The 55,466-nt window shown below is 66.5% G+C and carries 56 protein-coding genes (2 of these 56 cut by a window edge); 32 read left to right on the forward strand and 24 right to left on the reverse strand.

What is annotated here, in order from left to right:
• Positions 1–487, forward strand: the final stretch of a protein-coding gene (locus tag QLQ85_RS01055; RefSeq protein WP_282737327.1) for a type II toxin-antitoxin system HipA family toxin. 770 nt of this gene lie to the left of the window's left edge; only the last 487 of its 1,257 coding nucleotides appear in the window; its start codon lies beyond the left edge, outside the window; it ends in the stop codon at positions 485–487.
• 160 nt (positions 488–647) lie between these two features.
• Complete coding sequence (locus tag QLQ85_RS01060; protein WP_282737328.1) at positions 648–980, forward strand: antibiotic biosynthesis monooxygenase family protein; 333 nt, start codon at positions 648–650, stop codon at positions 978–980.
• Between the two features lie 30 nt (positions 981–1,010).
• Here QLQ85_RS01060 and QLQ85_RS01065 read toward each other — a convergent pair whose 3' ends face one another.
• Positions 1,011–2,168 (reverse strand): Fic family protein, encoded by a 1,158-nt coding sequence (locus QLQ85_RS01065; protein WP_282737329.1) that lies wholly within the window; start codon positions 2,166–2,168, stop codon positions 1,011–1,013.
• A 363-nt stretch (positions 2,169–2,531) separates the two neighbouring features.
• Here QLQ85_RS01065 and QLQ85_RS01070 point away from each other — a divergent pair, with 363 nt between their 5' ends.
• The 4 genes from QLQ85_RS01070 (at position 2,532) to QLQ85_RS01085 (ending at position 4,944) form a co-directional block, all read left to right on the forward strand.
• Entirely contained in the window at positions 2,532–3,098 is a 567-nt protein-coding gene (locus tag QLQ85_RS01070; protein WP_282737330.1) for a TetR/AcrR family transcriptional regulator, read from the forward strand.
• The gene (locus QLQ85_RS01075) at positions 3,095–4,279 is read left to right on the forward strand and encodes an MFS transporter (protein ID WP_282737331.1); all 1,185 of its coding nucleotides are present in this window, start codon (positions 3,095–3,097) and stop codon (positions 4,277–4,279) included. Before QLQ85_RS01070 ends, QLQ85_RS01075 begins: the two co-directional genes overlap by 4 nt.
• 51 nt (positions 4,280–4,330) lie before the next feature.
• Positions 4,331–4,501, forward strand: coding sequence for a hypothetical protein (locus QLQ85_RS01080; protein WP_282737332.1), 171 nt, complete (start codon positions 4,331–4,333; stop codon positions 4,499–4,501).
• Between the two features lie 155 nt (positions 4,502–4,656).
• Entirely contained in the window at positions 4,657–4,944 is a 288-nt protein-coding gene (locus QLQ85_RS01085) for a sll1863 family stress response protein (protein ID WP_282737333.1), read from the forward strand.
• Between the two features lie 270 nt (positions 4,945–5,214).
• Here QLQ85_RS01085 and QLQ85_RS01090 read toward each other — a convergent pair whose 3' ends face one another.
• The 6 genes from QLQ85_RS01090 to QLQ85_RS01115 all read right to left on the reverse strand — a co-directional run bounded on the left by QLQ85_RS01090 (position 5,215) and on the right by QLQ85_RS01115 (position 7,940).
• The gene (locus QLQ85_RS01090; protein ID WP_407650322.1) at positions 5,215–5,355 is read right to left on the reverse strand and encodes a HepT-like ribonuclease domain-containing protein; all 141 of its coding nucleotides are present in this window, start codon (positions 5,353–5,355) and stop codon (positions 5,215–5,217) included.
• Complete coding sequence (locus QLQ85_RS01095; protein WP_282737334.1) at positions 5,352–5,585, reverse strand: HepT-like ribonuclease domain-containing protein; 234 nt, start codon at positions 5,583–5,585, stop codon at positions 5,352–5,354. Before QLQ85_RS01095 ends, QLQ85_RS01090 begins: the two co-directional genes overlap by 4 nt.
• Positions 5,578–5,868, reverse strand: coding sequence for a nucleotidyltransferase family protein (locus QLQ85_RS01100; RefSeq protein ID WP_282737335.1), 291 nt, complete (start codon positions 5,866–5,868; stop codon positions 5,578–5,580). The genes QLQ85_RS01095 and QLQ85_RS01100 overlap by 8 nt, the downstream gene beginning before the upstream one ends.
• A gap of 128 nt (positions 5,869–5,996) precedes the next feature.
• Entirely contained in the window at positions 5,997–6,479 is a 483-nt protein-coding gene (locus tag QLQ85_RS01105; RefSeq protein WP_282737336.1) for a metallophosphoesterase family protein, read from the reverse strand.
• Positions 6,480–6,834: 355 nt separating this feature from the next.
• The gene (locus tag QLQ85_RS01110) at positions 6,835–7,185 is read right to left on the reverse strand and encodes a GFA family protein (protein WP_326521363.1); all 351 of its coding nucleotides are present in this window, start codon (positions 7,183–7,185) and stop codon (positions 6,835–6,837) included.
• On the reverse strand, positions 7,170–7,940 hold the full coding sequence (locus QLQ85_RS01115) for an IclR family transcriptional regulator (RefSeq protein WP_282737337.1): 771 nt from the start codon (positions 7,938–7,940) through the stop codon (positions 7,170–7,172). Before QLQ85_RS01115 ends, QLQ85_RS01110 begins: the two co-directional genes overlap by 16 nt.
• A gap of 157 nt (positions 7,941–8,097) precedes the next feature.
• On the opposite strand from QLQ85_RS01115, the gene QLQ85_RS01120 reads away from it, so the two are divergent.
• From QLQ85_RS01120 to QLQ85_RS01140, 5 genes are all read left to right on the forward strand, one after another.
• Complete coding sequence (locus QLQ85_RS01120) at positions 8,098–8,859, forward strand: enoyl-CoA hydratase/isomerase family protein (RefSeq protein ID WP_282737338.1); 762 nt, start codon at positions 8,098–8,100, stop codon at positions 8,857–8,859.
• Positions 8,860–8,925: 66 nt separating this feature from the next.
• Entirely contained in the window at positions 8,926–10,458 is a 1,533-nt protein-coding gene (locus tag QLQ85_RS01125) for a class I adenylate-forming enzyme family protein (protein ID WP_282737339.1), read from the forward strand.
• 20 nt (positions 10,459–10,478) lie between these two features.
• Complete coding sequence (locus QLQ85_RS01130; RefSeq protein ID WP_282737340.1) at positions 10,479–11,528, forward strand: TRAP transporter substrate-binding protein; 1,050 nt, start codon at positions 10,479–10,481, stop codon at positions 11,526–11,528.
• Positions 11,529–11,598: 70 nt separating this feature from the next.
• Positions 11,599–12,138 carry a TRAP transporter small permease subunit gene (locus QLQ85_RS01135; RefSeq protein ID WP_282737341.1) on the forward strand — a complete coding sequence of 180 codons (540 nt, stop codon included), beginning with the start codon at positions 11,599–11,601 and terminating at the stop codon, positions 12,136–12,138.
• On the forward strand, positions 12,138–13,445 hold the full coding sequence (locus QLQ85_RS01140; protein ID WP_282737342.1) for a TRAP transporter large permease: 1,308 nt from the start codon (positions 12,138–12,140) through the stop codon (positions 13,443–13,445). Before QLQ85_RS01135 ends, QLQ85_RS01140 begins: the two co-directional genes overlap by 1 nt.
• 128 nt (positions 13,446–13,573) lie before the next feature.
• Here the strand turns inward: QLQ85_RS01140 and QLQ85_RS01145 are convergent, their stop codons facing one another.
• From QLQ85_RS01145 to nfsA, 3 genes are all read right to left on the reverse strand, one after another.
• The gene (locus tag QLQ85_RS01145) at positions 13,574–14,149 is read right to left on the reverse strand and encodes a nucleoside deaminase (protein WP_282737343.1); all 576 of its coding nucleotides are present in this window, start codon (positions 14,147–14,149) and stop codon (positions 13,574–13,576) included.
• 180 nt (positions 14,150–14,329) lie between these two features.
• Positions 14,330–15,181 carry a DUF6920 family protein gene (locus tag QLQ85_RS01150; protein ID WP_326521364.1) on the reverse strand — a complete coding sequence of 284 codons (852 nt, stop codon included), beginning with the start codon at positions 15,179–15,181 and terminating at the stop codon, positions 14,330–14,332.
• A gap of 135 nt (positions 15,182–15,316) precedes the next feature.
• The gene (gene nfsA / locus QLQ85_RS01155; RefSeq protein ID WP_282737345.1) at positions 15,317–16,048 is read right to left on the reverse strand and encodes an oxygen-insensitive NADPH nitroreductase; all 732 of its coding nucleotides are present in this window, start codon (positions 16,046–16,048) and stop codon (positions 15,317–15,319) included.
• A gap of 185 nt (positions 16,049–16,233) precedes the next feature.
• Here nfsA and QLQ85_RS01160 point away from each other — a divergent pair, with 185 nt between their 5' ends.
• A complete protein-coding gene (locus tag QLQ85_RS01160; protein WP_282737346.1) occupies positions 16,234–16,851 on the forward strand; it encodes a LysE family translocator in 618 nt (205 codons plus the stop codon).
• A 42-nt stretch (positions 16,852–16,893) separates the two neighbouring features.
• On the opposite strand, the gene QLQ85_RS01165 is transcribed toward QLQ85_RS01160, so the two are convergent.
• The 5 genes from QLQ85_RS01165 to QLQ85_RS01185 form a co-directional block, all read right to left on the reverse strand.
• A complete protein-coding gene (locus tag QLQ85_RS01165) occupies positions 16,894–17,505 on the reverse strand; it encodes a LysE family translocator (RefSeq protein WP_282737347.1) in 612 nt (203 codons plus the stop codon).
• A 61-nt stretch (positions 17,506–17,566) separates the two neighbouring features.
• Positions 17,567–18,397, reverse strand: coding sequence for an AraC family transcriptional regulator (locus tag QLQ85_RS01170; RefSeq protein WP_282737348.1), 831 nt, complete (start codon positions 18,395–18,397; stop codon positions 17,567–17,569).
• 126 nt (positions 18,398–18,523) lie between these two features.
• Positions 18,524–19,099 (reverse strand): dienelactone hydrolase family protein, encoded by a 576-nt coding sequence (locus QLQ85_RS01175; RefSeq protein WP_282737349.1) that lies wholly within the window; start codon positions 19,097–19,099, stop codon positions 18,524–18,526.
• A 135-nt stretch (positions 19,100–19,234) separates the two neighbouring features.
• The gene (locus QLQ85_RS01180) at positions 19,235–19,621 is read right to left on the reverse strand and encodes an MAPEG family protein (RefSeq protein ID WP_282737350.1); all 387 of its coding nucleotides are present in this window, start codon (positions 19,619–19,621) and stop codon (positions 19,235–19,237) included.
• A 269-nt stretch (positions 19,622–19,890) separates the two neighbouring features.
• A complete protein-coding gene (locus QLQ85_RS01185) occupies positions 19,891–20,826 on the reverse strand; it encodes a DUF808 domain-containing protein (protein ID WP_282737351.1) in 936 nt (311 codons plus the stop codon).
• A gap of 96 nt (positions 20,827–20,922) precedes the next feature.
• Between QLQ85_RS01185 and QLQ85_RS01190 the strand changes: the two genes are divergently transcribed.
• The 6 genes from QLQ85_RS01190 (at position 20,923) to QLQ85_RS01215 (ending at position 26,103) form a co-directional block, all read left to right on the forward strand.
• Positions 20,923–21,144 carry a DUF3820 family protein gene (locus QLQ85_RS01190; protein WP_282737352.1) on the forward strand — a complete coding sequence of 74 codons (222 nt, stop codon included), beginning with the start codon at positions 20,923–20,925 and terminating at the stop codon, positions 21,142–21,144.
• A gap of 166 nt (positions 21,145–21,310) precedes the next feature.
• On the forward strand, positions 21,311–21,559 hold the full coding sequence (locus QLQ85_RS01195; protein ID WP_282720365.1) for a helix-turn-helix domain-containing protein: 249 nt from the start codon (positions 21,311–21,313) through the stop codon (positions 21,557–21,559).
• Positions 21,556–22,839, forward strand: coding sequence for a type II toxin-antitoxin system HipA family toxin (locus QLQ85_RS01200; protein ID WP_282737353.1), 1,284 nt, complete (start codon positions 21,556–21,558; stop codon positions 22,837–22,839). The genes QLQ85_RS01195 and QLQ85_RS01200 overlap by 4 nt, the downstream gene beginning before the upstream one ends.
• A gap of 178 nt (positions 22,840–23,017) precedes the next feature.
• Positions 23,018–24,157, forward strand: a complete 1,140-nt coding sequence (locus QLQ85_RS01205) for a DUF1611 domain-containing protein (protein WP_282737354.1) — start codon at positions 23,018–23,020, stop codon at positions 24,155–24,157.
• Positions 24,154–25,257, forward strand: coding sequence for an alanine/ornithine racemase family PLP-dependent enzyme (locus tag QLQ85_RS01210; RefSeq protein WP_282737355.1), 1,104 nt, complete (start codon positions 24,154–24,156; stop codon positions 25,255–25,257). Before QLQ85_RS01205 ends, QLQ85_RS01210 begins: the two co-directional genes overlap by 4 nt.
• A gap of 195 nt (positions 25,258–25,452) precedes the next feature.
• The gene (locus tag QLQ85_RS01215; RefSeq protein ID WP_282737356.1) at positions 25,453–26,103 is read left to right on the forward strand and encodes an HAD family hydrolase; all 651 of its coding nucleotides are present in this window, start codon (positions 25,453–25,455) and stop codon (positions 26,101–26,103) included.
• Positions 26,104–26,139: 36 nt separating this feature from the next.
• Here QLQ85_RS01215 and QLQ85_RS01220 read toward each other — a convergent pair whose 3' ends face one another.
• Positions 26,140–26,490 (reverse strand): hypothetical protein, encoded by a 351-nt coding sequence (locus QLQ85_RS01220; RefSeq protein ID WP_282737357.1) that lies wholly within the window; start codon positions 26,488–26,490, stop codon positions 26,140–26,142.
• A 114-nt stretch (positions 26,491–26,604) separates the two neighbouring features.
• Here QLQ85_RS01220 and QLQ85_RS01225 point away from each other — a divergent pair, with 114 nt between their 5' ends.
• Together QLQ85_RS01225 and QLQ85_RS01230 are read left to right on the forward strand one after the other, a co-directional pair.
• A complete protein-coding gene (locus QLQ85_RS01225; RefSeq protein ID WP_282737358.1) occupies positions 26,605–27,372 on the forward strand; it encodes a DUF1499 domain-containing protein in 768 nt (255 codons plus the stop codon).
• A gap of 95 nt (positions 27,373–27,467) precedes the next feature.
• The gene (locus tag QLQ85_RS01230; RefSeq protein WP_282737359.1) at positions 27,468–28,340 is read left to right on the forward strand and encodes a diacylglycerol/lipid kinase family protein; all 873 of its coding nucleotides are present in this window, start codon (positions 27,468–27,470) and stop codon (positions 28,338–28,340) included.
• Positions 28,341–28,372: 32 nt separating this feature from the next.
• Here the strand turns inward: QLQ85_RS01230 and mntR are convergent, their stop codons facing one another.
• Positions 28,373–28,825 carry a manganese-binding transcriptional regulator MntR gene (gene mntR, locus QLQ85_RS01235; protein ID WP_282720372.1) on the reverse strand — a complete coding sequence of 151 codons (453 nt, stop codon included), beginning with the start codon at positions 28,823–28,825 and terminating at the stop codon, positions 28,373–28,375.
• Positions 28,826–28,997: 172 nt separating this feature from the next.
• Between mntR and QLQ85_RS01240 the strand changes: the two genes are divergently transcribed.
• Positions 28,998–30,119, forward strand: a complete 1,122-nt coding sequence (locus tag QLQ85_RS01240; protein WP_282737360.1) for a multicopper oxidase domain-containing protein — start codon at positions 28,998–29,000, stop codon at positions 30,117–30,119.
• Between the two features lie 31 nt (positions 30,120–30,150).
• Positions 30,151–31,305: a ZIP family metal transporter gene (locus tag QLQ85_RS01245; RefSeq protein WP_282737361.1), complete on the forward strand. Its 1,155-nt coding sequence runs from the start codon at positions 30,151–30,153 to the stop codon at positions 31,303–31,305.
• Between the two features lie 37 nt (positions 31,306–31,342).
• Here the strand turns inward: QLQ85_RS01245 and QLQ85_RS01250 are convergent, their stop codons facing one another.
• Positions 31,343–32,764 carry an FAD-binding oxidoreductase gene (locus tag QLQ85_RS01250; protein WP_282737362.1) on the reverse strand — a complete coding sequence of 474 codons (1,422 nt, stop codon included), beginning with the start codon at positions 32,762–32,764 and terminating at the stop codon, positions 31,343–31,345.
• 143 nt (positions 32,765–32,907) lie between these two features.
• On the opposite strand from QLQ85_RS01250, the gene QLQ85_RS01255 reads away from it, so the two are divergent.
• Complete coding sequence (locus QLQ85_RS01255) at positions 32,908–34,959, forward strand: BTAD domain-containing putative transcriptional regulator (protein ID WP_282737363.1); 2,052 nt, start codon at positions 32,908–32,910, stop codon at positions 34,957–34,959.
• A 108-nt stretch (positions 34,960–35,067) separates the two neighbouring features.
• On the forward strand, positions 35,068–35,481 hold the full coding sequence (gene arfB / locus QLQ85_RS01260) for an alternative ribosome rescue aminoacyl-tRNA hydrolase ArfB (RefSeq protein WP_102626177.1): 414 nt from the start codon (positions 35,068–35,070) through the stop codon (positions 35,479–35,481).
• A gap of 3 nt (positions 35,482–35,484) precedes the next feature.
• On the opposite strand, the gene QLQ85_RS01265 is transcribed toward arfB, so the two are convergent.
• Together QLQ85_RS01265 and QLQ85_RS01270 are read right to left on the reverse strand one after the other, a co-directional pair.
• Positions 35,485–36,534, reverse strand: a complete 1,050-nt coding sequence (locus QLQ85_RS01265; protein ID WP_282737364.1) for a proline racemase family protein — start codon at positions 36,532–36,534, stop codon at positions 35,485–35,487.
• Positions 36,531–37,667 carry an alcohol dehydrogenase catalytic domain-containing protein gene (locus QLQ85_RS01270; protein ID WP_282737391.1) on the reverse strand — a complete coding sequence of 379 codons (1,137 nt, stop codon included), beginning with the start codon at positions 37,665–37,667 and terminating at the stop codon, positions 36,531–36,533. Before QLQ85_RS01270 ends, QLQ85_RS01265 begins: the two co-directional genes overlap by 4 nt.
• 427 nt (positions 37,668–38,094) lie before the next feature.
• Between QLQ85_RS01270 and QLQ85_RS01275 the strand changes: the two genes are divergently transcribed.
• Both QLQ85_RS01275 and QLQ85_RS01280 read left to right on the forward strand, forming a co-directional pair.
• On the forward strand, positions 38,095–41,637 hold the full coding sequence (locus QLQ85_RS01275; protein WP_282737365.1) for a S41 family peptidase: 3,543 nt from the start codon (positions 38,095–38,097) through the stop codon (positions 41,635–41,637).
• Positions 41,638–41,744: 107 nt separating this feature from the next.
• Positions 41,745–42,905 (forward strand): MFS transporter, encoded by a 1,161-nt coding sequence (locus QLQ85_RS01280; RefSeq protein ID WP_282737366.1) that lies wholly within the window; start codon positions 41,745–41,747, stop codon positions 42,903–42,905.
• 15 nt (positions 42,906–42,920) lie between these two features.
• Here QLQ85_RS01280 and QLQ85_RS01285 read toward each other — a convergent pair whose 3' ends face one another.
• The 3 genes from QLQ85_RS01285 to QLQ85_RS01295 all read right to left on the reverse strand — a co-directional run bounded on the left by QLQ85_RS01285 (position 42,921) and on the right by QLQ85_RS01295 (position 46,177).
• Positions 42,921–44,156, reverse strand: a complete 1,236-nt coding sequence (locus QLQ85_RS01285; protein ID WP_282737367.1) for a DUF3422 domain-containing protein — start codon at positions 44,154–44,156, stop codon at positions 42,921–42,923.
• Positions 44,157–44,251: 95 nt separating this feature from the next.
• A complete protein-coding gene (locus tag QLQ85_RS01290; protein WP_282737368.1) occupies positions 44,252–45,220 on the reverse strand; it encodes a magnesium transporter CorA family protein in 969 nt (322 codons plus the stop codon).
• A 63-nt stretch (positions 45,221–45,283) separates the two neighbouring features.
• Positions 45,284–46,177, reverse strand: coding sequence for an alpha/beta hydrolase (locus QLQ85_RS01295; RefSeq protein ID WP_282737369.1), 894 nt, complete (start codon positions 46,175–46,177; stop codon positions 45,284–45,286).
• Between the two features lie 136 nt (positions 46,178–46,313).
• Here QLQ85_RS01295 and QLQ85_RS01300 point away from each other — a divergent pair, with 136 nt between their 5' ends.
• The gene (locus tag QLQ85_RS01300) at positions 46,314–47,327 is read left to right on the forward strand and encodes an acyltransferase family protein (protein ID WP_282737370.1); all 1,014 of its coding nucleotides are present in this window, start codon (positions 46,314–46,316) and stop codon (positions 47,325–47,327) included.
• A 112-nt stretch (positions 47,328–47,439) separates the two neighbouring features.
• Positions 47,440–48,336, forward strand: a complete 897-nt coding sequence (locus QLQ85_RS01305) for a universal stress protein (RefSeq protein ID WP_282737371.1) — start codon at positions 47,440–47,442, stop codon at positions 48,334–48,336.
• An 11-nt stretch (positions 48,337–48,347) separates the two neighbouring features.
• Here the strand turns inward: QLQ85_RS01305 and QLQ85_RS01310 are convergent, their stop codons facing one another.
• Positions 48,348–49,061, reverse strand: a complete 714-nt coding sequence (locus QLQ85_RS01310) for a DUF3581 domain-containing protein (protein ID WP_282737372.1) — start codon at positions 49,059–49,061, stop codon at positions 48,348–48,350.
• 140 nt (positions 49,062–49,201) lie between these two features.
• Here QLQ85_RS01310 and QLQ85_RS01315 point away from each other — a divergent pair, with 140 nt between their 5' ends.
• The 4 genes from QLQ85_RS01315 to QLQ85_RS01330 form a co-directional block, all read left to right on the forward strand.
• Complete coding sequence (locus tag QLQ85_RS01315) at positions 49,202–52,699, forward strand: hypothetical protein (protein ID WP_282737373.1); 3,498 nt, start codon at positions 49,202–49,204, stop codon at positions 52,697–52,699.
• Between the two features lie 150 nt (positions 52,700–52,849).
• On the forward strand, positions 52,850–54,334 hold the full coding sequence (gene nhaD / locus QLQ85_RS01320; RefSeq protein ID WP_282737374.1) for a sodium:proton antiporter NhaD: 1,485 nt from the start codon (positions 52,850–52,852) through the stop codon (positions 54,332–54,334).
• Between the two features lie 379 nt (positions 54,335–54,713).
• Positions 54,714–55,148 carry a hypothetical protein gene (locus QLQ85_RS01325; protein WP_282737375.1) on the forward strand — a complete coding sequence of 145 codons (435 nt, stop codon included), beginning with the start codon at positions 54,714–54,716 and terminating at the stop codon, positions 55,146–55,148.
• A protein-coding gene (locus tag QLQ85_RS01330) for a hypothetical protein (protein WP_282737376.1) crosses the window boundary here: on the forward strand, positions 55,117–55,466 show its start. 868 nt of this gene lie beyond the right edge of the window; the window shows 350 of its 1,218 coding nt (coding positions 1–350); its start codon is at positions 55,117–55,119; its stop codon lies beyond the right edge, outside the window. Before QLQ85_RS01325 ends, QLQ85_RS01330 begins: the two co-directional genes overlap by 32 nt.

Below are 55,466 nucleotides of genomic sequence, written 5' to 3' on the forward strand. Positions count from 1 at the left end.
CCTTGATGAGATGACCGCCCGCTATGCCAGCTATGAGGATCTCGCCCATCTCATCCGGGCGGAGTTCGACCAGCCCGGAGCATCGCTGCGTGAGCTGTTCAAGCGCATCGTGTTCAATGTGCTGTGCGGCAATACCGACGACCACGCGCGCAACCATGCCACCTTCTGGGATGGCGAGAGCCATCGACTGACACCGGCTTATGACATCTGCCCGCAGTCCCGAACCGGTGGCGAAGCCACTCAGGCCATGTTGCTGTACGGCCAGGAGCGACGCAGCCAGCTCACCCACTGCCTGGCGGCCGCGGAGCGGCTCGGCCTGAGCCAAGCGCAAGCCAGAGAGATTATCGACCACCAGCTCGCCACGATCCGGGAGCAGTGGGATAGCGTGTGCGATGAAGCCGACTTGAGCCCGGTCGATCGTGCCTTCCTGTGGGGCAGGCAGTTTCTGAACCCGTTCACGTTGGAGTCGTACACGGAATCACAGTAGTCATGAGGACGCATCGCCCACCAGCGACGGTCGTGTCGACATCAAGCGGATAACGAGCAGCGAGCGTCTCGGCGCGCCATGCTCCACCTTGCCCACCACCGGTGAAGGTGTCATCGTCACCCGGAAACCATTCGCCGTCTGACCACAAGGAGCGAGCACCGTGTTCATCGCCATGAACCGTTTTCGGGTCAACCCCGAGAGAGTGGAGGAGTTCGAGCAGATCTGGCTGGAGCGGGAAACCCACCTGCAGGGCCTGCCCGGTTTCGTCGAGTTCCACATGCTGCGCGGCCCCGAGAAGGAGGATCACGTGCTCTACGCCTCCCACACCGTCTGGCGCTCGCGCGAGGACTTCGAGGCCTGGACGCACTCCGAGGCATTCCGCAAGGCGCACGCCAATGCCGGCCAGAGCCGCCGCGAGGGGCTCTACCTGGGCCCGCCAAACTTCGAAGGGTTCGAGGTCATCCAGACGGTCGGCAACGCGAGCGACGCCTGAGGCCATGGGTCGCGTGGGGGTCGGAAGCTGTCAGCCGCGCGGCGGCAGCGGGCCGGAATCCACCACTCGGTAGCGCGTGCTGCGCCCGCCACCCGGCAGTTTCTCCAGGCAGCCCTTGGCCAGCAGGTCGGAAAGATGGCGGGTCGCGGTGGCCTTGCTGACCTTGGCGACCTTCTGGTACTGGGCAGCGCTGATGCCGCCCTCGAAGCCGCGCTCTCCCCCATCCAGCAACCGATTGAGTACCTTGATCTGCTCCGGCAACAGGCCGGCTTCGGCGAATCGCTGCCAGAAGCGTGTCTTGGCCAGGGTACGCTCGATGTTGGTTAGAGCATCCGCCAGGGCTTGCAGCAGGATATCGAGAAACCAGGCCAGCCAGTCGCTGAGATCCGTCGTGCCACGCTGGCTGGTTTCAAGCACCCGGTAGTAGTCCTGGCGCTCGGCCAGGATCGCGGCGGACATGGTATAGAGGCGAATGCTCTGTTGGTCGGCCTGGGCCAAGGCCCGGTCGGCAATGGCGCGGGCCAGGCGGCCGTTACCGTCCTCGAAAGGGTGCAGGGTGACGAACCAGAAGTGGGCGATACCGGCACGCAGCAAGGGGTCCAGGGCCGGGTCGTGGCGGCTCGCATCGAACCACGCCAGGAAGGCGGCCATTTCGTTCTCCAGCACCGCGCGAGGAGGTGCCTCGAAAAGTACACTGAGCTTGTCGAGACGGCCGGAGACGAGCCGCATCGGCTCCTCGCCCCGCCACTGTCCTACCCGCAGCTTGACCAGCGATGCCTCGGCATCGGGGAACAGCCAACGATGCCACTGGAAGAGCCGCTCGCGGGTCAGGGCCGTATCCGGCGAGCCAATGGCATCCATCATCATGTCGGCCAGGCCTTCCGAACGCGACGAAACAGCCTTCGTCTCACCCTCCACGCCCAAGCGTCGCGCCAGGGAGGAGCGTACCGAGGCGGCATTCAGGCGCTCCCCCTCGATGGCCGAGGAGGTGATGATGTTCTGCAACAGCGTATCCAGCGTCATTGCCGGATCATCGCCGGCCGGGAGGAAGCCTACCCTCCCCCACAGCATACCGAGAGACCGCCACGCTTCCTGCAGGCGAGGCTGTATCACGGCGGCTCGCCAGTGAAAATCGGGCCAGTCGGGCTGCTGCCAGATCCAGGTCAGCGTCGTGGAGGAAGCGGTCATGGCGGTACCTGAATGTTCTGGCGAGCCGAATAATAGAATTATTCGGCTCACTATATGAGCCGAATTGTCAGTCGATTCGGCTCACGGGTCAAGCAGGGCCCATTTGCCGAGGTTGCCCCCGGGTAGCCAGGCTGATCTCGTCATGTTCGGCATTGCCGGCGTGGTGGTCTAGAAGGCCCTCCGAGTTATATGGACGGGACGTTCACCGGAATGGAGTGATCCGCCATTCCGACGCCCCCTGCCTATCATCACTGCCGAACACTTTTTTCTCTGATTTCTTCGGTGTGGTTTGACATCGCCGGTTCTCTTGGGCTTAGATGGGCTTCAATTTAGATAGATCGGTCTATACAGGAACGACCACCGATGCCAGCCTCCAAGCGCGACCAGCTGCTCGCCACGGCCGAGCGACTCTTCTATGAGCAGGGGTTCCACGCCACCGGCATCGACCGCATCGTGGCCGCCGCCGGGGTGGTGCGCATGACGCTCTACAACCACTTCGCCTCCAAGGAGGCCTTGGTGGCGGCCGTCCTGAAGGCCCGCCATGAACGCTTCATCGCCAGCCTCGATGCGGCGGCGGCCTGCGCCTCGCCGGGCCAGGTGACACGGGCCCTGGTCGAGGCGCATGGCCACTGGCTGGAGCGGTACAGCCAGCATGGCTGCATCATGGCCAAGGCGATGGGCGAGTTCGCCGAGCACAGCGCCGAGATCCATGCCCTGGCGACGGCCGCCAAGACCGACCTGCTGGCACGCCTCGAGGCCGGCGTGGCACGCGACGAGCTGGACCACCACGCCGGCCTGGCGCGACGCCTCTTCATGGTGCTGGAAGGCAGCAATACGGCGGTGGCCCTGCTGGGCGTGCAGACGGCCCTGGCCGACACTCGGGCGGTGACCGACGCCCTGCTCGCAACGGCCCGGAGCGAGAGCCCATGAGGCCCCTGTCCCCCCTCGGCATGGCGACCCTCGGCAGCGGGGTCATCGCCATCACCTACGGCCTGGCCCGCTTCGTGTTCGGGCTCTTCCTGCCCGCGATGCGCGACGAGCTGACGATCTCCCCGTCCATGGCGGGGGTGATCGGCGCCCTGCCGTTCCTGAGCTTCGTCTTCGCGATCCTCGCCGCCACCTGGGTGATACGCCGCCTCGGGATTCGCCGCACGGGGGTCGCGGCCGCCGGCCTGGCCGGGGTCGGGCTGATGACGATCGCCCTGGCGCCGTCATCGCTGCTGCTGGCCGCCGGCGTGCTGATCTGCGGGATCAGCACCGGGCTGTCATCGCCGGTCATGGCGGAGGCGGTTCACCGGGTCGTGCCGTCCTGGGTCCTGCGCGGGCGGGTCAACGCCACCATCAATGCGGGCACCAGCCTGGGGATCGCGCTCGCCATGCCGGCGGTGCTGATCTGGGCGGAGGCCTGGCGCAGCGCCTATCTCGGGTTCGCCGCCCTGGCGGCCCTGGGTACCCTGGCGGCCCTCTGCTACCTGCCTCGGGATGGCCAACGCCCCTCACCATCGCAGCCCCGCCCGGCCGCCCTGCCGGTGAGCCGGTCGCAGTGGCTCGGCATCGCCCGGCTGAGCGGCCTGGCCGTCGGCATGGGGGGCGTGAGCGCGGCCTACTGGGTGTTCGCCCCCGATGCGGTGATCAACGCCGGGGGGCTCGCGCCGAGCCAGACCGCCTGGATGTGGCTGGCGGTCGGCGTCGGGGGGCTGGCGGGCGCTGGCGCCGGTGATCTCATCTCGCGCTTCGGGCCGGCCGCGAGCCATGCAGCCGGCCTCACGGTGATGTCCGCCAGCCTCGCGCTGCTGGTCGTCGTTCCCGGCAACTTCGCCCTCGCCCTGGCCTCCGCGGCCCTGTTCGGCGCCGGGTACATGACCCTCAGCGGTTTCTACCTGGTCAGGAGCACCCAGATCATGACCGAGGCGCCCTCCTTCGCCCCGGTGCTGCCGCTGCTCGCCACCTCGGTCGGCCAGGTCGCCGGCTCTCCGCTGGCCGGCTGGCTGGTCGGGGCCGAAGGCCATGCCGCCACCTTCCTGCTCTTCGCCACCCTGGGACTCGCGGTCGCCGGGCTGGGGGCGTGGTTACTGAACGAGCGAAGCGCTGCCGACTGGCACGCCCTTTGATGGGGTCGTCGCGCTAAACTGTAGGTACCCATCCAACGTCAGGAGGATGCCATGGAACAGCGATATGAAGTACGCGCCATCTACACGCATCCGGACAAGTCCCACCCGGAGGAGTGGGAGGTCGTGGACTTGCATCGGAATGACATCGTGTCGGTGCACAAGACTCGCGAAGAAGCCGATACCGCCGCTGCCGACCTGCAGGAACGCGAAGTAGATCGCTGATCGACGATGATTTCTCGCCGACGCGCCCATGTCTGGATCTGGCGGCGTGCAGCAACCTTAGCGGGATATGCCACTCTGAGCAGGTAGCAGGCGCCTCGACACACCGAGAGCGCCCGCCTCTGGATCACACACCGTCAGACGGAAAGGAGAGCCCCATGACCAACAGGGAAGCCTACGAGCAGAAGTTGCAGGCCAAGCTGGACGAGTGGCAGGCCGAGGTGGACAGGCTGAGGGCCCGTGCCAAGGGTGCCGAGGCCGATGCCCGCATCGAGTACCAGGAGGAGATCGACAGGCTCGAGGCGCAGCGCAACGAAGCCAGACAGAAGCTGGCCGAGCTGCAGAGGGCCAGCGATGATGCCTGGGAGGATGTGAAGGCCGGCGTCGAGCGCGCCTGGGACTCCCTGAACGAAGCCATCAAGTCCGCTCGCTCCCGTTTCAAGTGATCCATCGCCCGGCGGGTCGCATGGGGCTCACAACGGCAGATGCAGGATGGCGCCACGCAGGCCGCGCTCGTCGGCCCAGAGCCGGCCGGCCTGCCATTCGTGACCTGGGCGCTGACCCTCGGCCCGCTGGTCAAGACGATGCCGCTGCTAGATGTGATCTCTCGGTAGGTTGGTCATCCGAAGCCTGAGGCCGTCGGGTAGTAGAGGGGAGTAGGAGTAACAGGGGTACGCCCCCGATTACTCCGTACTTCGGGGCACCAATCATGGCCGCTACTCGCCTGCCTGCTGGCTGTTGATTTCGCTCAGTTGCTCCAGCAGTTCGGGGATGTTGTCCTGGATGATGCTCCACACTGTATCGTCGTCGATCCCCAAGTAGGCATGAATCAGACGATTACGGGTGGCAATGATCATCCGCCAGGGGATCTCCGGATACCGCTGACGGGCAGCATCCGGAATCCGGGTTGCCGCCTCGCCGCCTCGCCGATAAGTTCGAGGTTTCGCAGCGTGGCGTCGTAAGTGAGGTCATGGGCAATGAAGCTATCCTGATCCAGGCCTTCCGTGTAGGACAGGACCTTCTCGGCGAAGCCGATCATGTCATCGATATAGAAGCGCCATTCACGTTGGGAGCTAGCGTCAGACATGCAGCGCCTCACGCTCGATATAGGGCCTGAGCTCGGAACGCAGCGCCTTGTCGGTCACCAGATCCACGGGATGGCCCAGCAGATCCTCCAGATAGAACTGGACCCCGAAATAGCGGGCCGAGGTCGCCGGGCCGTTGAAGCTCACCAGGATATCGATATCACTGTCTTCTCGAGCCTCATCGCGGGACATGGAGCCGAAGAGCGCCAATGATCTGACCCCATACTCGCTGGCCAGGGTCGGCATGTGGTCTCTCAGCAGTTGCAGGGTCCTGCCTCTGTTCATCTTTCGATACCTCAGGATTGCTGGGACTGGGTATTGCGCATGGTGCTCGCCCTTACGACTCAGCGGTATCGTGATGGGTTTCCGACACTCAGACTAGCACCGAAGGATGATTTGTCCTATGCCTGGGCTCACAACGGCAGATGCAGGATGGCGCCACGCAGGCCGCGCTCGTCCGCCCAGAGCCGGCCCAGGGTGATGGGCAGGCGGAAGCGGCGCTTGCCGGCCGCGCCGGGGTTGAACAGCAGCCGACCATCCTGCCATTCGTGGCGCGGCTTGTGGGAGTGACCGTGGAGCACGGCGTCACAGCAGGTAACGGGATCGAACTCCTGCAGGATATGCACCAGGTGCAGGCGCCAGCCGTTGACGGTGAGGTCCCGCGTCATCGGCAGCGCCTCGGCCCAGGGCGCGGTGTCGATATTGCCACGCACCGCCGCCACCGGGGCCAGGTCGGCCAGCCGCTCGAGGATGGCGGCGTCCTCGTCCCGGCTGCCCACGTCGCCCAGGTGCAGGATCAGCCCGCAGTCCTCGAGCAGGGTGAGCGCCTCGGGGCGCAGCAGCCCGTGGGTATCACTGATGACGCCGATCGGCAGCTCGGTGGTGATGGCCGGCATGGCTGTCTCCTCACTCGGTGCTTCCGGAAGCCGGCGGATAAGGACCCGCTCCTGGTGTTGCCGTTCACTACATCTTGCCTGAAAACGATCCCTCAGGAGCTGACCCCATAGGGGCGGGCCTCGGCGCCTTCATTCGGCGAACATGCCGCCATCATCGAGAAATTCGTGGGGAGACTTGGTCATTGAGACCGCCTGCCCTTACGTTCACTTGAACCAATCGAGCTCAAAGCGCCCGTTCTTGAGCCTGTACATTGATAGCCCATACTTCAGCTCATTTCCTGAGGCGTCTTTAACGGTGGCACCACCTCATCTCGAGACCGCGCTTGCTATCACGCCCTTGCGGTGCAAGCCTCGGTCAGGGCAACGCTGGAGCCGTATGCGCTGCTAATTCAGTGCGCAAACTCGGGAAACTTGGGCAGCTCATCGGTGAGATCGAACCACTCCGCCTTGGACAACACCAGGCGTGGTAGCGCCTGCTTGGCGACACCAGCGTATCCGGGGTACCCAGCCGCAGCCGCTTGGCCTCGGGAAGATCGTCGCGATCGCTATAGAGCGGGCTGCCGCACTCCGAGCAGAATACCCGGGCCTTGTTCGGCGTGGCGCGATACTCCTTCAGATATTCCGCGACATGAGTAATGCGGAAGTCGCCCGAGCGTATAGGTGCCGCGACGTTGGCAGACTCGGCAGCCGCTACAGCCTCGACAATTGGCGTGCCGTGGCGATCAGCAGATCCGAGAGATTCTGCTCTAACTCCTCGGGCATGCTCCGCACCCGGGACATCGAGATGCTGACAGCCGCTCGCGGTCGGTTGTGCCTATCCAGGATCGGTACCGCGATCGAGATGTCGGAGAGAAAATACTCTTCTACCGACAGCGCATATCCCTGGCGCCTGAATCGGGCCAAGCGCTCCATGATCTCAGGCACCTCATGCACGGTATTCGGTGTGTAGGCCTTTCGCTGCGTCCGCTCCAGAATCTCCACAGCCTCTTGCTCTGCCAGCAGAGACAGCATCGCCAGCCCCGGGGCCGTGCAGAATGCCGGAAGGCGCGAGCCGATGGTGATGTCAGTATCCAGCATGTTGCGGCTCAGCAAGCGGGAGAGATACACCACGTCTTGCCCGTCCAGAATCGTCAGGCTGACCGAACCTTCCGTCTCCTTGCTCAGGTTCAGCAGGTAGGGGCGTACCTTGTCGACCAGTGGGTGCGCATGGAGGTAGTGCGCGGCGATATCCAGCGTGCGCACGCTGGGCTCGATCAGCTGCGTCTCCTCGTTGCGCTGCAGGTAGCCTAGCTGCGTCAAGGTGTGCACGAAGCGCTGCGCCGCGCTCCGGTCCATGTCGCAGCGTTCCGCCAGCTGCTTGACGCTCATCGCCGGATGCTCGGCATCGAAGACCTCGAGGATCCGAAACGCCTTCACCACGCTCTTGACCATCAAGCGGTCCACTTTTTCTTTTTCGCTCAACGCCTTACCCCTTCCTAGTCGGATCTTTTCGTAAGAAAAGTCGCTTCTTGTGTCGATTTTGGGTTTTACAACGCTCACCATTCAACTACATTGATTGAATGTAGATCACGACTGATCGCATTGCAATCACAATGACACAATCAACCGAGAGGCAATCATGTCCGAACACATCCTCACCAACAAGCAAGGCCGTGTAGGCGTCATCACCCTGAATCGCCCCGAAGTCCTTAACGCCTGGCACAGCGAGATGCGCCAGCAGCTCATCGCCGCGCTCGAGGAGTTCACCAACGACGATTCGCTCGGCGCCATCGTGCTGACCGGAGCGGGCAAGCGAGCCTTCAGTGCCGGCCAGGATCTCAACGAGACTCGATCCTTCGACGCCGAGCGGGCCAAACGCTGGGTGGGAGAGTGGGAGATGCTCTACGACAAGCTGCGCAGCAGCCCCAAGCCCATCATCGCCGCGCTCAACGGGGTGGCGGCCGGTTCGGCCTTTCAGGTGGCGCTGCTGTGCGACTTCCGCGTCGCCCATGCCGACGTCCGCATGGGACAGCCCGAAATCAACTCGGGTATCGCCAGCACCACCGGTCCCTGGATCATGCGCGAACACCTGGGGCTCGCTCGCACCATCGACCTGACCCTGAGCGGCCGCCTGATGAATGCCGACGAGTCGCACGCCCTCGGCTTGACCAACCGCCTGGTCGCGGCCGACCAGGTCCTTCCGGAAGCGCTGAAACTGGGTGAAGAGCTCGCCGACAAGCCACCCGTTGCGATGCGCCTGGATCGTCAGCGCTTCAAGGAGATCACCGAGCCCGGCTTCCGCGACTGCCTCGAGGCAGGGGTTCGCATCCAGGGCGAGGCCTACGCCTCGGGCGAGCCGGCACGCATGATGGAGCTCTTCCTCAAGCGCCGAAAAGGTTGAATCGAGATCTGACAACTGCCGCTGGAGTGACGTGACGCGTCAGAAGCAAAGGACAATCGGATTGCCATGATATTCAACCTCAACGATCCCAGTTTCATTCTCGCGCTGCGCGATATCGCAACGCGCGAGCCGGAGCGCTTGTTCGGGAGCTTCGATCAACGCCCCCTGACGTTCGGCGAGCTCGACCTTCAGGCCGAGGCACTCGCCGCCTACCTTCGCCGGGAGTTGGGCATTCGCCCCGGCGAGCGTGCCGCGGTCATGATGCATAACGGCCCCGAGGCCATCGCCATCCTGTTCGCGCTGGCCAAGGCCGGTATCGTCTGGGTGCCGGTCAATGCTCGTCAGCGCGGCAATGGATTGAAGTACATCCTCGAGCATTGCGACCCCGCGGTCCTGTTCACAGATGCCGACCTGTGGCCGGTCGTCGTCGATAGCGGGGCGACATTCACGGGCAAGACGCTGCTGCTGGGAGGCGCGGAAGATACGATCTCCGAGCACCTGGAAGGCAAGGAGAGGCTGGACGCACCGGCTCCTGCCATGTCGGAGTTGTACGCCTTGATGTACACCTCCGGCACGACGGGCAAGCCAAAGGGGGTACGCGTCACGCATGCGATGATGGCCTACGCCCTGAAGAGCGTCGAGCTGCTCTGCTCGATCAAGCCGGGCGACGTCTTCTTCCAGTGGGAGCCTTTCTACCACATCGGCGGCGCCCAGATGCTGTTGCTGCCGCTGTTCTTCGATGTGCGGCTCAGCCTGACCGAGCGCTTCAGCGCCAGTCGCTTCTGGGAGCAGGTCAATGCCAGCGGCGCGACTCACATCCATTACCTGGGAGGCGTCCTGCAGATCCTGCTGAAGCAGCCGCCCAGCGAACTGGAGACCGCGCACAACGTGCGTATCGCCTGGGGAGGGGGCTGTCCAAGCGATATCTGGTCGACCCTGCAGGATCGCTTCGGCTTCGAGATCCGTGAGTGCTACGGCATGACGGAAGCCTCGAGCCTGACCACCTTCAATGCCGAAGGAAAGCCGGGCTCGGTGGGCCGCGCCGTGCCTTGGCTGGAGGTCGGCGTCCACGATGACCAGGGCCGCCCGGTACCGACAGGCGAGCCGGGCCAGGTGGTGGTCCGTGAAACGCATCCCGGCGTGCTGTTCGATGGCTACTTTCGCAATGCCGAGGCCACGGAGAAAGCGCTGGCAAACGGCTTGCTGCATACCGGCGATCGCGGCTGGCTCGATGCGGCAGGCTTTCTCTACTTTCTCGGGCGCATCACCGATAGCGTGCGCTGTCGGGGCGAGAACGTCTCGGCCTGGGAGGTGGAGTCGGTCACTCAGCAGCACCCCGATGTCGAGGAGTGCGCGATGATCGGTGTCGCTGCCGACATCGGCGAGCAAGAGATCAAGCTCTTCCTGAAGCCGAAGGCTGGACGCGATATCGAGCCTCGTGAAATCCATCAGTGGCTGAAGGAGCGCCTGCCCTCCTACCAGTGCCCACGCTACCTCGCCGTCGTGGAGGAGTTCGAGCGAACCCCCAGCCACCGCATCGTCAAGCACAGCCTGCCTACCACCCTGCACGAAGCCTGGGATAGCCAACGGCTTCACTGACCGTGAATCAGAGGAAAACAATGGACAATAACGACAAGAGAAACGACCCGACCACCGTTCCTACAACTAGAAAAGAGGAGACCAACAGCATGGTCCATGTACTGCGCAAGACTGCCGCTATTACCACGTTGACCCTGGCAGCCAACGGCTTTGCCCATGCCGAAGTCTGGGACCTCCCCTCCCCGCAACCGTCGGACAACTACATCACCGAGAACGTCAGCTGGTTCGCCGGCCAGGTGAGCGAAGCCACCAATGGCGAGCTGGACATACGCGTTCACCCGAGCGGGTCGCTGTTCCCCGGCGATCAGATCAAGCGCGCCGTTCAGCGCGACCAGGCACAGATCGGCGTTCACGTCCTCTCCGCCCATCAGAACGAGAACGTCCTCTACGGTATCGACTCGGTGCCTTTCCTGGCGGATTCCTTCGAAGAGTCTACGCAGCTTTGGGAAGTGACCAAGCCGGCTCTAGACGAGATGATGGCGGAGCAGAACCTTCAGTTGCTCTACCACATCCCCTGGCCCCCGCAGGGCATCTTCTTCGACCGCGAGATCGAGTCGCCCGAGGATGCGGAGGGGCTCAAGTTCCGGGCCTATAATACGGCGACGGCACGCTTTGCCGAACTGATGGGCATGACGCCGACGCTTATCGAGGAGGCCGAACTTTCTCAGGCGGCCGCCACCGGCATGGTGCAATCGCTGATCTCCTCCGGCGACCCCGTCTACAACCACCAGCTGTGGGACTACCTCCCCCACTTCTACGATGCCAAGGCTTGGCTCGTACTCAGCCACGTCTTCGTCAACAAGGACCGCTGGGAAGACCTCGACGAGGAAACGAGGCAGGCAGTCCTGGCGATTGCCGCAGAAGCCGAGCAGCGCGGCGAGGAGCAGGCCAGGGAGCTCACCGATGAACTCAAGAACCGCCTGAGCGACAAGGGCGTTGCGATCAACCAGCCCAACGAGGAGCTGCAGGCGGAATTCAACCGTATCGGTGAAGCAATGCAGGAGGAGTGGCTAGAGAAGGCCGGCCCGCAAGGCCAGCAACTGGTAGAGGAATATCGTGCCATGCAGTGACAGCACGATTCACGTCCCCATTCCGAGGAATGGGGACTCCGCTTGGCTGGTTGAACTAGGGGTCGCTCCCATGAACACCTTCTCTTCTCGTGCAGCCAGATGCCTGGAAACGCTCTACCGCGTCTTCGGCTATCTTGCCGCGCTATGCATTTTCATCATGCTCGTCGTGATCGTCGCCCAGGTGGTGCTGCGCTGGAGCGGCACGACTCTGCCTGGCGCTACCAACTATGCCGGCTATCTGATGGGCGCCAGTACGTTCCTTGCTGCGGCCTACACCTTTCACGAAGGCGGGCATATCCGCGTCGGCCTCCTGGTGGAACGGCTTGGGCGCTTTCGCCCCATCGGCGAGCTGTGGTGCCTGCTGGTCGCCGGCGGCATTGCCGGCTTCATCACGTGGCACGCCTTCGATGCGGCCTACTGGTCCTATCGGTTTGGCGACGTCTCATCAGGGCAGGATGCGACGGCGCTCTGGATACCCCAGTCGCTGCTCGCGCTCGGCTCCACGGCCTTCACGATTTCGATTCTCGATCATTTCGTGCGCACCCTGGCCGCGCTGTTTCGTTCCGCAGGCGCCAACCATCACGGAACCCATCCCGTGAGGAGTCTCTGATGGATATCACCGAACTGGCCATTGCGCTTCTGCTCATCCTTTTCCTGCTGCTGGGCTCCGGCGTCTGGGTGGCCCTGTCCCTGATCGGGGTGGCCATCGTATGCATCGCGTTCTTCACTGGCCGCCCGATCGGGGCCTCGATGTACAGCACGCTGTGGACGTCATCGACGAGCTGGACGCTCACGGCCCTTCCTCTGTTCATCTGGATGGGAGAAATCCTGTACCGCACGCGACTTTCGGAAAGCCTCTTCCGCGGGTTGAGCCCTTGGCTCAGTTGGCTGCCGGGGCGGTTGATGCATACCAACGTCATTGGCTGCACCCTGTTCGCCGCGGTCTCGGGCTCTTCCGCCGCCACGCTGACCACCGTGGGCAAGATGTCCATGCCGGAGCTCAAAAAACGCGGTTATTCCGACTTCATGAGCGTGGGAACACTGGCCGGCGCCTCCACCCTCGGCCTGATGATTCCCCCCTCGCTGACCATGATCGTCTATGGCGTGATTACCAATCAGTCCATCCCCAAGCTCTTTATCGCGGGGATACTCCCAGGCCTGATACTGGCCGCGCTGTTCATGGGGTACGTCGTGGCCTGGGGCATCCTGAAGAAGCCCAACATCGTCAAAGAGCCGGCCATGACGATGAAGCATCGCCTCTATGAATCGCGTCTGCTGATTCCTGTCGCGCTGTTGATCATTACCGTGATCGGCTCGATGTACTCCGGCCTCGCTACGGCGACCGAAGCCGCCGCTCTCGGGGTCGTCGGCGCCCTGTTGCTTGCCGCGATACAGCGCAGCCTGACCTTTTCCTCGCTGGTGGCAAGTCTGATGGGAGCAGCGAAGACCTCCTGCATGATCGCCCTGATACTGGCAGGCGCCTCGTTCCTGACGCTGGCCATGGGCTTCACCGGGCTACCGCGCGGCCTGGCCGAGTGGGTGGGGTCGCTGGATCTCTCCCCCTTCATGCTGCTGGTGGCACTGATGCTCGTCTACATCGTGCTGGGCTGCTTTCTCGACGGCATCTCGGCGGTGGTGCTGACCATGGCCGTCGTCACGCCCATGCTCAACGCGGCCGGCATCGATCTGCTCTGGTTCGGTATCTTCGTTCTGGTCATGGTGGAGATGGCCCAGATAACGCCGCCGGTCGGCTTCAATCTCTTCGTCATGAAGGGCCTGACCAACCACAGTCTTGGCTTCATCGCCAAGGCGGCGGCGCCGATGTTCCTGATCATGGCGCTCATGGCGCTGTTGCTGATCGCCTTCCCCGGCCTGGCGACCTTCCTGCCTGGCTACATGAATGAAGCCACGATGTGACCACGATAGCGACCGTTACCGTCACGCCCCCGATTTGGGGGCGTGTGTAATGTGGGGTACGCTTCATCCTCGCGCCGAAACCCTTATCCTACCCATCGCCAGCCGGCTTCACGCCACCCGAGCCACTGTCATGGCTCACGCGTGCCCCTCACGCCTTGCCAGTCTTCCCGATCGAGCTCGGGCCGCTCGGCACGGAAGCGGGCGTACAGCTCGATGCCACGCGGGTCTTCCAGGATATCCACCTGGATGCCCTTGTCGCGCAGCAGGGGTTCATTGCCCGAGGCATTGGTGACGTCGCCCACCACCACGCGGGCGAAGCCCCGCATGTGGAGCAGCGTCGCGCAGATGTCGCAGGGGCTCAGGGAGGTAAAGAGCGTGGTGCGGCTGAAGTCGAGGCGGCCGGCATCGCGAATGGCGGAGGTTTCCCCGTGGTTGTAGGGGTGACTCTCCTGCACCAGGGTGTTGTGCCCCTTGCCGAGAATCCGCCGCGTGGCGTTGTCGATGATCACCGCGCCGATGGGGCAACCGCCCTCGTCGTAGCTCTTCTGCGCCAGCAGCACCGCGATCCGCATGACGTCGGCATCGGTCAGCCGCTGGGCGAACGCCTCGTCCATCAGCACCGGCAGACTGGCGGTCGGCATGTGCGCGATGGCGGCCAGTGCGGACTCCGTCACCTCCGTCCGTGAACTCAACAGCGTTTCCATGGTGCCTCCGATTGGTGGTGGGGGGAAAGCGTACCGGGAAGATACTTGACGCAGGCGGCGTCATGACGGGCCTGGCGGGATCAGGACCGACTCGATCGGCCGTCGCAGCGAACGAGGCATCGCCTTCCCCCGCCCGAAGCGCACCACCAGGTCGGGGCGCCCGAGGTGCCACTCCCCGTTTCAAGGCCCAAGCTCATACTGCACCTCCGTGATACGACCCTTCCAGACCAGCTGCAGGGTCCCGCCGTCGTGCCAGCCCACTTCACCATAGCCTGGAACGCGCATGCCCCCTTGGACCTGATAGTCCCGAAAGTGCCCTTCCCAGGGGACTCGACGGTATTCACCATCGAATCGTCCGAAGCGACCGGGGCTGTAGATCCCGACCACCTCGCCGGCGTCGTTGAAGCGAAACTGCAACGACACCGTCGTTCCCCGGTCGGTCATGGTGGCCATTGCCGTGTGATCATCGATGGGGCTCCACATGACGCCGGACCGTGGCAATAGTGCGGTGGGGCACCAGACGGCCTCGGCCAGATAGCGGTGCAAGGCGCCCGAATTCAGCGCCGGGGTATCGGCGGCCGAAGCGACTGACAAGGCAGACAGAAGGCTGACACGACCCGCCCCACTGCCGTCGATGTAGCTATCCTGCACACGCAGGTGTGTCGCCAACGGCATCTCGACCCGGGCATTCCAGAGAAAGCCGACAGCAGGCGGCACGACGAGCTGGGTTGCCGTGAATGGCAACCATCGGCCTGCTGTCGTACTGGTTCGCAGAACCCCCGCCTGTCGGATTCTCGCCGTCTTGATTGGCCTTCGCTGATCCATCAGCACGTGCCTGAAGTAGCGGGCAACGGGGGCTGGAAGCTCGGTGCGTGATGCCGCATCGACCGCCTCATTGTCCGGCCGGGATGCGCGCTCGATGAGGGCGGCTTCCATCCGCCTTGCCCGTGTCGTGTCGCGGGCCCGGCCGGCCAGGACCGAGATGGCAACCGCTACCAGGATGCCGCCGCTACCGATCAACACCCACTGCATCACTCGTCAGCCTCCTCGCCACCACAAGACGATTCCCACCGGCCCCGCCACGAATCCTGGCCCCACTGGGTCGTGTCCCCCTCGCGCTCATCAGAGTAGCTTCTGCGCCGCGTCGCCGAGGGCCGAAGGATGGCCTCACTTCATCTCGAAGCCGCGTTCGATCAGGAAGTCGCGCATATGGGCGCGCAGCTTGCTGTCGAAGAGCGGGGTGAGGTTCCTCGACCAGTCGGAGTTCTTGTGGCCGCCTCTGCGCTCGCCGTAATAGGTGCGCATGGCCTCGTCGAAGGCCGCCACCTGCTCGCTGTCCTCGGTGTAGACATCCTCCTTGAGGATCGCCTCCACCGGCAGGCGCGGCTTGATGTCCGGATCAACGGCCGGGTAGCCGAGGCACATGCCGAACACCGGGTAGACATGCTCCGGCAGGTGCAGCAGGTCGCTGATGGCGTGGGGGTTGTTGCGGATGCCGCCGATGTAGCAGATGCCGAGCCCCGCGGATTCCGCGGCGATCGCCACGTTCTGGGCCATCAGGGCGGTGTCCACGCTGGCCACCAGCAGTTGCTCGGTCATGCCGCGCACGACGTTGGCGCCGGTGCGCTCGGAGGCCTCGGTGGGGCGCTTCATGTCGGCGCAGAACACCAGGAAGTCGGCGCAGCTCGCCACATAGCCCTGACCGCCGGCCAGTTCGGCGATCCTCTCGCGGTTGGCCGGGTTCCTGACGTGGATGACGCTGTAGGCCTGCACGTGGCTGGAGGTGGCGGCGGCCTGGCCGGCGCGGATCAGCTCCAGCAGCAGCTCGCGGGGGATCTGCTGGTCGGTGAACCTGCGGATCGAGCGGTGGGATTTCAGCAAGTCAATGGTGGGGTTCATGGGACCTCGAAGGATGGGATGTGAATCGTTAACCTGCTCATTATCTGTCATCCCGGAAGGCATTGCATCCCGGCCTCAGGCGGTGCCAGTCAGCGGGGACGGTACTCGGGACGAAGGCATGGATTGTTCGCCAGAGACCGCTGCGGCAGAATCGAGCGCTGAACCACTCCACCCAGGTGGCCCAAATGGACTCGATGACCCTGCTGTTCTTCGTGCCGGCCTGCTTCGCCCTGAACATGGCGCCGGGCCCCAACAACCTGCTGTCCATGAGCAACGCCAAGCGCTATGGCGTGCGCATGGCCTGCCTGGCCGGTATCGGCCGTCTGGCGGCCTTTGTGGTGATGATCACGCTCGCTGCCTCGGGCCTGGCGACCGTGCTCCACACCTCCGAGCAACTGTTCCTGATCATCAAGGTGCTCGGTGCCGGCTATCTGTTCTGGCTGGCCTTCCAGCTGTGGAACGCCGAGAGCGGGGACGAGGCCATGGCCACCGGCCCGCTGGGTTTCTGGGGCCTCGCCAGGCAGGAGTTCCTGCTCGCCGCCGGCAATCCCAAGGCCATCCTGATCTTCACGGCGTTTCTGCCGCAGTTCGTCGCGCCGGGCGGCAGTGTCGCCGTCCAGTTCCTGATCCTGGGCGCCCTGTTCCTGGCGCTCGAGTGGGTGGCGATCGCCGGCTATGCCTGTTTCGGCGCCTTCCTGCGTCACTGGTTCTCGCGCCCCACCATGCGCCGGCTGTTCAACCGCACCTGCGCGAGCCTGTTGGCGAGCGCCGGTGTCGGCCTGCTGGTGGCGCGACGGGAGTGAGCCCGAGTCGGTCGAGTGTCCGATGGGGTAGATGACGATCCATCAGCCGGCGCCGGTCGCGAGAGGGAGCCAGACGTGCTCATAGCCGATCGAGACGGAGACGCCCACCAGCAGTACCGACATCGCGAGGCTGAAGCCCGTGAGAATTCTCGGGTTCTCGATTCGTCGCCCTGCAACGGCCCCCATCAGCGCATAGCTGCCGGGCGCTCCGATCGCCAGAGCCGTCAATCCCAGCGACCAGAGCAGCAGGCTGACGCCATGGATGCCTGCGGCGGGAAATTGGATCGTGGCGATCGGCAGGGTCGCTATCATGCCCTTGGGGTTGCAGAGCTGCATGATCAGGCCATCGCGCAGGCGAAGTACACGCGGCGCTTGCCGTACGGCGCCCAGCTCGATGCTCGACCGGGCGATCTTGACGGCGAGATAGAGGATATACCCGCACCCCACGGCCCCCACCACGGCGAGCATATCGCCACGCACCCAGGCCGCACCGGCCCAGCCGAACACCACGAACAGCACCAACATGGCCAGCCCCACCCCGAGGAAGAAACCGACCGAGGTTCTGGCCTGGCCGTTGAGGCCGGCATTCAGGCCGAGCAGATTCACAGGCCCAGGCGTGTACATGACGCCCAGGGCATAGGCGACGATCTCCATGGGAGCCTCTCCGATAGGTAGTGCGTTATGTGTGTGGCCGAGCGGCCGGGATTCAGCGCCGCTAGGTGACGCTGCGCTGGTATTGATACGGCGTCTTGCCGTAGATGCGCTTGAAGCGGCGATTGAAGTGGCTGAGGTCGGTAAAGCCGTAGCGGAAGGCCACCTCGGAGGGCGCCATGCCGGCCTCCAGGGCGTTGCGCGCGGCATTGACCCGGCAGCTCAGTACGTACTGGTGCGGCGTGATGCCGAACTGCTGCCGGAACAGGCGCAGGAAGTGGTACTTCGAGAGGTGGGCGGCCTGGCTGATCTCGTCCAGCGAGAGATCCGCCTCCAGGTGCGCGAGGACGTACTCCTTGGCACGCAGCAACAGCGCATCGGGCCGGCTCACCCTGCCGCCCGGCTGGAACTTGCCGGCCCGCTGCACCAGACGAGTCGCCATGCGATGCAGGGCGTGCTCCTGATCGATGCGCGTGCCCTGCTGGTGGGTCGTCAGGTGCGCCAGTTCCAGGATGGCCTGGCGCAGCTCGGGGTCGGCCAGCAGGGTGTCGCTTCCCTGGAACTGAGCGGCGCGCTCGCACCCCGCCGCATCGGCGAACAGCGCCTCGAGCTGGGCGGAAGGCACGTAGACCATGACATACCCCAGCGTGCTGTCGCCGCCCGGGTGGCCGTCGTGCACCTGCTCGGGATTGAACTGGATGACGTTGCCGGGCGGGCTGCGGTGAAACTGCCCGCCGCTGAAGAAATCCTGCCGCCCGGCGAGGGTGACGCCGAAGGCGTACTCCTCGTGGGCATGGCGGTCGTAGCTGAAATCGCTCAACGCCGCCCGGAGGACCGTGAGCTCGGGAATATGCCGGCTCTTGAAGTAGTCGAATCGACTGGACTGTTTCGCCATGCCACACCTCCCTGACCGCCACTCAGGCATAGCTTAGGCCTACCCCCAAGCCGCAGGCTTGGACATTATTGCGGAAACGGCCAGCGAGGATCTCGCCCGTGAGCCGCTCGTTTCAATTTCCCCTCCCTACCGTGCAGCGAGGAAGTCCCGCACCCGCTGTATCAGGAGGACGGATGCATCGGCGTCGTACGAAGACAGCGAGCTGTCGGCGAAGTTGTGCTGATCGCCGGGGTAAAGGAACAACTCCGCCTCCTCGGCTTCTTCGACGAGTGCCCGAGCGGCGTCGATGTCGCCATCACCAACAAAGATCGGGTCGGCATCCATGGCATGCACCTGCACCGGCACCCTCTTCGGCCAGGTCGACCCGAACTCCGAGATCGGCACGCAGGAATGGAAGAAAAGCGCCCCGCGCGCTCCGGCCCGGGTCTGGGCCAGCTTCTGCGCCGGGACCACGCCTAGAGAGAATCCGGCGTAGACCAACTCGGTCGGCAACCCGTCCACCGCTCGCTCCCCACGCTGAATCACCTCGCCAAACCCAAGTTCCTCGACGAATCTCATACCGTTCTCGAGATCGTCGAAGGTGCGGCCATCGAAGAGATCGGGCGTGTAGACGATGTGCCCGGACCGGCGCAGCCGGTCGGCAAACTCGACGACGCCAGGGGTCAGTCCTTGCGCATGGTGGAACAACATGACCTCTGCCATTTTCGACCTCCTGTCGCGACCGCCACGATAGCTGGTGCCTGACGCTTCGATTATGTGGCATCTACCACCCGAGAATGAATCTCACCCAAGATCTCAAGCCCTCTGGGGGAAGTCCAGCATCGCTCGAACGAATTGTCAGGCCGCGAACCTGGTAGCTGCGCCAACCAGCGCTGCGGCCAAGAGAGTGAATGTAGGGATGACCGTCAGAAGAAAGCCGGGGCCGCGTTTTGCTGGATCTGCAATATACAGCTGTCGATAAAGAAATCGGCCAACCAGATAGACCACCCCAATGCCGGCGATGATCGTGTTTGGCCAATACAGGCCGGCGATGAGCAAGGCGGGAAGAAAGCCGATCAGTTGCTCTAGCGTATTCATGTGTACGCGAAAGGCACGCTCAAAGTGCTCGTTGCCGGAAGTGGCGGGAGCCTTGACTCCGTACTTTGCCCTGGCGCGTCCAACCAGAATGCCAAACAGGAAGAACTGAAGAACCGCTAGTACCGCAACGATGTGTACGTAGTTCATTGCCACTCCGTTGTGAGTCGTACCGCGACCTACGCTTGTCTGAAAACTGCCTGCGCTCGGTCATACGGCGTTAAAAATCGGCTCAAAGTACTCATTTACACCGCGTAAACTCCGTCATTTCGCCGATTTTTGCCTTGTCTGGCCATCGCTCGACGACTTTTCGGACAAAGGTTGGCAGCGATCAGATGGCACGCTCAGCCGTCCAGATGAGCGTCTGCGCGCTGGAATCAATAAACGTGCCTGCCTGGGCACCGTTCGTGCGTCAGCGATCAGGCATGGCGGCGCCGCCTGAGCATGCCGAAGGCCTTGACTCCGGCCAGCACCGCGGCGCCGGCGAGCACGCCGATGGCGGCATTCAGTGCCGTCTCGCTGAGCGGACCGAGGATCGTGCCGGCGCTGGGCAGGTCGGCCGCGAGATGAGCCAGCGCCTCGACGCCGTGATGCACGGCGGGCAGCCCGTGCGCCAGGATGCCGCCCCCGACCATGAACATGGCGGCGGTGCCGATCACCGAGAGCGACTTCATCAGGTAGGGCGCCACCCGTACGATGGCGTTGCCCACGGCCTTCGCCGGCGCCGCGCTACGCTGGCTGAGGTAGAGGCCGAGGTCGTCGAGCTTGACGATGCCGGCGACCAGGCCATAGACGCCAACGGTCATGATCAGGGCGATGCCCACCAGCACCGCGACCTGCTGCGGGAAGGGCGCACCGGCCACGCTGCCCAGGGTGATGGCGATGATCTCCGCCGAGAGGATGAAGTCGGTACGCACCGCGCCCTTGATCTTGTCCCGCTCGAGCGCCACCACATCGGCATCCGGATCGGATAGGGTCCGCACCAGCCGCTCATGCTCCTGCGCCGATTCGGCCTCGTCGTGGGTAAAGGCGTGGAAGAGCTTTTCCGCGCCTTCGAAGCACAGGAAGGCGCCCCCCAGCATCAGCAGCGGCGTCACGGCCCAGGGGGCGATGGCGCTGATCAGCAGCGCCGCCGGCACCAGGATCGCCTTGTTGCGCAGCGAGCCCCTGGCCACCGCCCACACCACCGGCAGTTCGCGGTCGGCCTTCACCCCGCTGACCTGCTGGGCGTTCAGCGCCAGGTCGTCGCCGAGCACTCCGGCGGTCTTCTTGACCGCCACCTTGGTCATCAACGACACATCGTCGAGGATCGTCGCGATATCGTCGATCAGAGTCAGTAAGCTTGCACCTGCCACGGCTGTCTTCCTGTTCCGCTAATGGGGCCGGCGATGGTCTCCCTTCGCCACAAGCGCAGCATGGCATAATCGGCGCACTGCAGAGGAGCTCGATGCGTGAAACCCGAGGATCTGGAAAAGCTGGTGACCCGACGGATGCCCTACGGCAAGTACGAAGGCCGGCTGATCGCCGACCTTCCCGGCCCCTACCTCAACTGGTTCGCCCGCCAGGGCTTCCCGCCCGGCGAGATCGGCCAGCTCCTGCATCTGATGCATGAGATCGACCACAACGGCCTGAGCCCGCTGCTCGATCCGCTGCGGGAGATGCATGGGGCCTAGTCTATTTTCCCTATAGGGAAAATATTGATCTCCCTGCCTGCTACCTCCCAATTTTTTCCCTATCGGGAAATTTCGCGTGCATTCGCCCATTCCCCTGATAGAATTATCCCCATCAGGAAAATTACGCCCCGTGCGACCTTACGCCATCACGCCGCTCGAGAGACAGATGCCCATGCAACCGCCCAGCCCGGTCAATATCCGCGATGCCAAGGCGCTCGGCCAACTGATTCGCCGCACGCGCAAGCAGCAAGGGCTGACCCTGGAAACCCTGGCCGGCCTGTGTGGGTTGAGCATTCGCTTCCTGAGCGAACTGGAGAATGGCCGCGACTCCTGCGGCTTCGCACGCATCATGATGGTGCTCGATGCCCTGGGTATCGATCTCGTCGCCTATCCCACCGAGGAGACCCCGTCGTGAGGCATCAACAGGAGCTGCATGTCTGGCGCGACGAGCAGCGCGTGGGCACCCTGTGGCGCGGTGACGATGGACGACTGATGGGGTTCGAGTACGACGACGCCTGGCAAGCGACGGGGCAGGCCATTTCGCATAGCCTGCCTTTGAGCCGGAAGACCTGGCTGCCGGAAGACCAACGCGCCCATCGCTGGTTCGGCAACCTGCTGCCGGAAGAGCAGGCACGCGAGGCCCTGATCAAGCGACTGGGCATTCCCGACGACGACTTCTCTCTGCTGGCCGCCATCGGCGGCGACTGCGCCGGTGCCCTGACGATCCTGCCCCCCGGGCAGGCCCCGTTGTCACGCGAACAGTCATCGGGCGACTATCGCGCCCTGGAGCTCGACCGGCTCGGCCAGTGGGCCGCCTTCCGCGAGCGCTATGCGCTGATGGCCGACGACGACCCTGCCAGGCGCCCTCGCCTGTCCCTGGCCGGCGCCCAGGACAAGATCCCCGTGCTCGTGTGGGATGGCGCACTCTACCTGCCCTCCGGTGCCGCACCTTCCTCGCATATCCTGAAGTTCGCCGTCGAGGGGCGCGAACAGGTCATCCTCAATGAGCTGTACCTGAACACCCTGGCACGACTGGCCGGGCTGGCCTGCCCTCCCACCGAGATGAGTCATGCCGGCCGCCATCCCTACCTGATCGTCGAACGTTACGATCGTCGTGGCATCGGCACACGCCATATCGAACGCTTGCACCAGGAAGACCTGTGCCAGGCCATGGGGCTGGCGCGCACCCAGAAATACCAGGCCTTCGGTGGCCCACGTTTCGGACAAGGCGTGCAAAGGGTACGCGAGGCCTGCAAACCCTCGGCGGCCTCCATCCAGCACCTGCTTCGCTGGCAGCTCTTCAATGTGCTGGTCGGCAACAGCGACGGCCATGCCAAGAACGTCTCGCTGCTGCAGGATGCCCGTGGCCGGTGGCAGATCGCCCCGGCCTACGACCTGGTCGGCACCATCGTGCTCGGTTACAACCCCGAGTTGGCCTTCTCGGTGGGTGAGCAGTTCAACTCGATGCAACTCTTGCCACGAGACTGGCGAGCCTTCGCCCGGGAATGCCGTTTCAGCTACCCGTTCGTCAAACGCCAGATCCAGGACATGGCCGCCACGCTCGCCGAGCTTGCCGACTCCTCGTCCCTGCAGCAGGCCCTGCAACAAGCCGGCCTCGGGGATAACGGCTGGGTACGGTTGCAGCAGCAGCGCCAGCATATTCACAAGCAATGTCGTCGGGCAGAGCGCTGGTAGAACAACGCCATCACCTCACAGGGCACCACCAGGGAGACGCAAGCATACGGGTCCCCCCGATCCGTGTATGCTGACGTACATCCACTTGCCTTGGTGGGGACCTCTCGTTGACTGTCGGCCGTATCGGCCGGGACCATCCCGTCGCCTCCTCTGAGTCCATACCCGAGGTAGACGCTTCATGCTTCCTGGTTCCCTTCGTGCCATTCTCGACTGCGCCGCTCACCCCGCTGACGCCCGCCAATCGGCCATCGTGTACTGCGAGGGCAACTTCGCGCGCATCGATGGCAAGACGGCCAACGGCCTGGTGCGCAGCAGCGAGCGGTATCGCATCCTGTCCGTCATCGACAGTACCCTGGCCGGCGAGGACGCGGGTATCGCCCTGGGCGAGGCGGCGGCGGGCATCCCCCTCGTGGCCGATCTGACCGCGGCGCTCGCCGCGACCGATAACCTTCCCGACGTCCTCATCTTCGGGCTGGCGCCGTTGTCGGGCCTGATGTCCGAGGCGGACCGCGCGGTGGTGCTGGCGGCCGTGGCGGCAGGCATCAGCGTGGTATCCGGCCTGCACGAGTTCCTCGCGGACGACCCGGAGATCTCGGCGGCGGCACGTGTCGCCGGCGTCATGCTTCACGATATCCGCCGGCCACGCCCGACCAAGCACCTGCGCATGTTCGACGGCGCGATCGGCGGCGTCGACTGTGTGCGCATCGCGATACTGGGCACGGATGGCGCGATCGGCAAGCGCACCACCTCGACGCTGCTCACCCAGGCGCTCAACGACGCCGGGATTCACACCGTGATGGTGGGGACGGGGCAGACCGGTCTGATGCAGGGCGCCGCCTATGGCGTCGCGCTCGATGCCATTCCCGCCCAGTTCGGCGTCGGCGAACTGGAGGGGGCGGTGCTCGCCGCCTATGAGGGCGAGCGCCCCGACGTCATCGTGATCGAAGGCCAGGGCGCCCTCAGTCACCCCGCCTACCTGAGCTCGACGGTGGTGTTGCGCGCCAGCCGGCCACAAGCCGTGATCATGCAGCATGCCCCGGCCCGCCGAATGCTCAGTGACTATCCGGAGGTGCGGATGCCGTCCCCCCTCTCGGAGATCAAGCTCATCGAGCTGTTCGGCAAGACCACGGTCATCGGGCTGGCCATCAACCACGAGGACATGACCGAGGCAGAGGTCACGGCGGCCATCGCCCGCTACAAGGTTGAGCTCGGCCTCCCCGCCACCGATGCGCTGTGGCACGACCCCTCGGCGCTGGTGGCGATGGTCACCGCCGCCTTTCCCGCACTGCAGGCGCGTCAGCCACTGGCAATGGCGTGACCTCTCCCCGCATCGAGATCGATCTGGCCAAGATCGAGCACAACGCTCGCACGCTTGTCACCCTGTTGTCCGGCCGCGGTATCGACGTCACCGGGGTCACCAAGGCGACCCTGGGCTCGCCCGAGGTGGCGGAGGCCATGCTCGCGGGGGGTGTGGCGCGGCTCGGCGATTCGCGGATCGACAACCTCGAGGCGCTTCGCGCCGCGGGCATTCAGGCGCCGCTGACGCTGCTGCGTTCGCCCACACCCGACCAGGCCGATCGGACGGTGGCGTGCGCCAGCGTCAGCCAGGTGAGCGAGCTCGAGGTGGTGAAGGCGTTGTCGGCGGCGGCGGGCAGGCGCGGCGTCACTCACGGCCTGGTGCTGATGGTAGAGCTGGGCGACCTGCGCGAGGGCGTGCTGCCGGGCGATGTGCTCGACCTCGCCCGGTGCATATCGCGCACCCCTCACGTCACGCTCGCCGGCCTCGGCACCAACCTGGCGTGCCGCGCCGGCGTCGTGCCGAGCACCGACAACATGGGCGAGCTGTCTATGCTCGCGACCCTGCTCGAAGGCGAGCTGGGCCTGTACCTGCCGATCGTTTCCGGCGGCAATTCGGCCAATCTCGCCTGGGCCATCGCCGCGCCCGCTGGCCGAATCAACGATCTGCGGCTCGGCGAGTCGATCCTGCTGGGCTGCGACCCGCTCACGCGGATGCCCCTGAGCGGCCTGTACACCGACGCCTTCACCCTGGTGGTGCCCGTCATCGAGTCGCTGGCCAAGCCGACGGTGCCACGCGGCGCCACCGGCGAGGCCGCGTTCGGCGTGCCGATGCCGATGCGCGAACGCGGCACCATCGTCCAGACGATCGCCGCGATCGGGCGGCAGGACGTCGACCCGGAAGGCCTGACGCCCCCGGGCGGCGTCAGCGTGCTCGCCGCCAGCAGCGACCACCTGGTGCTGGAAACGCCTCACCGCCTGGCACCCGGCGTGGAGCTGCGCTTCGGGCTCGATTATTCGGCGCTGCTGCGCGCGATGACGTCTCCCTTCGTCGTGACCACATTCGCGGCGACGACAAGCCCTCTGGTGCCGGAATTGTCGTTTCTGCCGTGGGCCAGCTGAGCGGTCACGCAACCCTATGCAGGGTTCCTTGCCCCGTCCTGTACGAGGTTTTTTGGTGCACTAATGCCACAGGGGAAAGACCGATGGGCGATCGGGGAAATCAGGTTAGCGGTGCTTTCCGGTTGTACTTTAGACTATCCAGGTGGCTCAGGTGTCCACGACTTCCAACAACCTGCCTAACTTCTGGAAAGCACCATGACAATTCGCGCCATTCTCTTCGACCATGACGGAACACTTGTCGATTCCGAGCCCGTACATTTCCAGATGTGGCAGCAGATTCTCGAACGACGGGGTATTACGTTAAGCGAGAAGATGTATAAGGCTTGTTATGCGGGTAAGCCAACCGACGCGAATGCCGTGGATATGGTTGAGAGATTTCATCTCAGCGGGTCGCATGAAGAACTGGTAAGCGAGAAGAGCACAGCGACTCAACAACGGCTGAAGTGCACTGCCTTCTCACTCCGTCCCGGCGTCAAAGAGGTACTGCATTATCTCTACCAGAGAGGCGTGACGCTTGGGGTTGTCACGGGCGCCGGCCGAAATGGTGTCGAAGCGACACTGCGAGACAACGCACTGCATGCCCTCTTCTCTACTGTTGTCTCCGGCGATGACGTCAACGCCAGCAAACCAGCACCCGATGTCTACTTGCTGGCCATGAAGCGTCTTGGGCTTGCAGCTTCGCAGTGCCTCGCCATTGAGGACACTGAGCATGGAGTAAAGGCGGCCACGGGGGCCGGTATCTCTTGTATTGCGATACCAAACGACATGACTTTCCAGCACGACTTCAGCAAGGCCGCAGCAATTATAGATGACTTCGACGACCTCCTCGTGTGGTTGAACGTTTGAGGTCGAGGCGGCCGTGCGTGGTGGCGTCTCGCCTGCCTAACCACGTGCCGCCATCGCCCGTCGATACGCGTCCCGATACGCCTCGGCATACCGTGCCGGATCGGCGGGGAAGCGGCCGAGCTCCACGGCCAGGTCGAAGAACCCCTTGCCAGGCAGGTCGCCGCGACGGCTGACCACCAGGGCGGCGATGAAGGGCCGCCCCGCTGCGGCGTCCTCGCGCATCAGGGTTTCCAGCGCCCGGGCGACGCGCTGGATGGTGCGTGGGGGCGTGAGCCCCAGGGCTTCGGCCACCTGGTGGTAGGTGATCGGCAGCCTGGCCTCGGGCATCGTCTCGAGGAGGCGGCGCACCTCGGCCGCCAGGATGTCATCGGAGTTCGGTACTGGCATCTGTCGTCTCTGGTGGTCCATTGTCGCGGTCACGTCCGCGCGAGTCGTCGTGCGGCACCGGGCGCCTGCGGCGATTATGCTGACACTATCGATACCCGGCGTTAAGGAGTTCTCATGTCGCTGTTGCGTCCAAGCCGCCCACGCGGTGGCCGCTGGCCGGTGAGTGTCGCCTGGCTCGCCCTGGCCCTGCTGGTGCTCGCCGCGCTGCTGATGGCCGCCGCAGGTCCCGCCTACCGCCTCGGGCTGCTCCCGCTGGGCGATGCCTTCGGCCTGCTGCGCTACGGCGCCTACGCCGCCGCCGGCGCCGCCGGGGTGGGGCTGATCGCGCTGGTCGTCGCCACCTTCTGCCGACGCCTGCGCGCCGCCCTGGCCGGCGGCCTGGTGATCGTCGCCGTCGCCGGCATGATGACCGTGCCCTGGGTGCACTGGCAGCGCGCCCAGCAGGCGCCACCCATCCACGATATCACCACCGACACCGAGGACCCGCCCGCCTTCGAGGCGCTGGCCGACGCCCGGGAAGCGGCTCCCAACGCAGTGGACTACCCCGGCGAGACGGTCGCCCGTCAGCAGCGCGAGGCCTACCCGGATATCCAGCCGATCGACCTGGACATCTCGCGCGACAGCGCCCTCTCGGTCGCAGAGGCCGCCGCCCTGGACCTGGGTTGGGAGCTCGTCAGCGTCACCGACGGCAGGATCGAGGCCACCGACACTACCACCTGGTTCGGCTTCAAGGACGACGTGGTGATCCGTCTGACCGAGACCGACGACGGCGTGCGCGTCGACGTGCGCTCCGCCTCCCGCATGGGCCGCGGCGATGTAGGGGCCAATGCGGCGCGAATCCGGAAGTACCGGGTCGCGCTGGAGCGCCGGGTACGCCGCTGAGCCGAACCCGGCGGCTCCCACCAGTGTCAGACGGTTTTTGGGCAGCGCCCATACGCTATTCTCACGGGATCACGCCAGGTCAGGGAGACGCCGGGATGCGCCATTGGTTGGTCGCGAATGCCGATGCGGGTGATGGTAGCCGTGGGCGGGCCTTCTGGCTGGAGCACCTGCGGGGAGCGGGGCTTGGCGATGTCGCGGTGCGGGATTTTTCCGACACGACATGGGCACGGGAGGTCCGGGAGGACGACCTGGTGATGGTCGCGGGCGGCGATGGGTCCGTCAGCCGGGGCGCGGCGCTGTGTCTCGAGCGCAACGCCACCCTGGCGGTGCTGCCGTCGGGCACCGCCAACGACTTCTCCCGCAATCTCGGCTTGCCGGAGGATCCCCTCGAGATATGTCGGTTGATCGCCTCGGGCCGGACGGTCAATGTCGACGTCGGCTGGATCAATGACACCCTGTTCCTCAATGTCGCCCACATCGGCCTGGGGACCGTCCCTGCCAGGAAGGCATCCGCGAATCACAAGAAAGCGCTGGGCCGCTTCAGCTACCTGGCCGTGCTCGCCGGGAAGATCGGCATACGGTGGGGCTTCCAGGCGAGGATCACCCATGACGGCGGCAGCATCGAGGGCCTCTGGCTGTCGATCGCGATCTCCTCGGGGGCCTTCTTCGGCGGCGGCCAGCGCATTCCCGAGGCCACGATCGACGACGGCGAGCTGAATATCGTGGCCATACGGCCGCGCTCCTGGGTCAACCTGCTGATGACCTTTCTCGTCTCACGGCTACGGGGGCACCAGCCCAGGGACGGCTCAACCCTGGTACACGTCAAGTCGACCCGTTGCCTGGTCCAGCTACGCCACTCAAGGACCCTGACCGCGGACGGTGAAGACCTGGGGCGTATCATGGAGGCGACGGCCTCGACACGCCCGGGGGCGCTTCGGGTCATCGGTGAACACCTTCTGCCCACCTAGCGGCCCGCGCTCGGCGACTTTTCGGACAATGCTTAGCGTTGCTTGGCTCGGATCACGCGTTCGAAGGCCGCCAGTGTCTCGTCGCTGACGTGATGCTCAATGCCTTCGGCATCGCGTTGTGCGGTCTTGTCGCTGATGCCGATGGCACGCAGGAAGTTCACCACGGTTTCATGGCGGCGTTTCGAACGCGCCGCGAGTTCCTGTCCCTTCTCCGTCAGGAATACCGACCGGTAGGGCTGACTGGAAACGAGCCCCTCCCGCTGTAGTCGAGCAACGGTCTTTACTGCCGTGGCATGCGCCACCCCCAACCGTCGCGCAATGTCGACTGCACGCGCCTCCCCCGTGGTATTGATCAGATCGGCGATGAGCTCAACGTAATCCTCGGCCACCTCGCTCTGATGGGCTTCCCGAACCCGCTTGAAATTGACCGCTTGCTGCTCCGCATCCGGCAACACGGTACGGGCGCCCACTTCCGACTTGGTCATCGCCGTCCCTACCTCAGATGTCGTGTATCTCACCATAACATAACAGTGCCATGCGGCTGGCGAGTTCGCATGGCAAGGTGCCACACAAACACGAGATATAGCCTATGCTGTATTGTATAGCCACATACCCATCGTCGAGCCTACCATCGGGCATCCACCTGGAAGGCTCGTCTTGCACCATCGGAGCCGGGAGATGCGACCTTGGTTCAAGTACCCCATGACTCGGCGGCTTCTGCTCAGGGCGGGGGCGCTGATCGGCGGATCATCGGTGATACGCCTGGCAGTGGGCCAGGCGCCGATACCGACCACACCGAGTACCGCCCAGGACGCCCAGACGGGTGCGCACGGTACTCATGACGGCATGATCACCGTGGGGGAAGTGGACCATGCCCGCAACGGCTTCGACCCCCACGAGATCCTGACCGACTGGGAAACCGGGACTGTCTCTCGCCTCTCGAACGGACAGGTGCTCCGCGAATTCGACATCACCGCCAGGGACAAGGAGATCGAAATCGCCCCGGGCGTCTTCTTTCCCGCCTGGACCTACAACGGCCGCGTGCCGGGCCCGACCCTACGAGCCACCGAGGGGGATCGTATCCGCATACGCTTTATCAACGGCGGCAGTCACCCGCACTCCATGCATTTCCACGGGATCCATGCGGCCCGCATGGATGGCGTGCCGGGGGCCGGGGACGTGCCTCCGGGTGGCGTGTTCGTCTATGAGTTCGATGCCTTCCCGTTCGGTTGCCATCTCTACCACTGCCACTCGGTCCCACTCAAGCGACACATTCACAAGGGGTTGTACGGTGCCTTCATCGTCGACCCGGACCCGGACCGCCACCCGGAGCAGCCCGAAGCCGCGCGTTCGCGCCTGCTTGGCTCGTCGGAGAATGGGCGCTGGCAGGAACTCGTGCTGGTGATGAACGGCTTCGACACGAACTTCGATGAGGAGAATGAGATTTACGCGGTCAACTCGATCGCCCACGCCTATTTCAAGCGGCCCATCAGGGTAGACCGGGCTCGCCCACTGCGGCTCTACCTGATCAATGTCACGGAGTTCGATCCGATCAATTCGCTACACCTGCATGCGAATTTCTTCGACTACTACGACCACGGCACCACGCTCACCCCCACGCTACGGACGGTCGACACCATCATGCAGTGCCAGGCCCAGCGCGGGATCCTGGAATTCTCCTTCTCCGATCACGAGCCCGGGTTTTACATGTTCCACGCCCATCAGTCGGAATTCGCCGAGCTGGGTTGGATGAGTCTGTTCGATGTTCGGGACGCATGATGGCCGCAGCAGGCCTCGGGAGGGTACCCCGATGCAACGCACCGTTCTCTGGATCGTGCTACCGATTCTCTTGATCGTCGCCGTCATGGTGGCCTTCCTGGCCAACGATCCCCTGCGCTCCTTGACCGGCGCCGTCCCCCCCATCGAGGAACTCACGGTTGAGCGCACCCTGCTCGACGAGAACGGTATCGCGCTTCGGGTGCGTGCCGGCGGATCGGAGCCGATGAAGATCGCCCAGGTACAGGTCGATGGCGCCTATTGGGCGTTCAGGCAAACTCCGCCGGGGGCGCTGGAACGCCTGGCAACGGCCTGGATACGGATCCCCTATCCATGGGTGGAGGGCGAGACCCATCACTTGACCCTGTTGACCCCAAGCGGCATCACCTTCGATCACACCATCGAGGTTGCCGTGACAACGCCCACCCCCGACGCCCGCACGCTGCGCACCTTCGGCATGGTCGGATTATTCGTCGGCGTTGTGCCGGTGGCACTTGGCATGTTGTTCTATCCGGCACTGCGCGCGGGGGGCACGCGGGCTTTCCAGTTCGCTCTCGCCCTGACGACCGGTCTCCTGGCCTACCTGTTGGTCGACACCCTTGACGAGGCCCTGGCTTTGGCGGGAGAAGCCGCGCCCGGCTTCCAGGGGGAAATCTCGGTATGGCTTGTCGTCGCCTTGACATTCGCGGTGCTGATGGGAGTGGGTCGGCGTCACGGCAAGACGCTTGCCGGTGTGCAACTCGCGACCGCGCTCGCCCTCGGGATCGGCCTGCACAACCTGGGCGAAGGCCTGGCAGTCGGCTCCGCGTTTGCCACCGGCTCGGTTGCCCTCGGCTCGTTTCTGGTCCTCGGCTTCACCCTGCATAACCTGACGGAAGGTATCGGCATCGTGGCCCCCATGCTCAAGCAGCGGCCACCGCTGTGGGTGTTCGCCGCCCTGGCGGCCCTTGCCGGCCTGCCCGCCGTGGTCGGGATATGGGTCGGCAGCTATGCTTTCTCGCCCTATTGGGCCGCCTTGGCGTTCGCCGTGGGGGCGGGGGCGATCCTCCAGGTCATCATTGAGGTCGGTACACTATTGGTGCGCGACGCGCGCAGCGCGGGACAGCCATGGTTCTCGGGAATCGCCCTGTCCGGGGTCGGCGCGGGGGCCATGGCAATGTACACCACGGCCCTGCTGGTTCAGGTCTGACCAGGGTCGCGGGGCGGCCCCCGGCCCAAACCGCCGGTCAAGCCACCCGCGCCGGGGCGATGTTCTGATTCAGGCGGAACAGGTTGGACGGGTCGTAGCGGGTCTTGATCTCGACCAGCCGATCGTAGTTCTGCCGGTAGTCGGCGCGCACCCGATCGGCATCGTCAGCGGACATGAAGTTCACATAGCCCCCCTCCTCGGAATAGGGTCGCAGCGCCTGATAGTAGGCGCGTCCCCAGGCGATGTTGTGCTCGCTGTCGGCGGGGTCCGGCCAGCTCGGGCCGAGCACCGTCGCAAAGGTGGCGTCCCGGTAGGCGAACGCCGTGGCGTCGGGCGCGACACGCTGGCAGGCGCCATCGACGGGAAACAGCAGCGTCGCGCTCTGCAGGCACGGCATCCGGGCGCCGAAGTCGAGATGCACGTCGATCGCCTCGTCGGTCAGCTCCCGGGTGAAACAGCCCTTCCAGTAGTGGTGGAGCCCGGCGGGCAGCAGCTCGTCGAACAGGGTGTTGATCACCGGGTAGGGCATGCGCTGGACGAACTGCCCGACGACGGGGCCGAGGCGACCGAGCCGCTCGCGGATCGCGTCGTCCTCGGTTGCCGGCCCGCGCCAGCAGGTCAGCACCACGACCACCGGCCGGCCGTGCCACTGCTCGGGCACGAACGGCAGCGGCGGGGCGAGGGTGATGCCCAGCACCGCCCCCAGCGCCTCGGGCGCCTCGGCGATCAGGGCCCGGTAACCACGGATGACCGCCGCCTCGAGCGGATAGAAGGTTGGCCCACCGAGGATATCGGCCACGTCATGCAGGCGGTACTCGAACGACGTGACCACGCCGAAGTTGCCGCCGCCGCCGCGCAGGGCCCAGAGCAGGTCCTCGTGGTGGCCTTCGCGGCAGGTCAGGAAGCGGCCCTCGGCCGTGACCACGTCGGCCGACAGCAGGTTGTCGCAGGTGAGCCCGCAGCTCCGCGCCAGGTAGCCGAGGCCACCGCCCAGCGTCAGGCCGGCGATGCCGGTGCTGGAGACGATCCCGCCGGTCGTCGCCATGCCGAAGGCGGTGGTGGCATGGTTGAGGTCGGCCCAGGTGCAGCCGCCCTCGGCCCGGACGCGGCGACGCTCGGGGTCGACCCGGAGGCCGCGCATCCTCTCGAGCGACAGCACCAGGCCGCCATCGCAGGTCCCGAAGCCGGGGACGCTGTGGCCGCCGCCGCGCACGGCCAGGGGGAGCTCGTGCTCCCTGGCGAAGGTCACGGCCGTCATCACGTCCGCGACGCCTGCCGCCTGGACGATCAGGGCCGGGCGGCGATCGTGAAGGGCGTTGTAGACTCGGCGCGCCTCGTCGTAGCGTGCGTCGTCGGGCTGGATCAGCGCCCCGTGCAACCGTTCCCCGAGCGGCCGGAGCTCATCGGCCGACAAGGTGCGAGCGGCGCTCCGCTCGCTGGCATGTCTTGAATCCATCATGGCCACCCCCTCGTCGATGACTGGTTCAGGCGTGTGCCCTTCAGGGATAGCAGGCGGGCGTGCCCGGGGCGTGACAAGGACGTGACATGACCTTAGCGGCGCGGGGCGCCACCGCTTAAGCTGTTGGCAGGAGGTGCGCATCCATGACGCTCCTGCATGTCTCGCTGCTCGGCGAGTTCGCCTGTCATACGGCCGACGGGCACCCCCTCGCCTTCCCGACCCGCAAGGTCGAGGCGCTGCTCGCCTATCTGGCGGCGAACCCGTCCCGGCGGCACCCGCGTGGCAAGCTGGCGGGGCTGCTGTGGGACGACATGCCCGAGTCCCGGGCACGCACCAACCTGCGCCAGGCGCTGTCGCGGCTGCAGCATGCGCTGCCCGCGGCGGCACGGGAAAGCCTGGCCATCGGCACCCAGGAGATGGGGCTGAAGGAGAACGCGGTCGCGGTGGACCTCGACGCCTTCGAGCGCCTGCTGGCCGACGGGACCCCGGAGACGCTGGAGCGCGCCCTCGCCCTGTACCGCGCGCCCTTCCTGGAGGGCATGGCCGAATGCGGCGAGGCCTTCGAGGAGTGGCTGATGGCGCAGCGCCGCCGGCTGGACGAGCAGTTGCAGCAGCTGATGCACCGGCTGCTCGACCACTATGTGCTCACCGGCGCCATCGATGCCGCCATCCAGCTCGCCCTGCGGTTGCTGGAGCATGATCCCCTCGACGAGGGGGTGCAGCGCACCCTGATCCGCCTCTACCTCTATCAGGACCGGATCGGGGCGGCCCTCGAGCAGTACCGGCGTTGCCGCGAACGGCTCGCCGACGAGCTCGGCGTCGCCCCGGCCGCGGAGACCGAGCGCCTGAAGGCCGAACTGATGGGACTGCTGCCCGAGGGCAGCGGCGATGGGGGTGACCTGGCGCGCGAAAGCGACGACCTGCCCGAGCGGTCCCGGGTGATCGACGCCGCCGCCGCGGCGCGCGCCCGCCGACGCGCCGAGGCCTCCGACCAGCCGTCGCTGGCCGTGCTGGCCTTCGTGCCGCTCGAGGATGCCGACCTCCACCGCCACCTGGGCGACGGCCTGGCGGAGGACATCGCGACCGAACTCGGCCGCTTCCGCGAGCTCGAGGTGATCGCCCCGGCGAGCGCCCTGGCGTACCGCCACAGCGACGCCACGCCGGAGCGGGTCGGCCGCGAGCTCGGCGTGGATTACCTCCTGGAGGGACACGTCCGGCGCCGGGGCGAACGGCTCCGCCTCACCGCCCGGCTGCTGGCGACCTCGGGCGCGCGCCAGGTCTGGGCCGAGCGCTATGACTGCCGACTCGACGAGCTCTTCGACGTCCAGGACGAGATGGTCGGCCGCATCGTCGGCAGCCTGGTCGGGCGCATCGAGGACGATCGCCTGGCGCTGGCCCGCCGCAAGCCGCCCCAGGACTGGCAGGCCTATGATCTGTGGCTGCGCGGCTGGCATGCCCTGCGCCGCCCCGATCTGCCGGCGATTCGCGAGGCACGGCGCCACTTCCAGCAGGCGCTGGCCAGGGACCCGCAATTCGCCCGGGCCTATGTGGGCCTCGCCCTCGCCCACCTCAACGAGTGGGCCTGCTACTCCTGGAACTACTGGGTGTTCCTGCAGCAGGAGGCGCTGGAGTTCGGCCGCCGGGCGGTCGCCCTGGATGAGCACGACCACCGTGCCCACTGCATGCTGGGCCTGGCCGAGCTCTACGGTGGGCGCTACGAGGCCGCGCACCGCGAGCTGTCACTGGCCCTGGCCCTCAACCCGAACGATGCCGACGTGCTCGCCCACGCCTCCTTCGCCCTGGCGCTGATCGGCGATCCCGAGCGCGGGGTAGATGCGGCCCGCAAGGCGTTGCGCCTCGCCCCCTACCGGCCGGAATGGTACGCCGGCATGGCCGGAATCGCCTTCTTCAGCGCCCGCCTCTACGACGAGGCCATCGACACCCTGGCGTCGGCCCCCCAGGCCTTCTGCAACACCCCGGCCTTCATCGCCGCGGCCTACGCCCACCTCGGCCATCCGGAGCAGGGCGCCAGCCACCGCGACACCGTCTACCGCCACTACCGCTACCAGATGGCGCGCGGCGCCTTCCCCGAACACACCGGCTGCCTCGACTGGCTGACGGCGCTCGATCCCTATCGGCGAACCGCCGATGCGGAGCACTACCTCGAAGGGTTGCGCAAGGCGGGGTTCGAGTAGCAGGGTGTCACGCGCCAAGGTGGCCCATGCCCTCCGGGGGCAGCCGTGAGGACGGGACCTGCCGATATGGTAGCCTGGCACCATCGGGCCCTGATCACGAGGCATGCCATGCTGACCATCTCCAATACGGTGGAACTGGCCGATTGGGAAATCGACATCAGCCAGATCCGCGCCCAGGGGGCGGGGGGGCAGAACGTCAACAAGGTCGCCTCCGCAGTGCATCTGCGTTTCGACATTCTCGCCTCCAGCCTGCCGCCCTTCTACAAGGAGCGCCTGATGGCCCTCTCCGATCAGCGCATCAGCAAGGAGGGCATCATCGTCATCAAGGCACAGAGTTTCCGCACCCTGGAACTGAACAAGGAGGACGCCCTGGCGCGCCTAAGGGAGCTGATCCGCAGCGCGGTGAAGCAGCAGAAGGCCCGCCGACCGACCAAGCCCACCAAGGGGTCGCAGCGCCGCCGGGTGGACAAGAAGACCCGCAAGGGCAAGACCAAGGCGCTGCGCGGCAAGGTGCCGGTGTGACCCCTACCCCTGCGAGGCATGTCCGCTGGTGAGGATATGGTGCAGGCCGGCGCACTCCACCAGGGGATCCTCGCAGTTGACGACGATTTCCGAGCGGGCGAGCACGTGGCTCTTGCCGGTGATGGTGTTGTCCACCACCCGGTGCGTGCCCTCCCGTCGCGTGCCGGTCATTTCGCCGATGAAGCCGGTCTCGCGCAGCGAGACGGTCTCCAGCCGATCGCCCGACTTGATGGAGCCCTCATGGTGCATCAGCGCCAGCCGCGCCGAGGTGCCGGTACCGGTGGTGCTGCGACAGATCACGCCGGGGTGCACGTAGGTGGTCGAGCGCGAGCGATAGAAGTCGTCGGCCACCTGCTCGACCGGCCCCATGAAGTGCAGGAAGGGCAGCGGTCCCACGTCGCCCAGGGTGTAGTGGGAAAAGCCGCGCTCGGCCTGGATCGCCTCGACGATCTTGAAGGCGCACGCCGCCAGGTCGCGCTCCTCGTCCCGGGTCAGGTGAAAGCCCAGCTCGGCGGCATCCACCAGGGCATAGAAGCCGCCGCTGTAGGCCACCGAGTAGGTCACCTCGCCGATAGTCGGCACGTGGAGGCTGGCCCGATAGGTATCGATATAGCTGGGCAGCCCCTCGCAGGTGATCGCCTCCACCACCCCGTTCTCCACCAGCGCCTCGATATGTACCAGTCCCGCGGGCGACTCCAGCACGAAGCGCTGGCGCCCCTCCTGCTTGGGCACCAGGCCCAACTCCAGCACCGCGGTGGCGGTGCAGATGGTGTTGGAGCCGGAGTAGATCGGGTAGCCCATCACCTCCATGATGATGTAGCCCACCGCGGCCTCGGGGTGGCTGGGGGGCACGAGCAGGTCCACCGACATCTCGGGGATACCGTAGGGTTCGTCGAGCAGCAGCTTGCGCAGGCCATCGGCGTCGTCGCGCAGGTAGTGCATCTGTTCCCTGACCGTGGCGCCGGGCAGCGGGTCGATGCCGCCGGTGACGATGCGGCTGACGTCGCCGCCGGCATGGGTGTCCATCAGCTGGATGACGAGCTCCTCCTTCATGCCCGCCCCTCGAGTGCGAAGGGCGCGCCATGCTCGCGCCACTGGCTGTCGGGAACGATCACGATCTTGCCCAGATAGTTGCTGCCGCGGTTGACGAAATAACGCTCCGCCTCGTGCAACTCGGAGAGCCTGAAGGCCGCGTGCAGCACCGGCTTCAGCTGGCCGCTACGGATCCAGTCCACCAGCTGCTCGGCCTCTTCGCGGGTGCCGTGGGAGACGCCGAAGATCTGCACCTGATAGAGGTAGATGCGGGTCCACATGATCTCGCTTAGGTTGCCGCCGCTGGCCCCGGCGATGGAGAGCCGCGGGTAGCTGTCGCGGCGCCGCATGTCGACGATCATGGTGTCGATGAAGCGGTCGGTCATCTCGCCGCCGACCAGGTCCATCACCGCGTCGATGGGCGCACCGCCGGTGGCCTCGAGTACCCGCTCGACGAAGGTCGGCAGATCGCCACGATCGATCACCGCCTCGGCGCCGAGCGCGAGCAATCCCTCGGCCTTGTCGGGCTGGCTCACCGCAAAGGGGATCGCACCGACGATGCGGCACAGCTGGATCAGCGCCGTACCCACGCCGCCGCTGGCGCCGCTGACGAGAATCCGCTCACCCGCGCTCACCCGGGCCGAGGTCATCATATGGTAGGCGGTCTGGTAGGAGCACATGCCCATGGCGGCGAGTTCGGCATCGGCGAGCTCGGGGTTGGGCACATGGTGGAACTGGTCCGAGGGCACGGCGATGTACTCGGCGAAGCCGCCGTCGGCCCCGTGGCCGTAGTAGTCCGGCATCAGGTTGAGGTCGCGGCGGGCATCGGGATAGAGGTTGAAGTCCAGCAGCCCGCGCTCGCCGAGGCGCGAGGCGGGAACCCCCTCGCCCACGGCGACCACGCGCCCGGCCACGTCGGCGCCCTGGATGCGCGGGAAGGTCAGGGTCGGCGAGCCGCCCATGGCGAAGGAGGTCACCTCGCCCTTGTCCCTGGTGGGGTAGAGGCCCTCGCGCGCCTTGCGGTCGGTGTTGTTCTTCGCCGTCGCCGTGACCCGCACCAGCACCTCGCCCGGCCCTGGCCTGGGCGTCGCCACGTCCCGATGATGGACCAGCTTGTCGATGCCGCCATGCCCGGTCAGCAGCATGGCCGCCATGGTGGCCGGAACGTTCTCCGGAAGGGTATCGTGTGCCACTTGTCTCAACCTCCTGGCATGAATGGGCTTGCATCCGTGGTCACGAGAAGAGGGTGATTCCCCTCGGTGGAGGCCAGATTGAAACACGACCGTGGCCGAACTGGACATGGTGAGCCGGAACGATTCTTTCTGAATTTCACCGCTGTCGTGTGCGTTCTTCCTGCTCGGTCTTCACCTGAACGCCGGCCCGCCTGGCGAACACACAGATGGGCGAGCCATTCACCGGCAATGCCCCGCCGTCGGACGCGATCGCGAGAGGTTACAAGGGTCGCTGGAGAGCTGCTACCTTGGGTGGGCACAGGGCGCCATGGAAAAGGCTCGAGGAATGGATGCACCGCGCGACAACCCGAGGCCACCGGGTGCAACCCGGCGGTGGCTAGCATTGCTGATGGTGGTGACTGGGCTGCTGGCCAGCCTCCCGGCCAGCGCGGCGACCGAGGCAGGCCGGGTGGGGCTGCCGCGCTTTCCCTCCATCAGCCCGGACGGCTCGGAGCTCGTCTTCAGCTGGGCGGGTGACCTGTGGCGGGCATCGAGCGCCGGCGGCCGGGCGACACGGCTGACCCGACACCGGCTCGACGACCTCTATTCGAGCTGGAGCCCGGACGGCGAATGGATCGTGTTTGCCTCGATGCGCGACGGCTACATGAACCTGTGGCGCATACACCGCGACGGCAGCCGCCTGAGCCAGATCACCCATGCCGACCAGCACCTGCGCAACCCCGCCTACGCCACCGATGCCGACGGCGAGCCGGTGATCACCTTTTCCGGCATGCTCGAGGCCGATGTTCATCGTGACCATCGGCCCTATCGGGTATCGCCGCAGGGCGGCGAGTACCGCCGGCTGCATGATGCCTTCGGCTCCGACCCGCAGCTATCGCCCGACGGCCAGCGCCTCGCCTTCACCCGGGGCGGGACCTACCATGGCTGGAACCGCCGCCATTACCGCGGCCCGGATGCCATGGACATCTGGCTGTACGACCGCGAGGAAGACCGTTTCGAGCCGCTCACCGAACGCGACGGGGACGACGGCCGCGCCCGCTGGGCCGACGACGACACCCTGCTCTTCATGTCCGACCGCGAGGACGAGACGGTCAACCTCTACCGTGTGGCCCTCGATGACGGGGACCGCACCTTCGAACGCCTCACCGACTTCGACGACCGCGACCTGCAGCACTTCGACGTCTCCCGCGACGGCAGCACCGCGGTCCTGCAGGTGTGGGACACCCTGTTCACCCTGGACCTCGAGGACCCGGGCGCCGAGCCCGAGCCGGTGACGCTGCGTGCCCCCACGGATGGCCGCGACGCCCAGGAGCTGCGGCGCATCAACCGGGACATCAGCGAGGCGGCGCTCAGTCCCGATGGCAAGACGATGGCCTATATCGCCTACGGACGGGTCTATGTCCGCCACATGGACGAGCACAGCCCGACCCAGGCGGTGACCCCCGGCACCCACGCCCGGCACCGGGACCTCGCCTGGTCGCCGGACGGCCTGCGGCTCTATTTCGTCAACGATGCCGATGGCAGCGAGTCGATCCGCGAGGCACGCGTGGCCCTGACGCGCGCCGACATCCGCCGCACCCACGACCGGGCCTCGCCCGACGAAGACGAGCGGGCGGACCGGGAGCGCGAGGCGCCGCCGGCCCCGGACGCGCCGCTCGCCGACGTTCCCGTTGCCCGGGAGGAACCCGAAGGCAACGGCGAACCCGATGCCGCCTTGCCGGGCGCAGAGCCGGAGGACCCTTTCGCCCCGCAGGATCCGGGGTTGCTGCTCGATCCCCCCTTCCTGACGGACCCGGCCGCTTTCGTCGACGAGCCCCTGCCGGAGCAGCCCGCCGAGCCGGAGAGCATCCCCGAGGAGGAGCTCGACCCCGAGCCGGAAGACGACGTCCCCTCCGGGCGCGACCCGGCCCGCTGGCACGATGCGGTGCGGTTCGAGGTGCGCCCCCTCGTCCAGAGCGAGCACAACGATCGCCAGGTCTCACCGTCGCCCGACGGCCGCTCCATCGCCTTCCGTCGCGGCCGAGGCGACCTGATGGTGATGGACCTGGCGAGTGGCGACGAGAGAACCCTGGTCGAAGGCTGGGACAGCCAGCTCCACTGGCGCTGGTCGCCGGACAGCCGCCATATCGCCTACGCGCAGAACGACCTCGACTACAGCACCAACATCTTCATCGTGCCCGCGGACGGCTCCCGGGAACCCGTCAACATCACCCGGCATCCGCGCAACGACCTCAACCCCCGCTGGTCGGCAGACGGCCGCAAGCTGAGCTTCATCTCCAACCGCTCGGGCGACAGCTACGACCTCTACAGCGTCTACCTGGATCGCGAACTCGAGACCTACACGCCGCGCGAGCGCACCGCCTATTACCGTGGCGCCCGTGCGGCGGCCTCCCAGCGGGCCCCCTTGCCGGTGACGCCGGACGCGGAAGCCGCGGCGGCAGACGCTGAAACGAGACTCGACCTGGAGAGCGCCTGGCGACGCGTCGAGCGTATCACCGCCTCGCCCGCCCACCAGTCCGCCAACGAGATGACCCCCGGGGGCGATCGCTACGTGTTCAATGCCGGTCACGACGGGCTGATGGTCATGAACTGGGACGGCAGCGAGCGCAAGCGCCTGGGCAACGTCGCCGACGTACAGCACCTGAGCACGACCGGTGATCGTGCCATCTATGTCTCCAGCGGGCGTGTCGGCGTGGTGGACCTGTCCAGCGGCATGCACCGCTACCCCGATATCTCCGACCGCATTCGCATCGATCTGCGTCGACAGTCGCTGCAGAAATTCCACGAGGCGGCCCGAGTGATCGACGAACACTTCTACCGGCCGGACATGAAGGGAGTGGACTGGCCGACGCTGGTGCAGGATTACGCAGCGCTGATCGCCCAGGCCCGCACGTCCAGCGAGTTCAGCGACATCGCCAACCGCCTGATGGGCGAGCTGGCGGCTTCCCACCTGGGGGTGACCAACCCCGGCCCGGAATCGGCGCTGCGCGAGCCCTCGGGACGCTTCGCCATCGAGCGGGAGCGCGTATCGCACACCGGCGGCGGGGCCGGCTACCGCGTCACCGAGGTGATCCCCGGGGGGCCGGCGGCGCACGGCCCCATGCCGCTAGAGCCCGGCGACATCATCACCGCGATCGACCTGCAACCCTTCGAGGAGGACGATACCCTGCTGTACCGGCTCCGCGGACGGGTCGACCAGGAGGTGATCGTCACCTTCGAGCGTCCCGACGACGGCTACGCCGAGTACCAGACCCTGTTGACCCCGGTGGGCCTCAACGACCTCGCACGCCTCAAGTACGATGCCTTCCGTGCGGAAAATCGCCGCCGGGTCGAGGCACTTTCCGACGGCCGGCTCGGTTACCTGCATATCCAGGCGATGAACCAGACCTCGCTCGAAGGCTTCCAGGGCGACCTCTATGCCGCCGCCATGGGCAAGGAGGGCCTGATCATCGACGTGCGCAACAACGGCGGCGGCCACACCACGGACCGCATCCTGACCTCGATCATGACCGGCGAGCACGCCTACACCCTGCCCTCCGGCGCCGATCCGGACGCCACCGGCCACTACCCCCAGGGCCGGCTCCACGCACCACGCTACACCCTGCCGATCAACATGCTGGCCAACGAGAAGAGCTACTCCAACGCCGAGATCCTGGCGCACGCCTTCTCCACCCTGGGGCGCGGCACCCTGGTCGGCCAGCAGACCTACGGCGGGGTGATCTCCACCAGCAGCGAGACCCTGATCGACGGTGCCACCGTGCGGCGGCCGTTCCGCGGCTGGTACCTGCCCGACGGCACCGACATGGAGCACAACGGCGCGATGCCGGACCTGGTGGTCGAGCAGACCCCCGAGGACGAGGTGGCGAACCGCGACCGCCAGCTCGAACGCGCCGTCGAGGACCTGCTCGCGCGGATCGACGCGAAGGAGTGACCCCTCTCCGCCCCCGCCCGGTCGATACCCTCCCCCCGAGGGAGGATCGCCCTGCATGTCGAACGTGCGACAATCGCGCCCCTCGCCAACGACTCCATGGAGCGGACATGCTGGCCTTCGCGACCGGGCACCATCACCGGGTGACCCTGACCTACTTCCTCGCCTTCCTCGCCATCGGCATGAGCGGTGGCCTGCTGGGGCCGGCGCTGCCGCACCTGGCGGAGATGACCGGCTCGACCATGGGCCAGATCGCCGTACTGTTCACCGCCCGGGCGCTGGGCAACATGCTCGGCTCGGTGGTCTCCGGGGTGCTGGTGGACCGCTTCCCGGGGCACCGGGTGCTGATCGGCATGGTCCTGCTGATGGCGGCGGGGCTCGCCGCGGTCCCCTTCAGCCAGGTCCTGGCGCCACTGACGGCGGTGGTCTTCCTGCTCGGCTTCGCCGAGGTGTCGATCAATGCCGGGACCAACACCCTGCTGCTGTGGACCCATGGCACGGCATCGCCCCCCTGGATCAGCGCCCTGCACTTCTGCTTCGGGCTCGGCAACATGCTGGTGCCGCTGGCCCTGGTGGCCGCCCTGGCGCTGACCGGGCACGTCGCCTGGGCCTTCTGGCTGGTGGCGCTCTACAGCCTGCTGCTGCTCTGGCCGCTGGTCAGGCTGGCCAGCCCCCGGCCGGCGCGACACGACGCCGGCGAGCGACCGCCGCCACCACCCCCGGACGCCTGGCGGCTGGCGATCTTCCTGCTGATGTTCGGCCTCTACGTGGGCATGGAGATCACCTTCGCCGGCTGGATCACCGCCTACGCCACCCTGAGCGGCATGGCCCCCGGCGACGCGGCCCTGCTGGTGACGCTGTTCTGGCTGACCCTCTCCGCCGGCCGCCTGCTGGCCATTGTGCTGCTCAGGCGCTTCTCGCCCTGGCGGGTACTGCGCGGCTGCCTGCTGCTGGGCCTGGCCACCGCCCTGGCGCTGCACCGGGCCTGGCTGCCGCTGCAGGCGGTGGCGCTGCTGTTCGGGCTCGCCGCCTCGGCGATCTTTCCCACCCTGTTCGGGCTCAGCAACCAGCTGATGGCGATGAGCGGGCGCACCACCGGGCTGATCTTCCTGGCCGCGGGCAGCGGGGCCATGGCCGTGCCCTCACTGGCCGGCCCGCTGCTGGAGTGGGCCGGCCCCCGGGCCTTCCCCCTGCTGCTCGGCGGCCTGGTGGGGCTGCTGATGCTGGGGCTGCTCGCCCTGCAGGCCCGGGTGAGGCGCGGGGCGCCATGATCGCCCGCCCCGCGCTCAGTGCTGCTTGACCCGCCAGATCCGCCAGGCCAGCAGGACGACGATCAGGACGCCCAGCGGCCCCAGGACGGTGGCGGCGAGGCGCGGCTCGATCGGCATGCCGAGCGCATCGAGTCCTTCGAGGGACAGCTTGAACAGACTGACGATGTAGTAGCTGATGACGATGATCGACAGCCCCTCGACCGCCTTCTGGATCTTCAACTGGCTGCTGGAGCGCTCGTTGAGACTCTGCAGCATCGCCGAGTTCTGCTCCTCGATCTCCACCTGGGCGCGGGTCCGCAGCAGGTCGTTGAGCCTCGCCACGCTCTGGGCCAGGCTCTCCTGGCGCCGGTCCACCGCCGCACAGTAACGCACCGTGGGCAGGAAGCGCCGCATCAGGAAGGTGCCCAGGCGCTGGCAGTCCCCGACCCGCGTCTCGCGCAGCTCCTCGATACGGGTGTAGACGATGCGTGCATAGGCCTCGGTGGCGCTGAAGCGTTGCCGGGAACGGGCCCCGCTGCGCTCGAGGTGCGACGACAGCAGCGAGATGGCCGCCAGCAGCGGGCGCGGGCTCGCCTCCTGCTGGTCGGCGTTGCGGTCGGAGAGCTCGCCGAGTTCCGTCTCGTAGGCCCGCAGCTCGGTGGCGAGCTCCTTGGCCAGCGGCAGCGCCAGCGAGGCCATCATGCGGTAGGTCTCGATCTCCAGCAGCCGGCGGGCCATGCGTCCCAGGCGGAAGTCGTTGAGCCCGCGGTTGACGAGCAGCAGCCGGTTGACGCCGTTCGCGTCGAGCCTGAAGTCGCTCCAGACGGTGGCGTCGCCGCCGCCGATCCGCGAGCCGGCGGGGTCGCGGAAGCCGTAGGCCGCGGTGTCACCGCCCCAGCCGTCCTCCGACTCGGTCAGGATCAGGGTGGCATTGATCAGCGCCGCGCGATGCGCCGCGACGATGGCCGCCAGCCACGGCGGCGGCGGCGACCAGGCCTCGCCATCCGGCTCGCGCGGCACCATCAGCGTCAGGGTGAAGAACTCGGTGTGCCGTTCCCATTTCAGCACCTGGCCATCGTCGAGGGTCAGGATGTCCTGGACGGCTCCCGGGGCCGGGCGCGTCCCGGCCAGTTCGCAGAGCCGCGGGACGATGCCGTCGCCGACGCCGTCGGTATCGAGAAAGGCATAGTGGTACAGGTGGGCCGGCTCCACGAAGTAGATCGAGGGCCGGGCGTGCAGCTCGTTGTGCAGTCGCTCTCGCTGGGGGTGCATGGTCGGGCCTGAACATGAGGTGAAGCCCCGAGAGTAAGGGCTCGCGGCGGTCAGGCCAACCGCCCTGCGTCAACACGCCTCGCTCCCGGTCCCCGTCACAGCCACTTCACGCGCCGGAACACCCAGAGCAGGCCGACACCGATGACCAGCATCACGACCAGCACCACGAAGTAGGCGTAGCGGTAGGCGAGCTCCGGCATGTGCGCGAAGTTCATGCCGTAGACGCCGGCGAGGAAGGTCAGCGGCACGAAGACGGCGGTGATCACCGTGAGGATGCGCATGGTGGTGTTGAGCTGGTGCGACGAGATCGAGAGGTAGCCGTCCACCAGGTCGCCACAGATGTCGTAGTACATCTGGGTCAGGCTGTGGAGCCGCTCGAAGCGCTCGAAGACGTCGTTGATGGCGTGCAGGGTCGCCGGATTCTCGCGGGGCAGATGACGATAGTCGTAGGCGATCAGTTCCTGGGTGATGCCCTTGTGGTAGTTGAACAGCCGGCGCATCTTCACCAGACGCGACTTGTAGGCGACGATGCGGCGCATCAGGCTGTCGTTGCCGGCCAGTTGCAGCTCGTCCTCCAGGTCACTGATCTCGGTCTCGAATTCCAGCAGGCTGTTCAGGTAGTAGCCGGCGGAGGCATACATGATCCGCAGCGCCACATGCTCGGGCGACTCCTGCAGCAGGGGGCCGCCGTCGTGGACGAAGAGCCGCTCGATACTGTCGGCACTGCCGGGGTGCAGGCTGATCAGGTAGTCCTCGCCGAGGAAGAAGGCCATCTGCTGGGGCTGGTAGTTGAGCTTGGCGTCGAAGGAGGAGATGCCCCGGTAGATGATCAGGGTATGGTTCTCGAACTCCTCGATCTTGGGCGGGTGACGCTCGCGATGGGCATCATCGATGGCCAGCGGATGGCTGTCGAACTGCTCCAGCAGGCGCCGCTCCGTTTCCCGTGGCTCGCCCTGCAGGTCGATCCACAAGCGGCTGCCGGCCTCCTGTCGCCAGCGTTCGATCAGGGCCTCGTCGCCCGACAGGATCCGGCCATCGGCGGTCGCCAGCAGCGTGCGAATCATGGTCTCTCCATCCGTTGGGGGTCTGCCACGACCATAGGCCAAGCCGGCCCGGCGTGCACCCGCTCAGGGCGCCGGCATCGCGTGCGTGGCGTCCCCGAGCGGCCGGGGCGGCTGCAGGTAGCGGAACAGGAAGGCCAGGGCGCCGGGCAGGCTGGCACGCCATACCCGCCAGGTGTGACCACCGCGGAACACCTCGAGCGGCACCTGGCCGGGCTGGTGCTCCTCCAGCGCCAGTTGCAGCTTGCGGGCGTGGTGGACGGCATCGAAGGCATCGTGGCTGCCGGCGCTGAGATAGAGTGGCACCACGTACTCCTGGTCCAGGTAGCTGTCGAGGTATGCCGGGTAATTGAGCCGTTGCCAGAGGTCGGCGTCGAAGCGGCCCTCGGGGGTGAGGAAGGCGGCATGCTCGCGGGCCGTGGAGTTGGCCGGCGGCACGGGATGGTAGCTGGCCGGGCTCAGGGCGGCGGCGGCGGCGAACAGCTCGGGGCGCTCGAGGATGAAGTTGACGGTACCGTAGCCGCCGGCAGAGAGCCCGGCAACGGCGCGCCATTCGCGCTCGGGAACCACCCGCCACAGCGCCTCCACATGGGGCAGCAGGTCATCGAGGAAGGCGGAGCGGGCCTTCTCGTTGTGGCCATCGATCCACCAGCTCTGGCTGCCGGGCATGACGATTACCGTGGGCGGGATGCGTCCCTGCCGGATCCACCGGTCGGCGACCGCCTTCAGGGCCCCGCGGTTGACCCAGTCCTGATCGTCGCCGAAGGAGCCATGCAGCAGGTAGAGCACCGGATACTCGAGGCCAGACTCATGGAAGCCGTCGGGCAGATAGAGGGTGTAGGGATAGTCGCGCCCCAGGGTCTCGGAATGGAAGCGGTGATGGGTGACCTGGCCGGCCAGCGCCTGGCCGGCCAGCATGACGAGCAGCAGCATGGCACAGCAGCGCAGCCCCTCCTTCATGCTCGGCCCTCCATGCCCGCGAAATGGAAAGATAATTTCCCGGCTCGGGGGAATTCGTGCCACCCGTCGTGGTCCGACAACGCACCGGTTGCAGATGTTCAACACTGATCCATGGCGAAGGGAAATCGGGGCTTCCATGAACCGAATCGAGGAGATCTACTGGCTGCGCTGCTACGGCTGTCTGGCGGTGTTCGGCTTTCACTTCCTCGACCGTATCAATCAGCACCTCGACCATCTCGCCCTGAATCTGGCACGGATCCCCACGGTCCTGGGGACACCTAGCTTCATCTTCATCTCGATCTTCCTGTTCTCGGCACGCTACGGCAACGCCATTCCCGAGGGCTTCCTGACCAACCGCGTCAAGTACGTGATGATTCCCTACCTGGTCTATGGCCTGATCTACTCCACCACGGAATTCGTGAGGGTGAACGCCGGCGACGGCGAGGTGGGCTTCGTGGACAACGCCGTCGAGTATCTGCTCTACGCCGGCTGGCATGGCTACTTCCTGATCATCGCCATGCAGTTCTATGCCTTCTACTGGGCCTATACCCGCTTCGCCCTGGGACGCCTCCTCGAGCCCGGCCCCTGGCTGGTGATCGGCAGCTTGATCAGCATGGGCTACTGGGGCCTGACCCGGTGGCTCGGCATCGACCCGCCCGGCTACCTGCTGTGGATCGCGCCGCTGGGCTGGATCTATCTGTTCTTCCTCGCCCTGCTGCTGGTGCGCCACTACCCCACCCCGGAGCGGGTGCCGCTGCTCGGCGAACTGGCACGCCCCCGCTGGCTGGTCGCCATGACGAGCCTGGTCGTGCTGCTCTCGCTGCCGGGCTGGCTCAATTACTCCTCCAAGGAGACCTGGGTGATCCCGCTGTTCATCCTCTTCGTCCTGTGGACCATGACCCGGCTGCACGGCCGTCCGGCGCCCCCCCTGGTCAGGCGAATCAACGAGCACTCCTTCGGCATCTACCTGGCCCATCCGCTGTTCTTCGGCGTGGTGGACTTCTGGGACCGGCAGCTGAACTTCCCGCTCCCCCTCTACGCCCTGTTGCTGGTCGTGACGGGGTTCGCCGGCTCGATCGGCCTCAACGTGCTGGCCAACCGGCTCACCTGGGGCGGGTTGATGTTCGGCAAGCGGCTGCGCGTGGCCTGAACCGGTGCCCGGCGAGACGCCCCGCCACGACCTGCGCTAGTCTATCCACCAGGGACCGTCGCCCACCGCAGCGGTGACAGGCGACCGATCCAGGCAACGGGGAGGAGTGTCGATGAGTGAGCGCGTCTCGCAGGTGATCGTTCCCGTGGATGGATCGCCGGCGGCCGCGGCGGCGGCCCGCCATGCCAGCCTGCTGGCTCGGCTCCTGGATGCCCCGCTGCAACTGCTGCATGTGATGCCGCTCACCCCGGCCGAGCTCAGCGACATTCCCGCCAACCGCCAGGTCGACTCCGACCGCGACCGGGCGCTGCGCCGCGAGCAGGCCGCCACGGCATTCGCCCTGGCGCGGAAGGCCATCGATCCCGACCTGACGCTGACCCCCACCGAGGTGACACTCGAGGACGCAACCTTCATCCGGCATCCCGAGCTGGCCATCGTCAAACACGCCAGCCAGCATGCCGGCTGCCTGCTGGTGCTGGGGGCCCGGCACCTGAGTGACATGGGCAAGTTCATGCAGGGCAGCGTCAGCAACGAGGTGGTGCACCGGGCACGCGGCCCGGTGACCATCGTGCATGCCGATGCCAGCCTGCTCGAGGCCTCGCATATCGGACGGGTGCTGGTGCCGGTGGACGGGGCCGCCCCCTGCCACAAGGCGGCCGCCCTGGCCGGCGACCTGGCGCGCAGCGCCGAGCTGCCGGTGGAGCTGATCTTCTGTCAGCCGGGCGTCGGACCGACAGGCGCCGGCGACGGAGAGGAGAGCCAGTCCGGGCGGGTCTTTCGGCTGGCCAGGGAGGCGCTGGGCGAGGTGCCGGCCGGTATCGAGGAAGTGCTGAATCACGATGAGCGCATTCCCGAGGCGATCGTCGCTCGCGCCCGTCAGCACGCCGACGACGCGCCGATGATCGTCATGGGGCGGCGGGGGCTCGGCAAGTGGCGAGCGTCACTACTAGGGAGCGTCAGTCACCGGGTGATCGACCGGGCCCCCTGCCCGGTGACCGTGGTGGTCTGACGGCTCCTCCGTCAGGTCTCGGCCTCATGGGCCGCCTTGAGGCGATAGAACTCGTCGACGATATCGTCCATGGCGGCGGGGTCGTAGTCGCACAGGCCGCTGACCACCAGCTTCTTGGAACCGGTACCGATCTGCTCACCGTCGCTGGCGATGCGGAATTCCAGCAGGACATCGCCGCGCTTGCCGGTGACCTCCAGCGACGAGCGGGCCAGCTCCAGGCCAGGCGCCCGGCCATCCAGTCGCTCCAGCGAGAAGCCCATGCTGTCGTAGATCACCAGCGGGCGGCGCGGGTTGAACATCACCCCCTTCTGCTCCATCAGCGGCTTGAGGTAGTGGGGGAAGTTCTTGCCCGAGAAGGCCACATAGCAGCGGGTAAAGGCCTCGACCACCGCCTCGTCACGGGTCGTGTCGCCGCTGCGCTCCACCTCGAGGTAGCACTTGCCGCCCTCGTCGCAGACACGGACCCGGCCGTCGTCGAGCTCCTGGAAATAGAGTGGCGTACCGTCGCCGACCATGCTCAGGAAGCGGAAGCTCATCTGCTGGGAGAGGCCGAAGCGGGCCAGCACCAGGGCGAACAGCAGGTCGCCGGGCACGCAGAAGCGGCGCGCATCCGGGTTGTGGATAGGGTTGTAATCGCCGGCGACTCGCTTGGCGAATCGACTGGCCTGCTCGGCGGAGATGCGAACCTGCTCCCCCGTGAGCGTATGGAATTCATCGAGAAACATGCTGCTGTGCCTGCCCTGCGTCGTTGGCGATCCATCTTCTGCCGGCCACTGCCGGAGGGCTGATGATGCCACAAAACCCGCGGCAACGAAGCCTTACCGAAGGTTACCATGACAGGGGACAACCCCAGGAACGGTACCCCATGCACGGAGAGACCCCGAATGTCCCGCCCAGCCGGCACCGCCTACGACAGCGACGGTGGTGGCTGGCGATCCTGCCGCTGGTGCTCGTCGTCGGCTACCTGGCCGGGGCCAACTGGCTGCTCGATACCGCCTGGATGCAGGCACGCCTGACACCACAGCCCGGTCTCTCGGTGAGCTGGACCGGCAGCCGCAGCTGGTGGCCCGGGCGGCTGCGCGTCGAGTCGCTGCAGCTGGAGCGCCAGGACGACGACCTCCCGCTGCGCCTCGAGGTCGAGGCGGCCACCCTCGACCTCTCGCTACTGGCCCTGTTCTCGCGGCGCCTCGAGATCCGCTCGCTCGAGGCCCACGGCCTGCGCTCGCTGAGGGTCGGTGATCACGAGCTCGAGGGCGAGGGGCGGCTGAGCCTGGCCGGCCTGACCCTCGAGGAGCGCCGCGTCGGGGTGGAGCGGTTGGACCTGCGGCTGGAGACGGCGACCCTGCGCCGTGGCCGCGAGCCGCTGGCCAACGACATCGCCCTGCAGGCGACCGCCGCCGTGGCCCCCTTCGCGCCCGGCGACCACCCGGGCGCGGCCGCCGCCCGCTTCCTCTCCGGCGAACTCACCGTCGCCGCCCGCGCCGATGCCTGGGACCTCTTCAACCACTACCTGGGAGGGCTCGACTGGCTGACCCTGGCCGGCCGCGGCAGCCTGAGCGGGCACCTCGCGCTGGACGAGGGCGTGCTGGCCCCGGGTAGCGAGCTCACCCTCGACTCCCCCTCGCTAGTGGTGGAGCTGGACGAGGCGGCCCTGCTCGCCGACACGCCGGCCGGCGACCCCGACGCCCCGGCCCTGAGCTGGACCCTGCCCCATCGGGCCCCACCGCCCCGGATCGGCGAGCGTTTTCGCCTCGCCGGCGCCGGTCGCGTCACTGCCACCGTCGAGGAAGCGAATGGGCGAGCCCCGGCCCGCCTCGCCGTGGCACTCGATGATCTCGACATGCACCTGGGCGAGCTGCCGGCGCCCTTTCTGACCAGCCGGCACTTCCGCCTCTCGGCCACCCTGGCCCAGGCCGACCTGGCGTCTCCACCCCGGGAACCGGAGACGGCCAGCCTGCACTGGGAAGGCGCCGAGGTGCCGGACGTGAGCGTCTTCGCCCGCTATCTGCCGGCATCGGTCCCCTTCGCCATGCACGGCGGCAGTGCCGGACTCGTCGGCCGCCTCGACTACCGCGGCGGCGTGGTCAGTGGCGACTTCGATCTCGTCGGCAACGATGTCGAACTGGACCTGCTCGGCCGGCGGATCAGCGGCGGGTTGCGCCTGGCACTGCGGCTGCCCGAACTCGATCCGGCCCGGCAGCGACTCGACCTGTCCGGCACCCGGCTGCAAGTCCGCGCGGGGTCGAGGGCAGACGATGCCCCCCTGACCAGTGACCTCACCCTGCACGAGGCGCGGCTGGAAGCGAACACGCCCCTGGATGTGCTGATCGCCCGCCCCGAGCCGCTGCCACTCGATGGCCACCTGGTAGTGAGCGGTCGGATCGACCGGTTGGGGTTCCTCGACCCATTCCTGTCGGATGCCCTCGAGGGGCGTGGTCTCGAGCTGGAGGGTGGCGGCGACCTGGCCGCTCGCTTGTCGCTGGCACAAGGGCGGCTCGCCCCGGGCAGCCGCCTGAGGGTGGAGAGCGACGACCTGGCCGCGCGGCTGCTCGACTTCCGGGCCAGTGGCCGCGGTCGACTCGTCGCCGAGTGGCTCGACACTGGCGAGGGTCCCCTCGCACGGTTAGGGATCACCCTGGAGGAGGCCGGCATGCGGCGCCGTGCCGACGGCGCCAGGCTGCTCGAGGGGGCCAACCTGACCCTGACAGCCCAGGGACGACCGACGGCGGCCGCCGGGCGCCCGACCGCCGAATCGGTGGAACTGGCCTGGCGGGATGCGACCCTTCCCGACGTGGCCGTGCTGAACCGCTACCTGCCGCCGGCCGTTCCCTTCACGCTGTCCGGCGGCGCCGCCGCGACCCACGGCCACCTGAGTATCGAGGGCGATGGCGCCAGCGGGGCCCTGCGGCTTGCCGGGCACGGCATCGCCGGCACCCTGTTCGGTGAAGCCATCGAGGGCGAGCTGGCGCTCGACCTGGCCCTGCGCGAGGCCCGGCTCGACGGCAGCCGGCTCGACCTGTCGGGCACGCGCCTGGAGCTGCAGGCCGGGACCGGGCGTGCCGAGCAGGACCAGCGGCTGCGCACCGTGCTGGTCGCCCGTCAGGCCCGTTTCGACCACCCGCTGCCATCGACCGACCGCCGCGGCCCGCGCGGCGGCCGACTGATGCTCGAGGGGATGGTCAGCCGGCTCGGCTTCCTCGACGCCTTTCTGCCCGAGGCCCATGGCCTGTCGATCCGCGGCAACGGCCGGCTCGAGGCCGACCTGCAACTACGGGACGAGACCCTGCTGCCGGGCAGCCGGCTACGCGTCGATGCCGATGACCTCGAGGCTCACTTCCTCGACTATGTCGCCGGCGGCCGCGGCACCCTGGACGCCCGCATCGAAGGTGAGGCGACCGCCCCCGGGGCCCGTCTCGAGCTGGGGCTGCCACATTTCGACCTGACGCGCCAGGGCGAGGTACAGGCCCACCTGGAGGGTCGTCACTTCACCCTGGAGACCACCACGCCGGACTTCCGGCTGAAGGCCGGGCGCCCCCCCGCCGAGGCATTCACCACCCGGATCGGCCTGCCCATCGCCGAGGTGGAAGATCTCGGCCTCTACAACGCCTATCTCCCCGAATCGGCCGGCCTCGAACTGCTCGCGGGCCGAGCCAGCCTCGAGACGGAGCTGGTCCTCGAGGGCATGCGCGCCCGTGGCGACCTGACCCTGCAGGCCTTCGACACGACGCTGCGCCTGGCGGACCAGCACCTGACCGGGGATCTTCGCCTGGAGGCTCGGCTGCGCGATGGCGACCTGGCCGAACGGCGCTTCGACGCCTCGGGCTCGCTGCTGCGGCTGGACAACATCTCCCGCGAAGACGCCGCCGGCCGCCGGGATGCCGGCTGGTGGGCGAGGCTCGACCTCGAGGAGGGTCGTCTCACCTGGTCGCGGCCGCTGGTGCTGGATACCCGCCTGCGCCTGGCCATGCGCGACAGCGGCCTGCTGGCGACACTGTTCATCGCCGGGGCACGGGAGCGCGACTGGCTCGGCCGCCTGCTGACCGTATCCGACATCCGCGGCAATGCCCGAGTCAGGCTCGACGATGACAGCCTGCACCTGCACGATGCCCGGCTGGAGGGCGGCAACCTGACCCTGCTCGCCGATCTGGTGATGCGTGACGAGACCCTGAAGGGCGCCCTCTATGCGCGCCTGGGGGCGCTGGGCCTGGGCATCGCCCTGGAAGACGGCGATACCCGGTTGCACCTGCGGGCCCCCCGACGCTGGTACGAGGAGAGCCGGCCGGGGTATGACGGCGAAATGCTCGAGTCATCGCCACGCGCGTGGCACGAGGCCCTCGAGGCCAGGCCCGCAGACACCCCCTGACGCCTCCGGCCAGACACCCGAAGTATGCAAGAACGGCATGGGATACCGGCACGATTACCGACTTTCGTTCATATTGCATCGCATCATGATGTGATAGAATTCGCGCGACTTTCTGACCCTTCCTTCCTCCTTGCTCAGGATATTTCAGCCATGCTGACAACCTGCAATTCACGACAAAGGCCCCGGCGACCCGCCTGGTGGTCGGGCACCCTCGTTCTCGCCGTTCTGGCCCTGCTGTTCAGTCCCTTCGCCCATGCGGTGACCGGCGAGCTGGACCTGACCACTACCTCGGTCGGCTTCCTTGCCGTCGCCATCTTCGTCCTCGCCTATGCCCTGGTGATGGCCGAGGAAAAGATCCACATGCGCAAGTCCAAGCCGGTACTGGTCGCCGCCGGCATCATCTGGTCGCTGATCGGCTGGGTCTATGTACAGAACGGCATGTCTGCCGATTCCGAACACGCCTTCCGCGAGACCCTGCTCGAGTTCACCGAGCTGATGCTCTTCCTGCTGGTGGCGATGACCTACATCAACGCCATGGAGGAGCGCCGGGTATTCGACGCCCTGCGCTCCTGGCTGGTGCGCAAGGGCTTCAGCTACCGTGCGCTGTTCTGGATCACCGGCGTGCTGGCCTTCATGATCTCGCCGATCGCCGACAACCTGACCACCGCGCTGCTGATGTGTGCCGTGGTGACCAAGGTGGCCGAGGGCGACAAGCGCTTCATCAACCTGGCCTGCATCAACATCGTGGTGGCGGCCAATGCCGGCGGCGCCTTCAGCCCCTTCGGCGACATCACCACCCTGATGGTCTGGCAGGCCGGGCTGATCAAGTTCTACGAGTTCTTCGAGCTGCTGGTCCCGTCGCTGGTCAACTACCTGATCCCGGCCGTGGTGATGAGTGCCTTCATCAAGAACCGCAAGCCGGACTCGGTCCAGGAAGACGTCTGGCTCAAGCGCGGCGCCCGTCGCATCATCCTGCTGTTCCTGCTCACCGTGGCCACCGCCGTGGCCTGCCACACCCTGCTGCACCTGCCGCCGGTGCTGGGCATGATGACGGGCCTGGGCTACCTGCAGTTCTTCGGCTTCTTCCTGCGCCGCACCCTGCCCCGCTCGCTGGAGAAGAAGCGCACCCGCTACAGCCAGCGCGGCGACTGGAAGAAGCTCGAGAGCCTGGGCAGCGTGGTGCCCTTCGATGTGTTCAACCGCGTGGCCCGCGCCGAGTGGGACACCCTGCTGTTCTTCTACGGCGTGGTGATGTGCGTCGGTGGCCTCGGTTTCATGGGCTACCTGGGCCTGCTCTCCGAGGCCCTCTACACCGGCTGGGACGCCACCTGGGCCAATATCGCCCTGGGGGTAATCTCGGCGGTCATCGACAACATCCCGGTGATGTTCGCCGTGCTCACCATGCAACCCGACATGTCCCACGGTCACTGGCTGCTGATCACGCTGACCGCCGGCGTCGGCGGCAGCCTGCTCTCCATCGGCTCCGCCGCCGGCGTGGCGCTGATGGGCCAGGCCCGCGGCAACTATACCTTCATGGGCCACCTCCGCTGGGCGCCGGTGATCGCACTCGGCTACGTCGCCAGTGTCGTCACTCACCTATGGTTGAATGCCGGCAGTTTCGCCGTCTACGGCTGACCTCCCGCCCGGCGGCGCTCCGCCGCCGGGTCCTCCCGTTCGTGCGACGTTGAAGCAAAAAACCCTACATTGCCTTCCAGTGATGTAGCCTATCGGGTTATGGTGGCTCGAAAAGGCACAGCCGGGTCCGGGTAGTCCGCTGATCTACCGGTGATTTCCCCGGCATACCAACAAGAACTCGGGCAACATGCTCGACACGGATGGCAGGGGGGCAGGGTCATCGACTCATTCACAACCGAAGTGCGGATCACGGCCGCACCATGCATGCACTTGACGCTTGGCAGACAAAGGGAACTCTCCACGCGATGCAGCTCCTCGTCCTGAACCGCTCTGCCGTAGCGGCAACCTATCGCCCACCGGCAGACGGCGAGTCTGGCCCATGGTACGGCTGATACGCAGCCTGCTGTGGGCCCTGCTGATGCTGGCGGGCCTTTCCGCGGCTGAGGCCGCGGAGCCCCCCGTGCTGCTCGTGGCTCATGCCGGGGTCGATACCCGGCAACTGACCCGCGACACCACCCGCGCCATCTTCGCCATGCGCCAGCGCACCTGGCCCGATGGCCAGGCCGTGCGAGTCTTCGTCTTGCCCAATGACCATCCGGTGCACGCACGCTTCGCCAAGGAACAATTGGCAGTCTACCCACACCAACTGCAGCTGGCCTGGGATCGCATGGTTTTCTCGGGCACCGGCCAGGCGCCCAACCGCGTTACCACCCAGGTCGAGATGCGCGAGCGCATCGCCAGCACCCCTGGTGCCCTGGGCTATCTGGAAAGGGAGTACCTGGATGATCGTGTCCAAGTCATTACGATGGACTGAGGCCTGCGCCGGCATGCTGCTCGGCGGCCTGCTGCTGGTAACCGGCACGCAGGCCCGGGCCGAATCCCCTGTACTCGATACCCTGCAGATGCATGGCTTTCTCAGCCAGGCCCTGGTGATCACCGATCGCAACAACTTCTTCGGCCCCAGCAGCAGCGACAGCGGTAGCCTCAAGTACACCGAGATCGGCGCCAACGCGTCGATCCGCCCCCATCAGGACGTGCTGATCGCCGCCCAGGTGCTGAGTCGCCGCGCCGGTGGCGACGGCAGTGACGCCAAGCCCGTGCTGGACTACGGCATCGTCGACTACCAGATGCT

This window comes from Halomonas kalidii (genome assembly GCF_030010475.1).
GTDB lineage: Bacteria > Pseudomonadota > Gammaproteobacteria > Pseudomonadales > Halomonadaceae > Halomonas > Halomonas heilongjiangensis.

Excerpts from the sequence above, each read along its gene's own strand:
- QLQ85_RS01275 (WP_282737365.1), top strand. The coding sequence starts at position 38,095 with ATGGTGGTGACTGGGCTGCTGGCCAGCCTCCCGGCCAGCGCGGCGACC.
- QLQ85_RS01175 (WP_282737349.1), bottom strand. The coding sequence starts at position 19,099 with ATGGCAGAGGTCATGTTGTTCCACCATGCGCAAGGACTGACCCCTGGC.
- QLQ85_RS01100 (WP_282737335.1), bottom strand. The coding sequence starts at position 5,868 with ATGAACAGAGGCAGGACCCTGCAACTGCTGAGAGACCACATGCCGACC.
- QLQ85_RS01070 (WP_282737330.1), top strand. The coding sequence starts at position 2,532 with ATGCCAGCCTCCAAGCGCGACCAGCTGCTCGCCACGGCCGAGCGACTC.
- QLQ85_RS01270 (WP_282737391.1), bottom strand. The coding sequence starts at position 37,667 with ATGGCGGCCATGCTGCTGACCGGGCATGGCGGCATCGACAAGCTGGTC.
- arfB (WP_102626177.1), top strand. The coding sequence starts at position 35,068 with ATGCTGACCATCTCCAATACGGTGGAACTGGCCGATTGGGAAATCGAC.
- QLQ85_RS01130 (WP_282737340.1), top strand. The coding sequence starts at position 10,479 with ATGGACAATAACGACAAGAGAAACGACCCGACCACCGTTCCTACAACT.
- QLQ85_RS01290 (WP_282737368.1), bottom strand. The coding sequence starts at position 45,220 with ATGATTCGCACGCTGCTGGCGACCGCCGATGGCCGGATCCTGTCGGGC.
- QLQ85_RS01310 (WP_282737372.1), bottom strand. The coding sequence starts at position 49,061 with ATGTTTCTCGATGAATTCCATACGCTCACGGGGGAGCAGGTTCGCATC.
- QLQ85_RS01265 (WP_282737364.1), bottom strand. The coding sequence starts at position 36,534 with ATGAAGGAGGAGCTCGTCATCCAGCTGATGGACACCCATGCCGGCGGC.
- QLQ85_RS01215 (WP_282737356.1), top strand. The coding sequence starts at position 25,453 with ATGACAATTCGCGCCATTCTCTTCGACCATGACGGAACACTTGTCGAT.
- QLQ85_RS01140 (WP_282737342.1), top strand. The coding sequence starts at position 12,138 with ATGGATATCACCGAACTGGCCATTGCGCTTCTGCTCATCCTTTTCCTG.
- QLQ85_RS01280 (WP_282737366.1), top strand. The coding sequence starts at position 41,745 with ATGCTGGCCTTCGCGACCGGGCACCATCACCGGGTGACCCTGACCTAC.
- QLQ85_RS01160 (WP_282737346.1), top strand. The coding sequence starts at position 16,234 with ATGGACTCGATGACCCTGCTGTTCTTCGTGCCGGCCTGCTTCGCCCTG.
- QLQ85_RS01120 (WP_282737338.1), top strand. The coding sequence starts at position 8,098 with ATGTCCGAACACATCCTCACCAACAAGCAAGGCCGTGTAGGCGTCATC.
- QLQ85_RS01220 (WP_282737357.1), bottom strand. The coding sequence starts at position 26,490 with ATGCCAGTACCGAACTCCGATGACATCCTGGCGGCCGAGGTGCGCCGC.
- QLQ85_RS01105 (WP_282737336.1), bottom strand. The coding sequence starts at position 6,479 with ATGCCGGCCATCACCACCGAGCTGCCGATCGGCGTCATCAGTGATACC.
- QLQ85_RS01195 (WP_282720365.1), top strand. The coding sequence starts at position 21,311 with ATGCCCATGCAACCGCCCAGCCCGGTCAATATCCGCGATGCCAAGGCG.
- QLQ85_RS01300 (WP_282737370.1), top strand. The coding sequence starts at position 46,314 with ATGAACCGAATCGAGGAGATCTACTGGCTGCGCTGCTACGGCTGTCTG.
- QLQ85_RS01245 (WP_282737361.1), top strand. The coding sequence starts at position 30,151 with ATGCAACGCACCGTTCTCTGGATCGTGCTACCGATTCTCTTGATCGTC.
- QLQ85_RS01250 (WP_282737362.1), bottom strand. The coding sequence starts at position 32,764 with ATGATGGATTCAAGACATGCCAGCGAGCGGAGCGCCGCTCGCACCTTG.
- QLQ85_RS01315 (WP_282737373.1), top strand. The coding sequence starts at position 49,202 with ATGCACGGAGAGACCCCGAATGTCCCGCCCAGCCGGCACCGCCTACGA.
- QLQ85_RS01065 (WP_282737329.1), bottom strand. The coding sequence starts at position 2,168 with ATGACCGCTTCCTCCACGACGCTGACCTGGATCTGGCAGCAGCCCGAC.
- QLQ85_RS01205 (WP_282737354.1), top strand. The coding sequence starts at position 23,018 with ATGCTTCCTGGTTCCCTTCGTGCCATTCTCGACTGCGCCGCTCACCCC.
- QLQ85_RS01145 (WP_282737343.1), bottom strand. The coding sequence starts at position 14,149 with ATGGAAACGCTGTTGAGTTCACGGACGGAGGTGACGGAGTCCGCACTG.
- QLQ85_RS01225 (WP_282737358.1), top strand. The coding sequence starts at position 26,605 with ATGTCGCTGTTGCGTCCAAGCCGCCCACGCGGTGGCCGCTGGCCGGTG.
- QLQ85_RS01180 (WP_282737350.1), bottom strand. The coding sequence starts at position 19,621 with ATGAACTACGTACACATCGTTGCGGTACTAGCGGTTCTTCAGTTCTTC.
- QLQ85_RS01135 (WP_282737341.1), top strand. The coding sequence starts at position 11,599 with ATGAACACCTTCTCTTCTCGTGCAGCCAGATGCCTGGAAACGCTCTAC.
- nhaD (WP_282737374.1), top strand. The coding sequence starts at position 52,850 with ATGCTGACAACCTGCAATTCACGACAAAGGCCCCGGCGACCCGCCTGG.
- QLQ85_RS01095 (WP_282737334.1), bottom strand. The coding sequence starts at position 5,585 with ATGTCTGACGCTAGCTCCCAACGTGAATGGCGCTTCTATATCGATGAC.
- QLQ85_RS01230 (WP_282737359.1), top strand. The coding sequence starts at position 27,468 with ATGCGCCATTGGTTGGTCGCGAATGCCGATGCGGGTGATGGTAGCCGT.
- QLQ85_RS01295 (WP_282737369.1), bottom strand. The coding sequence starts at position 46,177 with ATGAAGGAGGGGCTGCGCTGCTGTGCCATGCTGCTGCTCGTCATGCTG.
- QLQ85_RS01085 (WP_282737333.1), top strand. The coding sequence starts at position 4,657 with ATGACCAACAGGGAAGCCTACGAGCAGAAGTTGCAGGCCAAGCTGGAC.
- mntR (WP_282720372.1), bottom strand. The coding sequence starts at position 28,825 with ATGACCAAGTCGGAAGTGGGCGCCCGTACCGTGTTGCCGGATGCGGAG.
- QLQ85_RS01150 (WP_326521364.1), bottom strand. The coding sequence starts at position 15,181 with ATGCAGTGGGTGTTGATCGGTAGCGGCGGCATCCTGGTAGCGGTTGCC.
- QLQ85_RS01170 (WP_282737348.1), bottom strand. The coding sequence starts at position 18,397 with ATGGCGAAACAGTCCAGTCGATTCGACTACTTCAAGAGCCGGCATATT.
- QLQ85_RS01165 (WP_282737347.1), bottom strand. The coding sequence starts at position 17,505 with ATGGAGATCGTCGCCTATGCCCTGGGCGTCATGTACACGCCTGGGCCT.
- QLQ85_RS01125 (WP_282737339.1), top strand. The coding sequence starts at position 8,926 with ATGATATTCAACCTCAACGATCCCAGTTTCATTCTCGCGCTGCGCGAT.
- QLQ85_RS01090 (WP_407650322.1), bottom strand. The coding sequence starts at position 5,355 with ATGATCATTGCCACCCGTAATCGTCTGATTCATGCCTACTTGGGGATC.
- QLQ85_RS01285 (WP_282737367.1), bottom strand. The coding sequence starts at position 44,156 with ATGCACCCCCAGCGAGAGCGACTGCACAACGAGCTGCACGCCCGGCCC.
- QLQ85_RS01325 (WP_282737375.1), top strand. The coding sequence starts at position 54,714 with ATGGTACGGCTGATACGCAGCCTGCTGTGGGCCCTGCTGATGCTGGCG.
- QLQ85_RS01080 (WP_282737332.1), top strand. The coding sequence starts at position 4,331 with ATGGAACAGCGATATGAAGTACGCGCCATCTACACGCATCCGGACAAG.
- QLQ85_RS01255 (WP_282737363.1), top strand. The coding sequence starts at position 32,908 with ATGACGCTCCTGCATGTCTCGCTGCTCGGCGAGTTCGCCTGTCATACG.
- QLQ85_RS01305 (WP_282737371.1), top strand. The coding sequence starts at position 47,440 with ATGAGTGAGCGCGTCTCGCAGGTGATCGTTCCCGTGGATGGATCGCCG.
- QLQ85_RS01075 (WP_282737331.1), top strand. The coding sequence starts at position 3,095 with ATGAGGCCCCTGTCCCCCCTCGGCATGGCGACCCTCGGCAGCGGGGTC.
- nfsA (WP_282737345.1), bottom strand. The coding sequence starts at position 16,048 with ATGAACCCCACCATTGACTTGCTGAAATCCCACCGCTCGATCCGCAGG.